General features: G+C 66.5%; 35 protein-coding genes, 1 tRNA gene and 2 rRNA genes (2 of these 38 running past the window's edge). 19 read left to right on the top strand and 19 right to left on the bottom strand.

The features are described 5' to 3' along the window. The 4 genes from KV697_RS19085 to KV697_RS19070 form a co-directional block, all read left to right on the top strand. Window positions 1–309, top strand: partial view of a M61 family metallopeptidase gene (locus KV697_RS19085; RefSeq protein WP_219019517.1) — the 3' portion only. The gene continues 1578 nt to the left of window position 1, outside the view; 309 of the gene's 1887 nt are visible here — the last part of the coding sequence; its start codon lies beyond the left edge, outside the window; its stop codon occupies window positions 307–309. Between the two features lie 102 nt (window positions 310–411). Further along, window positions 412–1002 carry a PAS domain-containing protein gene (locus KV697_RS19080; RefSeq protein ID WP_257575450.1) on the top strand — a complete coding sequence of 197 codons (591 nt, stop codon included), beginning with the start codon at window positions 412–414 and terminating at the stop codon, window positions 1000–1002. Then, window positions 999–4451: a CheR family methyltransferase gene (locus KV697_RS19075; RefSeq protein ID WP_219019516.1), complete on the top strand. Its 3453-nt coding sequence runs from the start codon at window positions 999–1001 to the stop codon at window positions 4449–4451. The genes KV697_RS19080 and KV697_RS19075 overlap by 4 nt, the downstream gene beginning before the upstream one ends. Next, window positions 4444–4830 (top strand): response regulator, encoded by a 387-nt coding sequence (locus tag KV697_RS19070; RefSeq protein WP_219019515.1) that lies wholly within the window; start codon window positions 4444–4446, stop codon window positions 4828–4830. The genes KV697_RS19075 and KV697_RS19070 overlap by 8 nt, the downstream gene beginning before the upstream one ends. Window positions 4831–4983: 153 nt before the next feature. On the opposite strand, the gene KV697_RS19065 is transcribed toward KV697_RS19070, so the two are convergent. From KV697_RS19065 to KV697_RS19045, 5 genes are read right to left on the bottom strand one after another with little or no spacing between them, the layout of a single operon-like run. Beyond that, window positions 4984–6237: a TolC family outer membrane protein gene (locus KV697_RS19065; protein ID WP_257575449.1), complete on the bottom strand. Its 1254-nt coding sequence runs from the start codon at window positions 6235–6237 to the stop codon at window positions 4984–4986. 13 nt (window positions 6238–6250) lie between these two features. Next, on the bottom strand, window positions 6251–8680 hold the full coding sequence (locus tag KV697_RS19060; RefSeq protein WP_219019513.1) for an ABC transporter permease: 2430 nt from the start codon (window positions 8678–8680) through the stop codon (window positions 6251–6253). A 28-nt stretch (window positions 8681–8708) separates the two neighbouring features. Further along, window positions 8709–9467 (bottom strand): GIN domain-containing protein, encoded by a 759-nt coding sequence (locus KV697_RS19055; protein ID WP_219019512.1) that lies wholly within the window; start codon window positions 9465–9467, stop codon window positions 8709–8711. Window positions 9468–9490: 23 nt separating this feature from the next. Next, on the bottom strand, window positions 9491–10168 hold the full coding sequence (locus tag KV697_RS19050) for an ABC transporter ATP-binding protein (protein WP_219019511.1): 678 nt from the start codon (window positions 10166–10168) through the stop codon (window positions 9491–9493). Window positions 10169–10180: 12 nt separating this feature from the next. Beyond that, window positions 10181–11413 (bottom strand): efflux RND transporter periplasmic adaptor subunit, encoded by a 1233-nt coding sequence (locus tag KV697_RS19045; RefSeq protein ID WP_219019510.1) that lies wholly within the window; start codon window positions 11411–11413, stop codon window positions 10181–10183. A gap of 90 nt (window positions 11414–11503) precedes the next feature. Here KV697_RS19045 and KV697_RS19040 point away from each other — a divergent pair, with 90 nt between their 5' ends. Both KV697_RS19040 and KV697_RS19035 read left to right on the top strand, forming a co-directional pair. Further along, entirely contained in the window at window positions 11504–12820 is a 1317-nt protein-coding gene (locus KV697_RS19040; RefSeq protein ID WP_219019509.1) for a sigma-54-dependent transcriptional regulator, read from the top strand. After that, window positions 12810–13994, top strand: a complete 1185-nt coding sequence (locus KV697_RS19035) for a sensor histidine kinase (protein ID WP_219019508.1) — start codon at window positions 12810–12812, stop codon at window positions 13992–13994. The genes KV697_RS19040 and KV697_RS19035 overlap by 11 nt, the downstream gene beginning before the upstream one ends. Window positions 13995–14074: 80 nt before the next feature. On the opposite strand, the gene tpiA is transcribed toward KV697_RS19035, so the two are convergent. Both tpiA and glpK read right to left on the bottom strand, forming a co-directional pair. Continuing rightward, a complete protein-coding gene (gene tpiA / locus KV697_RS19030) occupies window positions 14075–14800 on the bottom strand; it encodes a triose-phosphate isomerase (protein WP_219019507.1) in 726 nt (241 codons plus the stop codon). Window positions 14801–14802: 2 nt separating this feature from the next. Further along, the gene (glpK, locus tag KV697_RS19025) at window positions 14803–16296 is read right to left on the bottom strand and encodes a glycerol kinase GlpK (protein ID WP_219019506.1); all 1494 of its coding nucleotides are present in this window, start codon (window positions 16294–16296) and stop codon (window positions 14803–14805) included. A 121-nt stretch (window positions 16297–16417) separates the two neighbouring features. On the opposite strand from glpK, the gene KV697_RS19020 reads away from it, so the two are divergent. The 3 genes from KV697_RS19020 to KV697_RS19010 all read left to right on the top strand — a co-directional run bounded on the left by KV697_RS19020 (window position 16418) and on the right by KV697_RS19010 (window position 19544). Further along, complete coding sequence (locus KV697_RS19020) at window positions 16418–17923, top strand: glycerol-3-phosphate dehydrogenase (RefSeq protein WP_219019505.1); 1506 nt, start codon at window positions 16418–16420, stop codon at window positions 17921–17923. After that, on the top strand, window positions 17920–18729 hold the full coding sequence (locus KV697_RS19015; protein ID WP_219019504.1) for a DeoR/GlpR family DNA-binding transcription regulator: 810 nt from the start codon (window positions 17920–17922) through the stop codon (window positions 18727–18729). Before KV697_RS19020 ends, KV697_RS19015 begins: the two co-directional genes overlap by 4 nt. Before the next feature lie 62 nt (window positions 18730–18791). Continuing rightward, window positions 18792–19544, top strand: a complete 753-nt coding sequence (locus tag KV697_RS19010; RefSeq protein WP_042490680.1) for a FadR/GntR family transcriptional regulator — start codon at window positions 18792–18794, stop codon at window positions 19542–19544. A 133-nt stretch (window positions 19545–19677) separates the two neighbouring features. On the opposite strand, the gene KV697_RS19005 is transcribed toward KV697_RS19010, so the two are convergent. The 5 genes from KV697_RS19005 to KV697_RS18985 all read right to left on the bottom strand — a co-directional run bounded on the left by KV697_RS19005 (window position 19678) and on the right by KV697_RS18985 (window position 28184). Then, window positions 19678–21951, bottom strand: coding sequence for a TonB-dependent receptor (locus KV697_RS19005; RefSeq protein WP_219019503.1), 2274 nt, complete (start codon window positions 21949–21951; stop codon window positions 19678–19680). Window positions 21952–22052: 101 nt separating this feature from the next. After that, the gene (locus tag KV697_RS19000; protein WP_219019502.1) at window positions 22053–23048 is read right to left on the bottom strand and encodes a DUF2891 domain-containing protein; all 996 of its coding nucleotides are present in this window, start codon (window positions 23046–23048) and stop codon (window positions 22053–22055) included. Further along, entirely contained in the window at window positions 23045–23950 is a 906-nt protein-coding gene (locus KV697_RS18995) for a DUF979 domain-containing protein (RefSeq protein WP_219019501.1), read from the bottom strand. Before KV697_RS18995 ends, KV697_RS19000 begins: the two co-directional genes overlap by 4 nt. After that, entirely contained in the window at window positions 23947–24609 is a 663-nt protein-coding gene (locus KV697_RS18990; RefSeq protein WP_219019500.1) for a DUF969 domain-containing protein, read from the bottom strand. Before KV697_RS18990 ends, KV697_RS18995 begins: the two co-directional genes overlap by 4 nt. Beyond that, window positions 24609–28184 (bottom strand): hydantoinase B/oxoprolinase family protein, encoded by a 3576-nt coding sequence (locus tag KV697_RS18985; RefSeq protein WP_219021515.1) that lies wholly within the window; start codon window positions 28182–28184, stop codon window positions 24609–24611. The genes KV697_RS18990 and KV697_RS18985 overlap by 1 nt, the downstream gene beginning before the upstream one ends. Window positions 28185–28356: 172 nt before the next feature. Here KV697_RS18985 and KV697_RS18980 point away from each other — a divergent pair, with 172 nt between their 5' ends. After that, complete coding sequence (locus tag KV697_RS18980) at window positions 28357–31044, top strand: TonB-dependent receptor (RefSeq protein WP_219019499.1); 2688 nt, start codon at window positions 28357–28359, stop codon at window positions 31042–31044. Here KV697_RS18980 and KV697_RS18975 read toward each other — a convergent pair. Next, window positions 31022–31759 (bottom strand): acid phosphatase, encoded by a 738-nt coding sequence (locus KV697_RS18975; RefSeq protein ID WP_219019498.1) that lies wholly within the window; start codon window positions 31757–31759, stop codon window positions 31022–31024. The two genes, KV697_RS18980 and KV697_RS18975, sit on opposite strands and share 23 nt — an antisense overlap. A 242-nt stretch (window positions 31760–32001) precedes the next feature. Here KV697_RS18975 and KV697_RS18970 point away from each other — a divergent pair, with 242 nt between their 5' ends. The 6 genes from KV697_RS18970 (at window position 32002) to KV697_RS18945 (ending at window position 43171) form a co-directional block, all read left to right on the top strand. After that, entirely contained in the window at window positions 32002–34731 is a 2730-nt protein-coding gene (locus KV697_RS18970; protein ID WP_219021514.1) for a TonB-dependent receptor, read from the top strand. Window positions 34732–34880: 149 nt separating this feature from the next. After that, entirely contained in the window at window positions 34881–35384 is a 504-nt protein-coding gene (locus KV697_RS18965) for an RNA polymerase sigma factor (protein ID WP_219019497.1), read from the top strand. Beyond that, complete coding sequence (locus KV697_RS18960) at window positions 35381–36391, top strand: FecR family protein (RefSeq protein ID WP_219019496.1); 1011 nt, start codon at window positions 35381–35383, stop codon at window positions 36389–36391. The genes KV697_RS18965 and KV697_RS18960 overlap by 4 nt, the downstream gene beginning before the upstream one ends. A gap of 514 nt (window positions 36392–36905) precedes the next feature. Continuing rightward, window positions 36906–39692 (top strand): TonB-dependent receptor, encoded by a 2787-nt coding sequence (locus KV697_RS18955; protein ID WP_219019495.1) that lies wholly within the window; start codon window positions 36906–36908, stop codon window positions 39690–39692. Between the two features lie 63 nt (window positions 39693–39755). Continuing rightward, window positions 39756–42050: an alpha-N-acetylglucosaminidase gene (locus KV697_RS18950; protein ID WP_219019494.1), complete on the top strand. Its 2295-nt coding sequence runs from the start codon at window positions 39756–39758 to the stop codon at window positions 42048–42050. Between the two features lie 5 nt (window positions 42051–42055). Continuing rightward, window positions 42056–43171 carry an acyltransferase family protein gene (locus KV697_RS18945; protein WP_219021513.1) on the top strand — a complete coding sequence of 372 codons (1116 nt, stop codon included), beginning with the start codon at window positions 42056–42058 and terminating at the stop codon, window positions 43169–43171. Between the two features lie 77 nt (window positions 43172–43248). Here KV697_RS18945 and galA read toward each other — a convergent pair whose 3' ends face one another. Together galA and KV697_RS18935 are read right to left on the bottom strand one after the other, a co-directional pair. Further along, window positions 43249–46134, bottom strand: a complete 2886-nt coding sequence (galA, locus tag KV697_RS18940; protein WP_219019493.1) for a beta-galactosidase GalA — start codon at window positions 46132–46134, stop codon at window positions 43249–43251. Continuing rightward, the gene (locus KV697_RS18935) at window positions 46131–48926 is read right to left on the bottom strand and encodes a glycosyl hydrolase 115 family protein (RefSeq protein ID WP_219019492.1); all 2796 of its coding nucleotides are present in this window, start codon (window positions 48924–48926) and stop codon (window positions 46131–46133) included. The genes galA and KV697_RS18935 overlap by 4 nt, the downstream gene beginning before the upstream one ends. A gap of 183 nt (window positions 48927–49109) precedes the next feature. Here KV697_RS18935 and KV697_RS18930 point away from each other — a divergent pair, with 183 nt between their 5' ends. Then, a complete protein-coding gene (locus KV697_RS18930; RefSeq protein WP_219019491.1) occupies window positions 49110–50231 on the top strand; it encodes a glycoside hydrolase family 43 protein in 1122 nt (373 codons plus the stop codon). A gap of 164 nt (window positions 50232–50395) precedes the next feature. Further along, complete coding sequence (locus KV697_RS18925) at window positions 50396–52255, top strand: glycoside hydrolase family 97 protein (RefSeq protein WP_219019490.1); 1860 nt, start codon at window positions 50396–50398, stop codon at window positions 52253–52255. 458 nt (window positions 52256–52713) lie between these two features. Here KV697_RS18925 and KV697_RS18920 read toward each other — a convergent pair whose 3' ends face one another. Then, window positions 52714–54396 (bottom strand): alpha-L-fucosidase, encoded by a 1683-nt coding sequence (locus tag KV697_RS18920; protein WP_219019489.1) that lies wholly within the window; start codon window positions 54394–54396, stop codon window positions 52714–52716. A 296-nt stretch (window positions 54397–54692) separates the two neighbouring features. Between KV697_RS18920 and KV697_RS18915 the strand changes: the two genes are divergently transcribed. Then, window positions 54693–54968 (top strand): DUF4142 domain-containing protein, encoded by a 276-nt coding sequence (locus KV697_RS18915; protein WP_257575448.1) that lies wholly within the window; start codon window positions 54693–54695, stop codon window positions 54966–54968. 236 nt (window positions 54969–55204) lie between these two features. Here KV697_RS18915 and KV697_RS18910 read toward each other — a convergent pair. From KV697_RS18910 to KV697_RS18900, 3 genes are all read right to left on the bottom strand, one after another. Beyond that, a tRNA-Met gene (locus KV697_RS18910) sits at window positions 55205–55281 on the bottom strand. 120 nt (window positions 55282–55401) lie between these two features. Beyond that, window positions 55402–55516, bottom strand: a 5S ribosomal RNA gene (rrf, locus tag KV697_RS18905). Between the two features lie 138 nt (window positions 55517–55654). Beyond that, window positions 55655–57671: ribosomal RNA gene (locus KV697_RS18900) — 23S ribosomal RNA — on the bottom strand; it runs 774 nt beyond the window's last position.

Here is a 57671-nt window from a genome sequence, read left to right as displayed (position 1 = left end):
CTCTATGACGCCGGAGTGGACAAGGGCGACCAGATCGTCAGCGTCGATGGCCGACCGGTGACCGATCAGCAGGCCTGGACCGCGATCCTGTCGCGCCACGCGCCCGGCGACCGCATCCCGATCGTCTATCGCCAGCGCGGCGGTGAACGCAGCACCACCCTGACGCTGGTTGCCGACCCGACGATCGAGGTGGTGACGAACGAAAGCATCGGCCAGCCGCTGACGCCTGATCAGGCCCGCTTCCGCCAGGCTTGGCTGGGGCCGCGCCCGGTGCCCAACGCCCCCTCGCCCGTTCCGTCCCCGCAATGATTTGAGCGCGCGGCGGGAACGTCAGGGCGTCCTGGCGGGTTTATCCATGTGAAGTTTTTGGGGGAGGCCGGGCATACCGGCACTTGCGGAGGGGAAGACGCCATGCGAATGCGCGTCATGGAGCCAGATTTCGTGCACGATACTGAAATTCCGAGTCATCTGGCCGCCTATCTGGACCAGTCCCCCATCGCCTTGGCGCTGGCCGATGCGCGCGACGACAATCCCTTGATCTTCATCAATCACGGCTTTCGCGAGCTGACCGGCTATACCAGCGAGGATGTGGTCGGGCAGAACTGCCGGATGCTCCAGCGTGATGCCGATAACGAAGAGGCGCGCGAACGGATTCGCGAGTTCCTGGCCAATGATCGCCAGTCGAATGTCCGCACGATGTTGATCAACTTCCGCAAGGACGGCTCGCCGTTCGTCAATCTGCTCTACATGTCGAAGCTGCGCCAGCTGGGCGGCAAAATGCCTTATATCTTCGCGTCACAGTTCGACGTCAGCCGCTCCCAGCCCGAACGACTGGCCGCCTATGACGCGGAACTGGGCCGGACCCTGGGCAAACTGACCCCGATCCTGGCGGAAAGCGGCATCGTGCTGGAGGGGTCGCTGACCGCGATCGCCAACACCGCCGCGACCATCGCCCAGGCCAAGCTGACCTTGTCGGACCTAGACCGGGCCGCCTTTCCATGAGCGCGGACGCCGAGGCTCCGCAGCCCACTCCGCGTCAGGATAACGGCATCGCCCCGGTGCCCGTGGTCGGCATCGGCGCATCGGCCGGCGGGCTGGAGGCGCTTCGCGAAATGCTGACCCCGGCGCGTGCGCCGACCGGCATGGCGTTCGTCGTCGTCCAGCATCTCGACCCCAATCACGAATCCATGCTCGCCCAGCTGCTCGACCGGCACACCAATCTGGAAGTGCGCCAGTGCGAGGGGTCGGAGCGGATCGAGGCCGACCGCGTCTATATCATCCCGCCCGGCCGGGGCCTGGCCATTCGCGGCGGCGTGCTGGAGCTGACCGACTTCATCCAGCCGCGCGGGCTGCGTCGCCCGATCGACGACTTCTTCCTGTCGCTGGCCAGCGACCAGCAGGCCAACGCCGCCTGCGTCATCCTGTCGGGCACCGGCGCGGACGGCACCACCGGGCTGCGTGCGATCAAGGAGAATGGCGGGGTCAGCGTCGTCCAGAAACCCGAAAGCGCGCGCTATGACGGGATGCCCCTGTCGGCGGTCGGCACGGGCCTCGTCGATTTCGTCAAGCATCCCGGCGAGATCCTCGACTGCCTCCACGCCTTTTTCGCGCGCCGCATGGGCGAGCCGAAGGAGCAGGAGGCCGAGGTCGTCGCCGATCATATCGACGATCTGTGCCGGGTGCTGCGCAACGCGGTCGGGCACGACTTTTCGGGCTATAAGCGCACCACGCTGGTCCGCCGGGTCGAGCGGCGGATGCACGTTCTGGGCATCGGCACCGGCTCGGCCTATCTGGCGCGGGTCAAGAGCGATGCGGACGAGTGCGAGGCGCTGTTCCGCGACCTGCTGATCAACGTCACCCGTTTCTTCCGCGATGCCGAACTGTTCGAGACGCTGCGCACCAAGGCGGTCGAGCCGCTGACGCGCGGGCGCGATCCGGACGAGGATATCCGCGTCTGGATTCCCGGCTGCTCCAGCGGCGAGGAAGCGTACAGCATCGCGATGCTGTTCGCCGAGGCCGCACGCGAAACCGGACAGCCGCTGGCGGTGCAGATCTTCGCCACCGACATCGACGAGCAGATGCTCCAGATCGCGCGCGAGGGCAGCTATCCAGCCTCCGCCATGGCCGATATTCCGGCCCATCTGCGCGAACGCTACACCATGCCGCACGCCGAGCGATTCAGCATCGCCGCGCCGATCCGCGACATGATCCGCTTTTCCAACCACAGCCTGGTCAAGGACCCACCCTTTTCGCGGATCGACTTGGTATCGTGCCGTAACCTGCTGATCTATTTCGACGACCGGTTGCAGCAATCGGTGCTGCCGCTGCTCCATTATGCGCTGCGGCCCGGCGGCTATCTGTTCCTGGGTCCGTCCGAGAGCGTCGGGCGGTTCGAGCATCTCTTTCCCGCGATCGACGGCCATGCGCGGCTGTTCGAGCGGTCGCCCGGTTCCCCCTCCTATCCCATCGATCTGCCCGGCAACAGGAGCCACAACAGCCCGCGTCGGCGCGGCGAGCGGGGCGAGCGCGACGGGAATACGCCCAGCGGCGACGAGAGCACGGCGATGCGCCGCATCGTCGACCGCTATTCCCCGCCCAGCATGGTGGTGGACCAGGACGGCGGCATCCTGGCCGCGTTCGGTCGGCTGAGCCGCTATTTCAACTTCCCCGTCACCCGCGCGGGCGGATCGAGCGCGATCACGCTGGCCCGCCCCGGCCTGCGCGAGGTGATCGGCCCGATGCTCCGCCAGGCCCGCGACGCGCGCAAGCGGATCGCGGCGCGCGACGTGGCGGTGACGACCGAGTTCGGCGTCCAGAAGGTCGAGGTGATCTGCGATCCCCTGACCGACGGATCGCTGCTGTTCCTGTTCCGCGACTCCGCGCCGTTCAGCCCGGTCGAGGCGAGCGACCTCGCCGATCTGGAGCCGGGCGACGACCATATCGAGGCGCTGGAGGACGAACTACGCCTGACCCGCCACCGGCTGCGCTCGACGGTCGAGGAGCTGGAGACGGCGAATGAGGAGCTGAAAAGCTCCAACGAAGAAATGATGTCGATGAACGAGGAGCTTCAATCGACCAACGAGGAACTGTCGACCGTCAATGACGAGCTGAAGACCAAGGTCGACCAGCTGACCGTCGCCAATTCCGATCTGCGCAATTTCTTCGAATCGACCGATCTCGCGGTGGTCGTGCTCGACCGCAACCTGCGGATTCGGAGCTATACCGAGGCGGCACGGGCCATCTTCCCGCTGCAGCCCAGCGACCGGGGGCGGTTGCTGGCCGATGTCTCGACCCGGCTGGCGACGACCGACTATCTCGACGGCGCGGCGCAGGTCGCGGGCGGCGGCGCCTCGATGCAGCAGCGGGTGACGACGCGCGACGGCGGGCGCACCTTGTCGCTGCGCGTTCTGCCCTATCGTACGCAGGGCGACGGGATCGACGGCGCGACATTGGTCCTGACCGACATCACCGACGCGCTGAGCCTGGAGCGCGAGCTGGCCGCCGAGCGCGAGCGGCTGGACCTTGCCATCAAGGCGGGCGGCATCGGTGTGTGGGAATATCGCGGCGGCACCGGCGAGATCTTCCTGGACGAAACCGGCCGCCACCTGTTCGGCTTCGGCGCTCACGACAGCGCGGACCAGGTGCATCAGGTATTCGACCGGATCGTCCCCGAAGACCGGCCCGGCGTCGAGCTGGCACTGGCCGAGGCGATGGCGGGGCGCGGCGATTTCGAAATGACGTTCCGGCTCGACCTGAACGGCAAGGAACGCTGGATCAAGGGGTTCGGCCGGGTCGTCACCGCCTCGGCGCCGCACCGGATGGTCGGTGTGTCGATCGACGTTACCGCCGAATATGCCATCGCCGAGACGCGCGAGCTGATGCTGCGCGAGATGAACCACCGGGTGAAGAACCTGTTCGCGATCATCTCCGGCATCGTCTCGGCGGCGTCGCGCTCGCATGACGACGTGACCGAGATGGCCGACGATGTGCGCGAGCGGATCGCGACCCTGGGCCGCGCCCATTCGCTCGCCTCGCCCGCGGGGGAGCAGCAGGCGATCCCGCTGGCCGCGCTCGTCGAGGCGACGATCGCTCCCTATAGCGGGCAGTCGACCATCACCATCGACGGACCGCCGCTCCTGGTCGATCGCCGCTGCCTGTCACCGCTGGCGCTGATCCTGCACGAATGGGCGACCAATTCGGTCAAATATGGCGCACTCGCCCAGCCATCGGGCGAGCTGGCGGTGTGCTGGGCGCTGGCGGACGGCAAGCTCCGGCTCGAATGGACCGAAACCGGCGGGCAGGTGCCCGACGAGACCGGGACCAAGGGCTTCGGCACGCTGCTCGTCCAGACGTCTTCACGCCAATTGGGCGCGGAGTTGGACCGCAAAGCCATCGACGGGCGTTTCCTGCTCAGCCTTACCTTGCCGGAGACGGTGCTCTCGCATGACTAAAACCATTTTGCTGGTCGAGGACGAGTTCTTCGTCGCGCTGGATCTCCAGTCCATCATCGAGGATGGCGGCTATCAGGTGGACGGCCCCTATGTCAGCGTCGAGGACGTGCTGGCGCATCTGGACGGCGACAAGCCCGAACTGGCCTGCGCCATCCTGGACGTCCGCCTGCGCGACGGCGAAGTCTTCCCGGCGGCCGAGCGACTGCAGGAGGCGGGCGTGCCGCTGATCTTCCATTCGGGCCATGCCGACGAACATGCGCTGCAATCGCGCTATCCGGGCGCGGCAGTGTGCGGCAAGCCATGCTCGCCGTCGCTGCTTCGGCGGACCCTGTCGATGGCGGTGTCGGGGCTGGCCGAGGGGGACCGGGCGGCGGGGTAGATGGGGGGGCTCGGTGAGACACCCTGCCCTCCCCCGGCCCCTCCCGCCTGCGGGAGGGGAGTTTTAAGCGGACTAGCGTCGCCCAGTATCCTCTCCCCTCCCGCAGGCGGGAGGGGCTAGGGGAGGGTAAGGTGTCTCACCGAGACTCCCCCCTCAATCAAAAGCCCCCCGCCCCATCCGCCCCGTCGCGCGCAACAGCGCCGCCTCCGCGATCAACACATCGACCTGCGCCCGCGCCACCGCCAGCTGCGCCGAGCGATAGCTCTGGTCGGCCACCAATATGTCGATCGTCGAGCGCAGGCCGAAGCCATATTCGGCCCGCACGCCCTTCAGCGCCAGATCGGCCGCCTTCAGCCCCTCCGCGCTCGCCGTCAACCGTCCTTGCGCGGCGGTGAGCGAGGCCCAGGCCGAGTCGGCCGCCCGCACCACGCCCCGCGCCACGGCATCCGCGTCGAACCGCTCCGCGCGCCGCACCGCCTCCGCCTGCCGCACGCGCGAGGAAACGAGGCCGCCGGTCAGCAAAGGGATGCGCAGCGCCAGTCCGGCATTGGCCGCACTGTCGAAGCCGTTCGCCTGGCCCCCCGCCCATTGCACGCCGCGTCCATAGCCCCCGGCCAGATCGACCGCCGGGGCCCGGTCGGCGCGCGCCTGATCGATCCGCGCGGTAGCCGCATCGACCCGGCGTTGCTGGGCAAGCAGCAACGGGTTGCCCGCCTCCGCCGCCGCCCGTGCATCGGCCAGTGTTCGCGGCAGGGCGGCTGGGGTCGCGATCGTCGCGTCCAGCATCCCTGCGTCACGCCCCACGATTGCGCGGTACGCCGCTGCTGCGGTCGCCGCCGCGCCCTCGGCATCGACTAGGTTGGAGACGACGCTGGCCCGCTGCGCCTCCAGCTGCGCGACATCGGTGCGCGTCGCCTGCCCCAGGCCGTAGCGGGACTTGGCCTCGGCCACCTGGCTGTCGAGCCGCTCGATCCCGACCCGCGCGACCTCGACCGCCTGCTGGGTGTATAGCAGATCGGCATAGGCTCCGACCACCCGCTCCAGCACATCCGCCTCGACATCGCGCAACGCCTCGTCGCCGGCCGCGACATCGCCCTTCGCCGCGCGCACCGCCGAGGACACCCGCCCGCCGGTCCAGATCGGCAGGGTCGCGTTGACGCCGCCCAGCGCCGAGGTCGCCCCCGTCCGCGTGCCGGTACCGTCATAGCCCAGTCGATCATAACCGACATTGCCCGTCGCCCCCGCCGTCAGCCGCCCGGCGGCCCGCGCCTGATTGGGGGTTTCCGCCAGTGCATCCTGCCGGGCGCGTGCGGCGGCGAGTTCGGGATTGCCCTCCCACGCCGCCGCCATCGCTTCCCGCAGCGTCTCGGCCGAGGCGGGAGCAGCCGCAACCAAAGCCACCCCCATCAGCCACCACCGCCTAGTCATGGCGCAATGCCCAGGCGGGTGCGGCGCGGCTGGCCCTGAGCGACTGGCCCAGCACGGTCAGCACCGCGATGGTCAGCGCCAGCGCCGTGGCGGCCACGAAATAGAGCGGCGACAGCGACACGCGGTCGTCGAACCCCGCCAGCCATGTCCGCATCGCGACATAGGCCAGCGGCCAGGCAACCAGATTGGCGATCAGCACCGGCCGCAGAAACTGCCCGACGAGCAGCTTGACGATGTCGGTCGCCGAGGCACCCAGCGTCTTGCGGATGCCGATCTCCTTCACCCGCCGCTGCGTATTGAAGGAGGCCAGACCCCAGAGCCCGACGCAGCCGATCAGGACGGCAAGCCCCGCACCGATGCCGAAGAGACGGGTCGCGCGGTCGTCTGCTTCGTAAAACTCCTCCAGCTTGGTGTCGGCGGTCTTTCCGTTGAAGGGGACGTTGGGCACCATCTGCTGCCACAAATTGCGTACCGCCGCCATCATCGCGCGGGGATCGCCCTGGAAGCGGACCGAGGCCACCGCACCACCTATCGAATTCTCCGGCTTGGCGTCATACACATAATAGGTCGCGTCATTGGGTACGCGCGGCGAGAAGAAACGCATATCGTCGATCACCCCGATGATCGTGCGCGGTCGGTTTCCACCTACCGTCTTGCCCACGGCTTCCTGTGCGGTGCGGAAGCGCAGGGTCGGGAGCGCCCGACGATTGATGATGATCGCCGTGGGCTGCCCCTTCTCGACGGTCTGAGAGTCGTCGCCACGATGCGCGTCGTCAAAGAAGCGCCCCGCCAACAACCGGGTCCCATAAACCTTGAAGAAATCCGGCCCCACCTCGATCCGCCGAAGCGACGGGCCATCCCCCGGCACGCCGGGCAGGGGAACATTGTCGGCATTGTTGTCGCCGCCGCCGCCCACGCCGCTATCGGCCATGGCGACGGACGACACGTTCGGAAGCCGTCGCATAGCCTCCATCACGGCGCGACGGCGTGGTGCATCCACGAGGGAGTCGCTGATCGACGTGACGGTCAGTAATCCATCACGGCGAAAACCCAGATCGGTAGAACGAAGATGCCGGGTTTGCGCGACCAGGATCAGCGTCCCGATCATGAACGCGATCGCCAAGCCGAACTGGAAGATGACCAGTGCCTCACGGATACGGGTCCCCGCACGGCCACCACCCGGTGCCCGTGCCGAGGCCAGGACGCTCGCAGCGGGGAAACGCGACAGGAGAACCGCGGGATAGGTGCCAGCGAGCAAGCCGACCATCACAGTCAGCACCGCCAACGCAGGAAGGACCACGATATAGGGAATGGTGAGGTCCAGTCCCCCCGCCGCGTTGATCATCGGGAGGCCCAGTTCAGCCAGGATCAACCCGCCCAGCGCAGCAATCGCGACGGTCAGGATCGCTTCGCCCAGAAACTGCGAAACCAAGGCCGCTCGACTGGCGCCCAGCACCTTTCGCATCGCCACTTCACGCGCACGCAGGCCCGACCGTGCGGTCGCAAGGTTCACATAGTTCACGATGGCGATGATCAGCGTCAGGATTCCCACTAGGCCCAGCGTCACCATGGTCAGCTTGCGGCTGGCGCTTTGCTTTCCCTGCGGTTCCAGGTGCATGTTGGTGATCGGCATGACCGTGATGTTCAGGGACTTGGACGCATCCTTCCCCATGTCCTTGAGCGCGCGGCGATCGACGAAGGACGGCATCTTGGCGACAAACGCCCGCGCCGCCTCGGGCGAGTCGAACTTCAGGAAGGTCTGAAGCGACGAACTGCCCCAATGATACCACCATTGCTTGCTCGAAGCCGGTGGCGTGCGGGGAAGCGGCAGTAGGATCGCGAATTCATTGATCTCGGTATTCTTGGGCAGATCCTTGAAGACGCCCGCGACCCGATACGTGCCGATATCGTCGGTCGCCAGCTTGATCGTCTGGCCGACCGGGTTGGACGACCCGAAATATTTGCGCGCGGTCGTTTCGTTGAGAAACGCGTTGGTCGGGGTGTTCAGGCCATCGCTGCTGCCGCGGACCAGGGGCAGGCCGATGATGCTGAAAAAGTTGGGATCGACCTGGACGATATTCTCGGCCGTTGCGACCTGTCCCTTGATGACGCTGCCACCCGCGCCCCGAATTCGCGTGCCCTGGATGCCGGGAAAGTCGTCGCGCAGTTGCTCAAGCAGGCCGCCCATCGTCCAGTTGCTGGCGCCGTTGAACGGGCTCTCCGGCATGCTCCAGACCGACTGGGCGACATAGAGTTTGTCGTAATCCGGCAACCACTTCTCATAGCTGGTCTCGAACCGGACATAGAGGCCCAGCACCAGAAAAACGGCAATGCCCACCGCCAGTCCGCCGATGTTCAGCGCGGCATAGAGCTTGTGGCGCACAAGCGAGCGATAGAGCGACAGAAGCGCGAAGCGGTTCATGATGTGATGTCCCCCATGATCCTGGCCATCAACCGCAGGTGACGCGAGCAAAGCCGCTCTTGTCCACGGTGCATTGCGGACGACCGCCGACCACGACGCGGGTCATGCCGCTGGCGTCGATCGCCGCCGGGCCGTTCGCCTGGGCTCGCACGCCGCCGGTGCCGCTGGCATCGACCGACAATATGCGCGTGGTCATCGCGGTGGTGTCGACATTGCCAGTGCCGCTGCTGTCGATCGACAGCGCGTCGACCGCGCCCGCCCCCCGGATCGAACCCGTGCCGTTCACGTCCAGCGCCAGCGTCGTCACACGAATATCCTGCATCTGGGCGTTGCCGGTCCCGGACATGGCGATGCCCACCTTCCGACCGCGCAGACCTTCCATCGTCAGATTACCCGTGCCGGACATCTCGGCCTCGAACTCCGCCGCCTCGAACGGATGCAGCCGGATGGAACCCGTACCCTCCGATTCGACGCCGCGCAGGCGCGGGACGGTGATCTCGATCGTCGCGCCGGGGCGCTTGGCACGGCTGTCGCACATGCGGTTCGGACGCGTGATGATCAGCTTCTGCTGCCGAACCTCGGCGCGGATGACCTCCAGCGAGACGGGCTGGCCGACCGCCCGTACCGAGAACGCGTTGCCGACCGTGACCACGGCATTGTCACAGCCCTCCAGCGATATCCGGTCGAAGCCCGACAGCGCGAAGCTGCGGGCGGTCTGTGCCTGGGCCGGGGCAGCGGCGACCGGCAGAGCGGAGAGGATCAGCGAAAGCGGCAAAATGGTCTTCATGGCGTATCTCCGGAAAATGGGGCTCAGATCGCGCGCATGGCGCTGGCGACGATGCGACCGTCGAGCATGTCGATGCGGCGCTTGGCGAGGTCGGCGTGGCTGGGCGAGTGGGTCACCATGACGATGGTCGCGCCCGCATCGTTCAGCCCGGTCAGGATGTTCATCACCTGCTCGCCATTGGCGGTGTCGAGATTGCCGGTCGGCTCGTCCGCCAGGATCAGCTTCGGATCGCCGACGATCGCGCGGGCGATGGCGGCACGCTGCTGCTGGCCGCCCGACAGCTGATGCGGGAAGTGGCGGGCGCGGTGGGCGATGCCGACCTTGTCCATCGCGGCGGCGACCCGCCCTCGCCGGTCCCCCACGTCGCCGCGATAGGCGAGGCCGAGGGCGACATTCTCCTCGATGGTCAGCTCATCGATCAGGTTGAAGCTCTGGAACACGAAGCCCAGGGTCTCGGCCCGGAACTTCGCCAGTTCCTTTTCGCCCATCGCCGCCAGATCGCGGTCGCCGAACAGGTATCGCCCGCCCGTCGGCCGATCGACCGTGCCCAGCGTGTTGAGCAGCGTCGACTTGCCGCAGCCCGACGGCCCCATGATGGCCAGGAACTCGCCCGCCGCGACATGCAGGTCGATATCGTGCAGCGCGGTCGTCTCCACCTCGTCGGAGACGTAGCGGCGCTGAATGGCTTCCAGTCGGATCATCGATCTTCCCCCTTATCGGATGTTCAGGATGTCGCCCTTCACGGACGCGGTGTTGCTGATGACGATGCGCTCGCCGGGATTGAGGCCGGAGAGGACCTCCACCTGTTCGGGATTGCGGCGGCCGATACGGACGGCGCGGCGGTGGGCATGGGCGCCGTCGGGATCGAGGACGAAGGCGGAAGCACCGCCCGCCTCCAGCCAGCCGCCGACCGGTGCCACCACCGCACGGCTCGCGGCGCCCAGCGTGATGCGGATGTCGATCGTCTGCCCGCGATTGAGACCGGCAGGTGCCTTGTCGAAGGTCAGTTCCACCTGGAACCGCCCGTCCTTCACGGCGGGCAGCACCTTGGACACGGTCAGCTTCGCCCCGTCCGAGGTGGTCGCCGTCTGGCCCATCGCGACGCGGCCGAGATAATATTCGTCGACCTGCGCGACCAGCTTCCACGAGCCTTCGCTATCGACCTGCCCCGCCGGATCGCCGGGTTTCAGCGTCTGGCCGGGCTGGATGGTGAAGTTGGTCAGCCGCCCGTTCGCGGGCGCGCGGATGGTCAACGCCTCCAGCCCGGCACGCACCGCCGCCAGATTGCCCGACAGCCGGGTCTGGGTATCGTTCAACCGCGCCGACTGGGTGGCGGTGATCCGGGCCTCGGTCGCGCGGCCCGACTTCAGCTGGGCGAGGCGCTTTTCCTGATAGGCGGCCTCCTCCTCGAAGCTCTTCACCCCCGCGTCCGACAGAAAGCCCTGATCGTGAAGCTGGCGGCGGATGCCGAGATCGCGGCGCGCCTTGATGAGGTCATATTCCGCCTGCGCCACCTGCCCGGCCCGGTCGAGCTTGTTGCGCTCGATCCCCAGCCCTTCGCTCGCCACGCCGCCCAGCTGGCTGGCGATCTGCGCCTCGCGGGTCAGCACGTCGAGCTTCAGCTGCGGATTGGCGAGGGTGGCGAGCGGCTGTCCCTCGGTCACCGTCTGACCGTCCTGCGCGAGCAGCTTTTCGACCTGCCCGCCCGACAGCACACCGACCAGCGTCGTGATACGCGGGGTGACGGTGGCACGGACCGGCAGATAGTCGTCGAAAGCGGCGCGCGTGACCTCGCCCGTCTCGATATTGGCGGCGGCGATGTCGGTCGATCCGGCGGCGGGCAGCATCCGCCAGACCAGTACCGTGCCAATCGCCAACAGCACGGCGATCACCACCGGGCGACGGCGCCACCAGGGCGTGGCCTTGCGCGCGATCCGGCGGTCCATCGCCCCCCCCGGTGAAGCGCTTGCGTGTACGGGTTGTTCGGTCATCATGGCGCAAGTGTCACCTAGGACGGTCGAAAAACCTAAAGCCCTATGAATACGCCATTTTCATCCAACTCGGCCGAATCCGACCGTTCGGCATCGGACGCACCGTCCGGAAATGGACGGTGCGGGGATGCGTCAAGCCCACTCTCAATCCTCCTAATCGACGACAATCCGCGTATCGCCGAATCGCTGGCCATCGCCATCGATCTGGCGGAGCATAGGCTGGACGTGGCGCAGGGGCCGGAGGAGGGTTTTTCGCTGCTCGCGGCGAAGCGGTACGACGCGATCCTGCTCGACCTGAACTATGCCGCCGGGCGAACGGACGGGGCGGAGGGGCTGGCGATGCTCGACCGGCTGCTGGCCGACGATCCGGGCGCGTGCATCATCGTCATCACGGCGCATAGCGGCATCCGGCTGGCCGTCAGCGCGATGCAGGCGGGCGCGCGCGATTTCGTGATGAAGCCGTGGCGCAATGCCGAATTGATCGCCAAGATCGAATTGGCCGCGCGTCGCCGCGCTGCACCCCGCGATCATGTCATGACTGAGGGCACCGCCGAACCCGCCCGCCTGCTGGGCGACAGCCCTGCCATTGCCCGCGTCCGCGACCTGATCCGCCGTGTCGGCCCGACCATGGCGGGTGTCGTCGTGACCGGGCCATCGGGCGCGGGGCGCGGCCTGATCGCGGCGGCGCTCCATGCCGCCTCCCATGCGGTCGGCCGGCCTATGCAGCGGATCGACGTGCGCGATCCGCTGGCCTGGGCGCGGCTGGACGGTGCCGAGGGGGGGACGAGCTGGCTGCTCCGCCATCCCGACCGGCTGGACGACGTGACACAGGCCCGGTTGCTCGACCGGTTGCGGTCGGGGGATCGCCATATCGCCGTCGCCGACGATCCCCGCGCGATCACGCCCGCGCTGGCCCGACGGATCGCGGCCGTGGAGATCGCAGCACCCTCGCTGGCCGAACGGCAGGACGATGTGCCGCTGCTCGCCCGCCATTTCGCGCGGATCGCGGCCGAGCGGCACGGCCTGCCCGCGCCCCGCTTCACTCCCGCCGCCGAGGCGTTGCTGGCGACGGCGCGCTGGCCCGACGAGGCACGCGGCCTCGCCGCAGCGATCGAGCGGGCGCTGTTGCTGGGCGAACAGGGCGTGATCGAAGCCGCGTTGCTCGCCCCGCCGGTCGCCCACAATGCGGCTCCGGCCCCTGCCTCGACATCGTCCCGCACCAGCTTCGATCTGGACGAAAGCGAACGCGTGATGATCGAGGCGGCACTGGTAGAACATCACCATAATGTCACCCAGGCGGCGCAGGCGCTGGGGCTAAGTCGCGGGGCGCTGTATCGGCGGATGGCGCGCCATGGGCTTTGACCTGTCGCGGCGACGCGCGGTCGCGGCGGCGTTGTCCGGGCTGGCGCTGGCCGCCCTTGGTGCGACGATGCTGCTGGCATGGCAGCAGGGAATGCTGGGGTCGATCCTGGGTGGGGGGCTGTGCATCGCCTGGCTGATCGGAACCGGCTGCTGGACGGCGGCGCGGGCGGGGAGCGGGCGTCGCGATCATGAAATGACGCGCCCGGCCCCGGACGGCCCGCCGCTGGACGCGCTGTTCGATCAGATTCCGCTGCCGCTGCTCCGCGTCGATGTCGGGCGAGCGCAGGCAATCAACCGGGCCAGCCGCCGCCTGTTCGCCACCGACGACCGGGTGATCCCGACCCCGCCCGCACTGCTCGATACCGGGCAGACGCAGTTGCGCCATGAAGGCAGGAGCTGGCGAATCGAGCGGGTGGCGGGCACCGGCCGTGCGCTGGTGATGCTGGTCGATATCGAGGCCGAACGCCGCGCGGCCGAGGCTCATGCCGATAACGAGATGATCGATATTCTCGGCCACGAACTCCTGAACGGCCTGTCACCGATCGTCTCGCTGGCCGACAGCGCGCAGGTGGCGGCGGAACGGGGCGATGCACGGCTGCCCGGCATATTGGCGACGCTGACCCGGCGGATCGAGGGGCTTGAGCGCTTCACACGGGCCTATCGGATGCTGGCCCGGCTGCCCGATCCGGTACGGGCCATGGTGGACATGGAGGAACTGGTCGGCGATCTGTCCCGCCTGTTCGCCGAGCGCTTCAGCGACCGGGTGACGCTGTCAGTCGACATGCCCGAGGCTGCGACCGGCTGGTGCGACCGCGACCAGATGACGCAAGGGCTATGGGCACTGCTCCACAATGCGGCCGAAGCCGCCCTGGCCGGGACGGTCGCCCCGGCGGTGAGGCTTGCCGTCGTCGGGCAGGCGGACCGGCTGGTGATGCGCGTGTCGGACAGCGGCCAAGGCGTCCCCGCGCCGGAGCGGGTGCGGATCTTCCGCCCGTTCCACACCACCAAGCCGGAGGGCTCGGGCATCGGCCTGACCCTGGCCCGCCGGATCGCGCAGGGACATGGGGGCGAGTTGAGCCTACTGCCGGTGGCGGTGACGACGTTCGAATGGGTGGTGCCGGACGACCCACTTTCCTCCCCTTCTCGGGGAGGAGGTGGCGGCTCACAGCGCTGACGGAGAGGTGTCGCGCTATCGAGATGGGGACACCCCTCCACCAGCTTCGCTGGTCCCCCTCCCCTTACAGGGGAGGAAGCTTAGCGTGTCGGCACGTCCATTAATTTTAAAATTGACGTAAAGGCATCGGCCTCCAAGCTCTGTCGGCCGACGAGGAAGCCATCGATCCCGCCCTGCGCAAACAACGCCGCGCCGTTGTCGGGCGTCACCGAACCGCCGTACAACACCCGCACTCCCGAAACCGTGTCGCGGATCAGCCCGGCCATCGTCGCAACCTCCACAGGGTCGGGAGTAATATCGCCACCGATCGCCCACACGGGCTCATAGGCAATGGCGATCCCCTGCGCGTCCGCCCCGGCCAGCGACCAGCTCAATTGCTCCCGAACCACCGCCGCCGAGCGACCGGCGGCATGATCCTCCGCCGTCTCGCCGACGCATAGCACGACCTCGAGGCCCGCCGCCCGCGCCGCCCGCAGCTTGGCGGCGATCAGTGCGTCACCCTCATGATGATCGTGCCGCCGCTCGCTATGACCCAGCAGGACCAGCGACGCGCCCGCCTCGCGCAGCATCGTGGCGGAAATGTCCCCGGTATGCGCGCCGTTCGGCTCGGCATGGCAATCCTGCCCACCGATGGCGAGGCCGGGGCAGACGCGCTGCGCCCGGTCGATCAGCGTCGCAGGGACGCACAGCGCGACATCGACCGCCGGATGCCGCCGCGCTGCCTCTCCGATCGCGACGATGACGGCCAGGTCGCCGCCATCGCCATGCATCTTCCAGTTGCCGACCAGCAGCGGCCGCTTCGCCATCGTCACGCGCCCGGCTTGGCCAGCGTCCGCGCTACCGCGTCGCGCCACCCGGCGACCAGTGGCGCACGGGCCTCCTCGGCCATGGACGGCTCGAAACATTCCTCCCGCGACCAGAGCGTCTCCAGCGCATCGAGGCCCGACCACACCCCGGTCGCCAGCCCGGCATGAAAGGCCGCGCCGCGCGCGGTCGTCTCGAGATCGGCAGGCCGCTCGACTGGCGTCCGGATCATGTTGGCGAGAAAGCGGCACAGCCAGTCATTCGCCGCCATGCCGCCATCGACGCGCAGGATGGCGGGGCCTTCGCCCGCATCGGCCTTCATCGCCTCGGCCAGGTCCATCGTCTGATAGGCGACCGACTCCAGCGCCGCGCGCGCCAGATGCGCCGCACTCGCGCCCAAAGTGAGGCCATAGATCGCCCCGCGCGCATCCGGCTCCCAATAGGGCGCGCCCATGCCGACAAAGGCCGGGACCATATAGACGCCGTGGCTGTCGGGCACTTGCGTCGCCAGATCGTCGGTCTGGCTGGCATGGGTGATGACGCCCAGGCCGTCACGCAGCCACTTCACCGCCGCGCCCGCGACGAAGATCGATCCCTCAAGCGCATAGGTCGTTTTGCCGTTCAGCCGGTACGCGGGCGTGGTCAGCAGCCGGTGCTTCGACGCGACCGCCGTCTCACCGGTGTTGAGCAGCATGAAACAGCCGGTGCCATAGGTCGATTTGGCCATGCCGTGACGGAAACAGGCTTGGCCGAACAAAGCCGCCTGCTGGTCCCCCGCCATCCCCGCGATCGGGATCGCCGCGCCAAGCAGATCGGGCGTGGTGGTGCCGAAGACATGCGCATTGTCATGCACCTCCGGCAGCATCGCCATCGGCACGCGCAGCAACCGGCACAATTCCTCGTCCCAGATCCCGCGATGGATGTCGAACAGCATCGTACGGCTGGCATTGGTGATATCGGTCGCGTGCACCGCCCCGCCGGTCAGCCGCCAGAGCAGGAAGCTGTCGATCGTGCCGAACGCCAGTTCGCCGCGTTCGGCCCGTCCCCGCGCGCCGTCGACATGGTCGAGCAGCCAGGCGAGCTTGGTCGCCGAGAAATAGGGATCGATCAGCAGGCCGGTCCGCTCGCGCACCAGCCCCTCGGCACCGTCCGCCTTCAGCGTCTGGCACAGATCGGTGCCGCGCCGATCCTGCCAGACGATAGCGCGGTGGATCGGCTCGCCGGTGGCGCGGTCCCAGACGACCGCCGTCTCGCGCTGGTTGGTGATGCCGATCGCGGCGATCTGCGCCGGAGCGACGCCGCTCTCTGTGATCGCCTTGCGCGCGGTGGCCAGCGCGTCGCGCCAGATATCCTCCGGGTCATGCTCGACCCAGCCCAGCGCGGGGTAATGCTGCGCGAATTCGGCCTGTGCGATGGCGACCCGCCGGGCCTGTCCATCGAACACGATGCTGCGCGTCGAGGTCGTCCCCTGATCGATCACCAGAATGTGCGACGCCATCGCTCACCCCTCTCCCTGTTTTCGTTTCGAAACGTCACACGCTTTCATATGAACGTCAATGCTTTCGCTTTGTGCTGACATGGTATAGCAAGGGGGGCGCTCAAGAACAGGGACAAGCGGCATGACGGACCATGCGATGGAGAGGATCGACCTGCTGATCGTCGGCGGCGGGATCAACGGCGCAGGCATCGCGCGCGACGCCGCCGGGCGCGGCCTGTCGGTGATGCTGGTCGAGCAGGACGATCTGGCGAGCCACACGTCCTCCGCCTCGACCAAGCTGATCCATGGCGGTCTGCGCTATCTGGAATATGGCGAGTTCCGGCTGGTGCGAGAGGCGCTGATCGAGCGCGAACGGCTGCTGAACATGGCGCCGCACATCATCTGGCCGCTGTCCTTCGTCCTGCCGCAGACCCAGTCGCCGCGCCCCGCCTGGATGGTGCGGCTGGGCCTGTTTCTTTACGATCATCTGGGTGGTCGCGAGAAGCTGCCGGGCACGCGGACCGTCGCGTTGGAGCGATCGGCGCTGGGCGACGGGCTTTCGCCGCGAAAGGGCAAGGCTTTCGTGTATTCGGACTGCTGGGTGGAGGACAGCCGCCTCGTCGTCCTTAACGCGATGGACGCGGCGGAGCGCGGCGCGCGGATCGAAACGCGCACGACGCTGGTCGATGCGAAGCGCGAGGGCGATGGCTGGGTCGCGACGATCGAAGCGGCGGGCAAGACCCGCACCGTCCGCGCCCGCGCACTGGTCAATGCGGCGGGCCCCTGGGTCGCCGACGTCATCGGCCGCACCCACGGCGCACGCGCCGATCGCGGCGTCCGGCTGGTCAAGGGCAGCCATATCATCGTGCCGCGCCTCTATGAGGGCGACCATGCCTTCATGCTCCAGAATGACGACCGGCGGATCGTCTTCGCCATTCCCTATGAGGGTAAGTTCACGCTGGTCGGCACCACCGACGAACCCTGGACCGACGCGCCCGCCAAGGCGCAGATCGGCGCGGCGGAAACCACCTATCTGCTCGACACGGTGAACCGCTATTTCGCACGGAAGACCGGGGAGGCCGATATCGTGTGGAGCTATGCCGGTATCCGCCCGCTCTATGACGATCATTCGGCCAATGCGTCGGCGGTGACGCGCGACTATGTGCTCGACCTCGATACGGGCGCGGAGAGCGAAAGCCGGGCGCCGATGCTCAATATCTTCGGCGGCAAGATCACCACCTATCGCAAGCTCGCCGAGCATGCGATGCGCGAACTCGCGCGTTTCTTCTCACAAGCCGGGGGGGCGTGGACGGCCGGGGCGGTGCTGCCTGGTGGGGATATTGCGGACGCGGATTTCGATGGTTTCCTGCGCGATCTGACCGCCCGGCATCGCGATCTGCCCCCTGCCCTGCTGCGCCGTCTGGCCCGCGCCTATGGCACGCGCGTCGAGGCAGTGCTCGGCCAAGGCGATCTCGGCCCCGATCTGGGCGGCGGGCTGCACACCGCCGAGGTCGATTATCTGGTGAAGACCGAATGGGCGCGTACGGTGGAGGACATCCTCTATCGCCGCAGCAAGCTGGGCCTGCACGTGCCCCCCGAGACGCCTGAGCGGCTGGCCGCCTATCTCGCCGGGCAGGGCATCGCGTGAAGCCCACCGCCCCCGGATCGGCGGAGATCGTCGCAAGCCGTCATGCCGCGATCCTCGACGTCGCGCGCCGGACGGGCAGCGTCAGCGTGGACGAACTCGCCGAAAAGCTGGGCGTGACGCCGCAGACCATCCGCAAGGACCTGAATATCCTGGCGGGCCAGTCGATGCTGGCGCGGGTCCATGGCGGCGCGGTCGTGACCTCGGGCACCGACAACCTCGCCTATGCCGAGCGGCGCAGCGTCGCCGCCCCCGCCAAGGCTGCGATCGGCGCCGCTGCCGCCGCGCTCGTCCCCAACGGGGCCAGCCTCTTCATCAATATCGGCTCCACGACCGAGGCGATCGCCAGGGCACTGGTCGATCACCGCGACCTGATGGTCATCACCAACAATCTGAACGTCGTCGACATTCTTGGCGGCCGCCCCTCGATCGAGGTGATCGCCGCCGGGGGCCGGGTCCGCGCCAGCGACCGCGCGGTGGTGGGTGCGCTGGCGATGGACTTCATCCGGGGGTTCAAGGTCGACATGGCGTTGATCGGCGCGTCGGCGATCGACCCGGACGGCAGCTTCCTCGACTTCGACGTGGACGAGGTGCGGGTGTCGCAGACGATCATCGCCCAGGCGCGACAGGTGCTGCTGGCCATTGACGGCTCCAAGCTGGAACGCGCCGCACCGGTGCGGGTCGGCGACATGCGCGATGTCGATTTCCTCGTCACTGACACGGCGGATGCCCGGCTGGCGGAGGCTGCGCGCGCCGCCGGGACAATCGTCGTCAAAACCGACCGCCATCCAATGTCGCAATTGGCCTGACAAACATTGGTCTGACACTGGCGCTTGACCAGCATCCCGCCTCGGCCCCTATAAGGGTCGTGATGGACAACAACACGACCCAGGACCGGCTCTACCGGGAACTCGCCCGCACGCTGATCACCGAGTTGCAGGAGGGCCGCTACCCGATCGGCACGCGCATGCCCGCCGAACGCGAGCTGGCGACGCGGTTCGACGTCAGCCGTCCGGTCATCCGTGAGGCGCTGATCGCACTGGAAGTCCAGGGTTTTATCGAAGTGCGGATCGGGTCGGGCGCGCATGTCGTGGCGCTGCCGGGCCAGGGCGAGACGCCCGATTTCGGCGTCTCCGCGATGGAAGTGGCCGAGGCGCGCCTGTTGTTCGAGCCGGAGGCGGCGGCGCTGGCAGCCTCGCAGATTACGGATAGCGAACTGGATGAGCTGGCGACTCTGGTCGATGCGATCGAGGAGGAGAATAACACGGTCGGCGGCGCCTTCCATGCCGACCGGGCCTTCCACACGCTGATCGCCCGCTCGACACGCAACAGCGCCATTCTGGAGACGATCGACCGGCTCTGGGAACAACGGCTCCGCTCGGCCGAGAGCGTGCTGCTCGACGCCAAGGTGCGCGAGATCGACGTGCGCCCGATCGTCGAGCATCATGCCGCGATCCTGGAGGCGCTCCGCTCGCGCGATCCCGTCGCGTCGCGGGTCGCGATGCAGCGGCACCTGACCGCCGCGCTCGAAGGCCTGCTGATTGCCAGCGAAGCTCGTGCGGTGGCGGAAGTACGTCAGGCGCTGGCCGCCAAGCGCGACCGGACGGCGCATTTGAAGATTTGATGCCAGTACATTCCTCCCCTTGCAGGGGAGGTGGCGGGCCGTCAGGCCTGACGGAGGGGTGTCCCGCTCTCGATAGGGGGACACCCCTCCACCATGCTGCGCATGGTCCCCCTCCCCTTGCAGGGGGAAGAGTTTAGAAATTCACCCCGAACCGTACGCCCGCATAGCGGCGGAAGTCGCGCGGCAGCACAGCCTGGGTCGCCATGCGCCCGGCAAAATTGCCCGCCGTATTGACCAGCGAGGCGTAGTATTGCTGGTCGAACAGGTTGTTGACGAACGCCGTCACGTCCCAGCGGCGGTCGTGCGACCGGACGCCCAGATGCAGGTCGAAGATCGCGAAGCCCGGCTGAAAGGTCTGGGGATCGGCCGCGACATAATAGAGGCTCGACTGATATTCCCCGCTGACCTGCGCGAAGCCGTCCAGCGTGTCGGTCAGCGGCGGCGTATAATCGACCGACCAGTTGCCCTTCCACATCGGGGCCTGCGGCGCGCGGACGTCGGTCAGATCGCGGCGGGCGGGCGAGCCGCTGCACCCCTGCGCCGCCGTCTGCATCGGATAGCACTGCGCCGAGGGGAAGGATGTGTATTTGGCATCCAGATAGGTGATCGCCCCGCGTAGCGCGATGTCGCGGCCGAGACGCGCCGCCGTCTCGATCTCGACACCGCGCGTGTTGAACTTGCCGACATTGGTCAGGCGAAAGTTGCTCGTGCCGTCCGCCAGCGTCTCGATCGTCTGCGCCTGGAGATTGGTGTAGTCGGTGTCGAACAGCGTCGCGTTCAGCGTCAGGTGCCGGTCGAAGAACTGGGTGCGGATGCCCAGCTCGCGGTCGCGCGACCGCTCCGGCTTGACCGGCCCCGCTGCCGCCCGGTTCTGGTTGAACCCGGTCGTCAGGTCATAGGTCTGGCCCTTGTAACCGGTCGAATAGCTGGCGAAGGTCATGACATCGGGCGTCGCCTGATAGGTCAGGCCCAGATGATAGGTGGCGGCGGTATCGTCGGCATTCCCGGCATAGTTAGTCCGGGCCAGATTGTCGGCGAAGGTATATTTGACCCGCTCGTTCTGGATACGCCCGCCGACGGTCCCGGTCAGCTTCGGCACGAACTCCCAGTCGATCTGGCCGAAACCGGCGACCTGACGCGATCCCGTGGTGGCGTACCAGTTGGCCAGCGAGAAGGCCGGGCCGCGCTGGAACGGGCGATCAAAGCCGGTATTGGCGTAATAGACGCCCAGCGCATAGCGGAACGCATCCTCGCCGGGCGACAAAAGGCGGAGCTCCTGCGTGAACATGCGCGACTTGAACGCGCCGACCTGAATGTTGCTGCCGATCGCGGCGGGGGACGAGGTGTCGTCCTGATCGAGATGGTCGTTTAGGCGGAACCGGTCATAGGAGGTGAGCGACAGGATGTTCATCCGGCCGATATTGGCCTCGCTCCGCAGCAACGCGCCGCCGCCGGAGAATTTGTTGTGCGACCAGTAATTGTTGCTGACGTCCTGATTGTCCCGGCTCAGCGTCACGCCGGGGAAGACGACGGACGGGGTCTGTCCCGCGACGCCCCGCAGCAGCGCGTCCGATGCCACCGCGACGAAGGGCCGCGCGATCGTGGCGTTGCCGTCGACATAGTTGCCTGACAGGGTAAAGGTGACGTCGGGCGACGCCTTCCAGCGCAGCTTGCCGCGCGTGTTGAAGGTCTCGCGGCCGTTGGTCCGCTTGCCGTTGAACAGGTTGCGGACATTGCCGTCCCAGTTGGAATAGCCCGTCGACAGGACATAGCCGAGCGTATCGCTGATCGGCCCGGTCACGCTGACATTGGCGCCATATTCGTGGTCGCCGGTGACGGTCATGTTGCCGCGCACATGATAGTCGTCGGTGGGCTGCACCGTCATGATCTTGACCAGACCCGCCGAGGCCGCCTTGCCATAGAGCGTGCTCTGTGGCCCGCGCAGCACCTCGATCTGGGCGATGTCGGGCAGGTCGGTATAGACGCGCGCCATGAAGGGCAGCGCCGCGCCGTCGACGGTGATCGCGACGGCGGTCTCGACCCCGATGCCGAAGGCCAGCGTGCCGACGCCCCGGAGCGAGACGGTGCCGTTGACCGGCTGTTCCGCCGGGCGGATGACCAGCGAGGGGCTGACCTTGCCCAGTTCCTGAAAGTGGCGCACCCCATGCGCGTCCAATTCGGCCGGGGAGATGACCTGAACGGCCAGCGGCACGTTCTGGATATTCTCGAAACGCTTCTGCGCCGTCGTGGTGACGACGATGCCGTCCTTCTTCGCGGCGTCCTTCGCCTCGGCCGGTTTCGTCGCTTCGGTGGTTGGCGCGGCAGGCGCCGTCTCCGCCCGAGCCTGCGTCACCGGCAACACACACAGAGCCACGCCGCACAACAGGCGCGGAACAGATATGGTCATTATTACTCCCCTCCTTGTATGAAAAGGAGGGGTAGAGGCGATTGTTTAAATTAAGATTATTCGGCTGTCATATAACTTACAGAAATGCCGGACGCCGCCGATCACCCGGCCTCCAGCGCCAGCAGGGCGAAGGTGGCGAGCCAGTGTTCGCCCATATAGTCATCGCCCAGATGCGGCAGGCTGGCCGCCAGATGCGCCGCCGCCGCCGCTCGCGCGCGGTCCGCGACCGGGTGCGACGGCCCCAGCTTCGTGGCGATCACCCGCCAGCACCAGGCGCGGGTCAGGTTCAGCCCGTCGAGATGCGCGATCTTGCCATCGCTGCGGTCGGACACGATGGCGGGGGTGAAGAGCGTCGCAGGCTCGCCGGTCGCGACGTGCGGCAGGAATTCGTCGAACCACTCGCGAAAGCCGGGACCGTCGAAAACCCGGCTCATGATCAGGGCTTCGGTCAGGGCAGGCGACAAAAACTCGTCGCCGCCCGGCTCCCAGGCCTGGCAATCCCGATCCCGCGCGAACCAGCCGATGACACTCTGCGCGATCAGCGAGCGAAGCGGCTGGTCGCGCTGCTCGGCCCAGTCCCAGGCCAGCGTCAGCGCGAAGCCGGTGTTGAAATGGGTGCCCACCCGCAAAGGATAGGTCAGGCGCGGCAGGAAGTCGGCGAAACGGCGCGCGAACAGCCGCGCCATCGGCTCGAGCTCCCCGGCCCAGTTCGCGTCATGACGGCTCGCCTCGTCATGCAGCGCCAGCATCCAAGCCCAGCCATAGGGCCGCTCGAACCCCGCCGCGCCCGGCCGCTCCAGATAGGCCAGTTCGCCCGCGACCTTGTCGGGCACGAACATCGCATCCGCCCGTGCACGGATCGCGGGGGCGGCCTTCAGGTCGGGATAGTGGCGGATCAGCCGCAGAAGCTGCCACCAGCCATGGACGCAGCTATGCCAGTCGTAGCTGCCATAGAAGATCGGGTGCAGCTCGGACGGCGTACGTGCATCCTCCGGCCCATTCAGCACGTGCATCAGCACATTGGGATATTCGCGCCCGACATGGCCCAGCGTCATGGCGGCAAAGCGTTCGGCGACGGATCGGTCCAACCGGGTCATGCGATCATTCCGTAAAGAAGGAGGATATTGAAGACGAGCAGCGGCAGCGCGGTCGGCACCTGCGCGCGGATGACGGCATATTTGTCCTTGAGACCCAGCAGCGCGGCGGGCAGTAGGTTGAAGTTCGCGGCCATCGGCGTCATCAGCGTCCCGCAGAACCCCGCGAGCATGCCCACCGCCGCGACGATGGCGGGGTCAGCCCCCATCTGGCGGATCAGGATCGGCACCCCGACCGCCGCCGCCATCACCGGAAAGGCGGCGAAGGCATTGCCCATGACGATGGTGAACAGCGCCATGCCCAGCGCATAGGCCAGCACCGCGCCGATGACGCTCCCCGCCGGGATCACCGCGCCGATCAACCCGCCGACGACGCCCCCTACCCCGGCCAGGGCAAAGACCGCGCCCAGGCTCGCCAGCATCTGCGGCATCACCGCGACCCAGCCGATATCGTCGATCAACCCGCGCCCGGCGACGAAGGGTTCGGCAGGCCTTGCGCGCAGCAGCACCCCGCACAGGACCAGCGCGATCATTGTGCCTAGCGTCAGCGCGACCAGCGTCGCCTGCTTCGGGTCAACCAGCATCGGCACATGCTTGAACGCCAGCGTACCGACCAGGGCGACCGCCGGGATGATGAGCGCGGGCACGAAGACCTTTGCGCCGTAACGGTCTTCGGAAGGCTCCACCGCCTCGGCCCGGTTCATCCGCCCCGACGCGGCGATGCCGACCAGCGCCAGCACTAGTATGCCATTGGCCACATCGCCCAGCCTGTTGCCGAATAGGAACGACACGGTGATCAGCGCATAAAAGGCCGCATTAGCGAAACGCCGGTCACGCGCCGACAGAAGCGCAAAAATCGCAAAGACGATCCCCGCCACCGCATAGACCAGGTTTAGCCCGATCATCGCGCGCCGCCCCGCGACAGGCGCCGGTCGAGCCACCACAGCCTCGAACCATGGATCACGAAGGCGGCGATCGCCGTTGGGATCGCCCAGACGGACAGCTGGAACGGCTCCAGCAGGATACCATAGCCCTCCAGCACGCCCTTCATCAGCAGGATCGATCCGACCGCCAGGAAGATATCCTCGCCGAAGAACAGCCCGACCGTATCGGTGGCCGCCGCCATCGCCTTGACCCGTTCGGCGTCCTCGGGCGCGCGCCCCTGACGCTCGGCGGCGGCCTCCGCCATCGGGGCGACCAGCGGGCGGACGCTCTGGGCTGGCCCCGTGACGGAGGTGAGCCCCAGCGCCGCCGTCACCTGCCGGAACAGCAGATAGCCGGTCAACAGCCGCCCCGCCGTCGCGCCGCGAAGCCCGCCGACCAAAGCCCGCGCCCGTGCTTGAAGCCCCCGCCGCTCCAACAGGCCGATCACGGGCAGGACCATATAGATCGCGGTCACATAACGCGTCTCGTTAAAGGCATGGCCGAAGGTCGCGACGATCCGCACAGGATCCAGCCCCGCCGCAAAGCCGGTGACGAGCGCCGAGACGATGATGACCAGCAGCGGGTTGAAGCGCAGCAGGAAGCCGCCCGCGATGACGACGATCCCGGCGAGCACCCACATCAGCGCGTCCCCCGCCCATAGCCACCGCCACCGGGTGTCTCGATGACCAGCACATCCCCCTCGCCCATATCGATCCCGGCGGTCGAGGCGAGATCCTGCACGCGACCATCGGCGCGCTCGACACGGTTACGGCCCAACTGCCCCGCGTCGCCGCCGTTCAGGCCGAAGGGCGGCACGACCCGGCGGTTGCTGAGGATCGCGGCGCGCAGGGGCTGGCGGAAGCGCAGGCGGCGGATCGTGCCGTCGCCGCCTCGCCATTCGCCCCCGCCACCCGACCCGCGCCGGATCGCGAATTGTTCGAGCAGCACCGGATAGCGCGTCTCCAGCACCTCCGGGTCGGTCAACCGGCTGTTGGTCATATGCGTCTGGATCGCATCGGCGCCGTCATGCCCCGGCCCCGCACCTGCGCCGCCCGCGATCGTCTCATAATATTGATAGCTGTCGTCGCCGAAGGTCAGGTTGTTCATCGTCCCCTGACTGGCCGCCATCGCTCCCAGCGCACCCAGCAGCGTGTCGGTCACCACCTGGCTGACCTCGACATTGCCCGCCACCACGGCGGCGGGGAAGCGCGGATTCAGCATCGATCCTTCCGGCACGATCAGCGTGACGGGACGCAGGAACCCTTCGTTCAGCGGCACCGCCTCGTCGACCAGCAGGCGCAGGACATAGAGGACGGCGGCGCGCGTCACCGCCAGCGGCGCGTTGAAGTTGGTCGGCCGCTGCTCGCTGGTGCCGGTGAAGTCGATCGTCGCGCTGCCCCGTTCGGCATCGATCGTCACGCGCACCGCAACGACCGCGCCGTCGTCCAGCGCGTAGCGGAAGCGGCCGTCCGACAGCGTCGCGATCATCCGCCGCGCCATCGCCTCGGCATGGGCCTGGACATAAGCCATGTAGCGGGTGACGACGCCCTGCCCCTGTTGCGCGGCCAGTTGGCGAAGCCCGTCCGCGCCGCGTGCGCAGGCGGCGACCTGCGCGGCGAGATCGGCGATATTCTGGTCGATATTGCGCGCAGGCAGCGGGCCGCTGGCCAGCAGATCGCGGATCGCCTGTTCGCGCATCGCGCCGTCCTCGACGATCAGCACATCGTCGAAGACCACGCCCTCATCCGCTAGCGTCCGACTGTCGGGCGGCATGGAGCCGGGCGTCGTGCCGCCGACATCGGCATGATGCCCACGCGCCGCGACGAAGAAGGCGGGCGCCTCGCCGCCCGCAAAGACCGGCATGATGACGGTGATGTCGGGCAGGTGCGTGCCGCCGCGATAGGGGTCGTTCAGCGCATAGACCTGCCCCTCGCGCATCGTGTCGCCGCGCGCCTGGATGACGGTGCGGATGCTCTCGCCCATCGATCCCAGATGAACCGGAATATGCGGCGCATTGGCGACCAGCCCACCTTCGGCGTCGAAGATCGCGCAGGAGAAATCCAGCCGCTCGCGGATATTGACCGAGGCCGCGCTCCGCTGAAGCGCCGCACCCATTTCCTCGGCGATACCCATGAACAGACCGGCAAAGATTTCCAGCCGGACCGGATCGACGCTTTCCTCCGCCGCCTGCGCGCGCCGGGCTGCGACGCGTTCCAGCAGCAGCGTGCCCTCGGCCAGCACGCGCGCCTGCCAGCCCGGCTCGACCACCACGGTCGACACCGGATCGATGATCAGCACCGGTCCCGCCAGCACCGCACCAGCCGCCAGCCCTTGTCGGGGGTGGACCGGCACCTCATGTCGCGCGCCTGCCAGATACATCGCCACCCGGTCGATCGGATCGGCGGTTCGTTCGGCCAGCACGGGTGCGGGCAGATCTTGCGTCTCGTCGCCCACAATCGCCTCGACCCGCAACTGCTCGACGACCAGCGCATCCTCGCCGACAAAGCCGAAGCGCTGGCGATGCGCCTCGGCGAAGGATTCGGCCATCGCGTGCGCGCCGTCCCAAGGCACCCCGATCGTCTGGTCGTTGCGCGCATAGCGAAGCTGCGCCAGCACGCTCAGTCGCACCGCCGCCGGATCGACGCCCTGCTCCGCCAGCCCCGCAATGGCGGCGGCCCGGAGATCGGCCAGCGCCGCCTCCAGCGCATCGTCGCCCAGCGGCAGGCCGACCGTCGCCTCGCGCACCACGCTGCGATCGGCCAGGCCGATGCCGACCGCCGACAACACGCCCGCCAGCGGATGGATCAGCACCTGCGCCATGCCCAGCGCATCGGCGACCAGACAGGCATGCTGCCCGCCCGCCCCGCCGAAACAGGCCAGCGCATAAGACGCCGGGTCCTCGCCCCGCGCGACCGAGACGGCGCGGATCGCCCGCGCCATGCTGGCCACCGCGATGGCGACCAGACCCTCGGCCGCCGCCATCGGGTCGAGCCGTTCGCCGGTCGCCGCCTCGACCTGATCGAGCAATTCACCTAGCGCGCGCTCGGCGGCGGCGCGGTCGGGCGGCAGGTTGCGGTCCGGGCCGAACAGCGCGGGGAAGTGCCCCGGCTGGATCTTACCCAGGATCATGTTGCAGTCGGTGACGGTCAGCGGCCCGCCGCGCCGGTAACAGGCCGGTCCCGGCTCCGCCCCCGCCGAGGCCGGGCCGACCAGCAGCCGCCCGCCATCGAAATGACAGATCGACCCGCCGCCCGCCGCGACCGTATCGATCCGCATCATCGGCACCGCCACGCGCACCCCCGCCAGCACGGCATCGGAGCGCCGGTCATAGCTGCCCGCGAACAGCGACACGTCGGTCGAGGTGCCGCCCATGTCGAAGCCGATTACCCGGTCGAAGCCCGCACCCTGCGCCGTGCGCGCCATGCCGACGATCCCACCCGCAGGTCCCGACAACAGCGCATCCTTGCCATGGAAACGATCGCCCGCGACCAGCCCGCCGCTCGACTGCATGAACAACAGCCCGCCCGCCGCCGCTTCGCCCAGCCCGGTCTCCAAGCCCCGCACATAGCGGTCCAGCACCGGGGACAGATAGGCATCGGCCAGCGTCGTGTCGCCGCGCGCGACCAGCCGGATCAGCGGTGCGGTCCGGTGGCTGACCGAAATCTGGGTAAAGCCCGCCGCCTCGGCCAGTTCGGCCAGGGCCAGCTCATGCGCCTGATGCTTCCAGCCATGCATCAGGACGATCGCGATCGAGCGCAGCCCGCGCGCATGGGCCTGTGCGAAGGCCGCCGCTGCCGCGTCGCGGTCCAGCGGGGTCAGGACCTGGCCATTCTCCGTCACGCGCTCGTCGATCTCGACGACCTCGGCGAACAGAGGCGGCGCGCGGCGGATGTCGCGCGCGAAAATGTCGGGCCGGTCCTGATAACCGATCGCCAGCGCATCGCCGAAGCCGCGCGTGATCGCCAGCAGCACCGGCTCCCCCTGCCGCTCCAGCAGCGCGTTGGTCGCGATGGTCGTGCCGATGCGGACGCCGCACGCCGGAAGCGGCCCGTCGCCCACGCCAGTCAGCTGCCGGATCGCGGCCTCAGCCGCGTCGTAGCGACGATCCGGGTCTTCGGACAGCAGCTTGGTCGTGACCACGCTCCCGTCCGGTCGACGCGCCACCACGTCGGTGAACGTGCCACCGCGATCGATCCAGAACTGCCACTGCGTCATCGCATCCTGCATGTCATCCTCCGTCGACGCCTTTAGTATCATTTGAAACGACTTTTGCCAGTGACATGCGGCCTACACAATTGCCGCCTATGGGCGCGGCGGCAAGACGCTGATTTGGTAGCGATAGGAACGGCAGGGGACGAATGATTTCCGGTCCGCCAGGGGGGCGGCCATGACGATGCTCGTCGCGCTGGCGCTGGTCGCCGCGCAAGGTGACCCCCTGCTCCCCATCGATCTTCCCGCCCAGCCGGTGGGCGCCGGGCTGGATCGGCTGGCGCGTCAGGCGGGTGAGGCGCTGGTGGCGCGGCCGGGCGATCTGGCCGGACGCCGCTCGCCCGCGCTCCGGGGGCGGATGCGCCTGTCGACCGCGCTCGCTCGCTGGTGTGCGCCCGCCAGTCTGTCCTGCCGCCGGATCGCGGGCGGCATTGTCGTGCGCGCCCTCGGTCCAATGCAGCCCGCGATGCCTCCGCACACTCGTCCCGCGCCGCCGCCCGAAGACCCGATGACCGGCCCCGACGTGATCGTCAGCGGCCGTCGCGGGACCATGGTGCAGGGCGAGCTGGAGCGCAGCTATTCCGCCTCGCACCTCGACGCGGTCGAGCTGGCGCGACGCCCGCCGCAGAGCTTGGCGGAGCTGCTGTCCGGCCTGCCCGGCCTGTGGGTCGATACCTCGGCCGGGGTGGCGGCCAACACCATCCGGGTGCGCGGCATTCCGCTCGACGGCTATCAGGCGATCGCCGTGCAGGAGGACGGCCTGCCGGTGCAACATGACACGCTGCCCTGGACCGATATCGACCAGTTCGTCCGCCCCGACCTGATGATCGAGAGCAGCGACTATGTACGCGGCGGTCCCTCGGCGATCTTCGCGAGCAATGCGCCGGGCGGCGTACTCAACCTGCGCACCCGCGCACCCCGCGACCGGGCGGGCGGGGAAATGCGGGCGACCACGACCGATTATGGCCTGATCCTCTGGGAAGGCTATGCGACCGGGCCGGTCGGCGGCGGCTGGCGGGTGATCGCGGGGGGATCGGTGGCGCGCGATCCGACGGTTCGACGTATCGCCTCGACGCTGGGCGGCGGACAGCTGCGGGTGCGGGCCGACCATGATCTGGGGGGCGGCGGGCGACTATCGCTGGCGGTGCATGGGCTGGACGACGACACGCTCAACATCTCGTCCTTTCCGATGCGATATGACGGCAGGCGGATCACGCCGCTGCCCGGTTTCGATCCCCGGCGAGGCAGTTTTTTGGGGCCGGAGCTGACCCGGCTGCGCTTTGCGGCGCTGGGCGACCGGCCGCTTGGACGCAACAACCGCAACCGCATGGTGACGCCCTCGCTGGCCTGGACTCAGCCGGTCGCGGGCGGCGTGCTGAACCTGCGCGCCCATTACCGTGCCTCGCGAACCGAGCGTTATGCGCTGTCCTCGTCGGGTGGCGCGATCCCGGCGGCACAGGCCATCGCCGACGCGCTGCCGCGCCTGACCGCCGCCTTTCCCGCCACCGCACAGGTCGTCTTGCGCCACCTCGACGGCAGCGCCTTTGCCCCGCTGCCCGGCAACGACCGGGTCGTCGTGCTGAACCCGGTGGCGGCGGATACCCGGCTGAACGAAGCCATTATCGACCTGTCCTATGCCCATGCGCTGGAGGCGGCGGGGCATCACGACCTGACGCTGGGGCTTTATGCCGTCGGTTATCGCTGGGACTTTCGGCGGGCCGTCGCCCGTGCGCTGCTGGAGGCGCGAGAGCAGGGGCGGCGTCTCGATCTGGTCGCGCTGGATGCCAGCGGGCAGGTGCTGGGGCGAGCGACCGACGACGGGCTGCTCAGCACGGGTTCGACCTATGAGGCCGTGCAGGGGCGCCAGCATATGATCGCGCTCTATGCCGCCGACGAATGGCAGCTGGCGTCGCGCTGGCGGCTCGACTGGGGCCTGCGGCACGAGCGGGCGGCGCTATCGGCGGTGGTCGAGCGTCCCAGGGTCATTGATGGCGGCGATCCCACGACCCTGGCCGACGACCGGATCCCGGTCGGATCGGGGCTGTCGGACGCGCCGGCAAAGCGTATCGCCCGCACCGCCGCGACGCTGGCCGTCCACTGGCGGGCGAGCGACCGGCTGGGCGCGTTCGCCCGCGCCACCCGTGCGATGCGACTGCCCGATCCGGGCGTGTTCCGCATCGGCGGCAGTGACCAGCCCCGCGCGCTGACCATCGAACAGGCCGAGCTGGGGCTGATCTGGCGACGCGGCACCACCGGCCTCGACGCAACGCTATTCGCCAGCCGCTTCCCCGACATCGCACTGCCCGACCTGTCGCTCGATCCGGCGACCGGCGCGGTGCGGGTGGGGGCGTATCAGGCGGCGGCGCGCACCATCGGGCTGGAGGTCGGAGCCGGGGCTGCCCCCCTGCCCGGCCTGTCGCTACGCGCGACGGTGACATGGCAGGACCCGCGCCTGCAATCCTATCGCATCGCCAGCCTGACCGACGGCGCGGTGACGGTCATGGACCTGAGCGGCCGCATCCCCCGCCGGGTGCCGCGCATCATGGCCAGCCTGTCGGCCAGCGCCGCCCTGCCCGGCACCGGCGTCACGCTGGACGGCGACCTGTCGGCGATGGGACGGCGCTATGCCGACGATGCCAACACTCTGGCGCTGCCCGGCTTCGCGCTGGTGAATATGGGCGCGCGTTTCGACGCGACCGAGGCACTGACGCTTCGCCTGCGCGCGACGAACCTGTTCGACCGGATCGCGATCATGCAGGGCGACGCGCTGGGCGGCGAAGTCCGTGCCGGGGACAATGGCGGTGTCGTCACCGTCCGCGCACAGCAGGGCCGGGTCGTCTCGCTCAGCGCGGACTGGCGATTTTAGCCCGGTAGCGCGCCAGCTCCTTGGCGGCCGCCGCCATGTCGCGCCGGAACGCCGCACTTCCATGTTCACGCGCGACCACTGCACTCGCCGCCATATAGCCGCCCTCGACCGCGCTCTGGCTGTGCGAGCCGCATATCCAGCGGCTGTCACCATAATCCCGCCCGCGCGCCAGGATCGGCTGCGCCCGATCGGGCAGCAACTCGGCCATCAGCAACGCGAAGCCCCAGCCATGCGCGGTATGCCCCGAGGGATAGTCACCATTGGCGATCAGCGAAGGCCTGCGCGGCTCGCAGATCGGAAGGTCGCTGCCGATAAAGGGGCGCTTCGACTGCCAATGCGCCTTGGCCGACCCGATCGCCGCCGAGCGATCCGCATCGAACTTCGCCAACAGCGCCCGGGTGACGGGCAGCTTGGTCCAGTCGGGCCGGAAACCCAGCGCGGTGGCGAAACGCTCGCCCAAATCGCTGGAGACATCCGCCGTCGCCTGCTGCCAGCGCGCCATGCCGCTCAGCGCGCGGCTGTCGCGAAAGGCGCGCGCGTCGGCCAGCGCGCGCGGCGATCCCGGCGTCGGCGGCCCCGGCAGCACCGCCGCCAGGTCCAGCCCCTCGCCCGCCGCGAGATAGCCCGCCGTCTCGCGCGCCGACGCACCTGACGGGATCGCGACGGCCAGCGCCATCGATGCCGCCAGCCCCCACCGCCATGTCCGCTTCGCCATGTTACCCATCCCTTTCCAAGACTTGGCCCCTTGCCCCCAAGAGCCGATCGGTCGCCTATCGGGGACAGGGTCTTTCAAAACTTTCAACGTCCAAGACAAGCGACGCGTCGCTGTAACAAAAACGCCATAAATGTCTTAAAACTTTTACAAAAATTCTTGTCCCCGTTTGGGCGCAACCCCCGTCTTCCCCGCGATCGTCCTTATGGCGGGACGAGCCATTTGTCTTTTGGGGGTTTGAAGTGATGGGAACGAAGCGGACGCTGTTGCTGGCGTCGAGCGCGCTGTTTGTCGCGCAGCCGGTATTGGCGCAGGATCAGGCCGAACAGGTGGCCGAGGCCACCGGCGGTGCGACCAACGAAGGGGGAGATGTCGTCGTCACCGGATACCGCACCAGCCTGGCGCAGGCGCGCAACTCGAAGCGTGACGCGACGATCATCAAGGACTCGATCTCGGCCTCCGACATCGCCGCCTTCCCCGACCTGAACCTCGCCGAAGCACTTCAGCGCCTGCCCGGCGTCGCGATCAACCGCGAGGCGGGCGAAGGGCGCCGCATCTCCCTGCGCGGTCTGGGTCCGGACTTCACCCGCGTCCAGCTGAACGGCATGGAAGTGCTGGGCAATGTCGACTCGCCGCAGGACAGCCGGGGCCAGACGACGCGCGACCGCGCCTTCGACTTCAACCTGTTCGCCGCCGAACTGTTCAACCATGTCGATGTCGAAAAGTCGTACCAGGCGCAGCAGACCGAGGGCGGTCTGGCGGGCACCGTCGGCCTCTTCACCGCACGCCCGTTCGACTATAAGGGCACCAAGATCGCGCTATCGGCGCAGGGCGGCAGCAACACGCTGACCCGTGATTTCCAGCCGCGCCTGACCGGCCTCATCTCCAAGAACTGGGGCAATTTCGGCATCCTGGTGTCGGGTGCTTACAGCCGCCGCAACACCCGTGAGGAAGGTTTCGACACCTATCGCTGGCGCCGCAACCGCGCGAACGGCAGCAACATCAGCGCCCTGACCGCCGCCGAGCAGGCCAAGATCAATTCGGGCGACCTGCTGTTCGCGCGCGGCAACCGTCTGTCTGTGTGGGACAGCAAGCAGGAGCGGATCGGCCTGACCTCGTCGATCCAATGGGCGCCGACCGACAAGGTCCATGTCACGCTCGACGGGCTGTACGGCCAGTTCAAGGGCGACCGTTTCGAGACCCACCTCGCCTCGCGCGGCGGCGGCAGCTCGACCTGGCTGGGCGGCGGCGAGACCTTTGCGGGCACCGTCTATCCAAACTCGCGCGTCAACGCGATCCAGTGGAACGACCGTAACGAGGTGACCTATCTCGACGTGTCGGGCGGCAAGGCGTCGACCGAAACCCGCGTCCAGAACACCAAGAACGTCTTCAAGCAGGTCGTGCTCAGCGGCGACGCAGAGCTGGTCGACGGGCTGACCTTCACCTGGCTGGGCGGTGTCGAGCGTTCGCGCTACGACATGCCGGTCAACGACAAGTTCACCCTCGAAGGGTTTGGCGACGTCACCTCCGACTATCGCGGCGGCACCTATTCGCTGGTCAACACCTACAAGTTCAACACGGCCGACCCCAATTTCTGGCACGCCAAGCGCCTGTACGCGAACAACACCTTCCAAGATTCGGCGTTCGACAACGTCAAGGGCCGCTTCGACTATAAGTTCAGTCCCGACGACACGATCAGCATGGGCGGCGAATGGCGTCGCTTCGCCAATGGCGGCTATTATGCCGAGCAGGACAATATCCTGACCAGCAGCTTCGTGTCGGGCAAGGTCAACGCCAACCCCAGCGCCTATGCCCAGACCTATACCGGCTATTCGGGCCAGGACTGGACGATCGTCAACTTCCCCAAGATGCTCCAGACGCTGGGAATCGACCGGTCGCAATATCTGACCAACAAGATCGGCGTGTATGCGGTGGAGGAGCGCACCAGCGCCGCCTTCGTCCAGTATGACTGGAACCATATCCTGGGCGGCATCCCGTTCCGCGGCAATATCGGTGCGCGCTATTATCGCACCAATGTCACCTCGAACGGCACGGCCAATGTCGGTCCCGTTACGGTGCGCGGTGAATATGAGGGCGTGCTGCCCGCCGCCAACCTGATCTTCGAGCTGGACCGGGGCCTGATGCTGCGCTTCGCCGCGTCGAAGAACATCAACCGTCCGGCACTGGGCGCGCTGGCGGTCAACGGGTCGGTGACGAACGACAATGGCAACGTCACCGTGTCGATCGGCAACCCGAACCTGCGCCCCTACAAGTCGAACGACTATGACATCTCGACCGAATATTATTTCGGCTCGGTCGGTTATGTCGCCGCCGCCCTGTTCTACAAGAACCTGGACGGCTATATCTCGACCCAGACGGTCAACAACGTGCCCTATTCGCAGACGGGCCTGCCCGACAATCTCTATCCGGGCGTGACCGGATCGACGGTGGTCGACAGCTATTCGCGCCCCGTCAACCTGGCGAAGACCAACCTGTTCGGCATCGAGCTGTCCGGCCAGACCGACTTCAAGTTCCTGCCCGCGCCCTTCGACCGGCTGGGGACGGCGGTGAACTTCACCTATGTCGACTCGCGGTTGGACTATTCGAAAATCTATCAGGGCAGCATCCCGACCACGCTGGAGGGGCTGAGCAAGTACAACGCCAACGCGACCCTTTATTACCAGGACAAGGCATTCGACGCCCGCGTCTCGGCCAATTACCGCAGCGGCTATATCTTCAGCGCCTCGCCGGTGCTGACCGCGCTCGGGCCGGACCAAGACGTGACCGGGTTCGAGGGCACGGTCTATGTCGACATGTCGGCGCATTATTCCGTCACGAAGAACGTCCAGCTGACGCTGAACGGCATCAACCTGACCAATCAGCGCGAGCGGCAATATTCGAACAGCACCCGGCGTCTGTACGTCGTGACCCGTTCGGGTTCGACGCTGCTGGGCGGTGTCCGCGTCACCTTCTGATCCAGCCCCCCGAACGCCCTTGATGTCCGGCCCGTGCAGGATATCAAGGGCACCTGTGCCGCGTCGGCCCGTCACGGGCTGGCGCGGTGTTTTTTCGATGAGGATTGTCCCCGGATGCGGTGCAACCGGCTCTTCCTGAACGGGACCGAATGACCGCCGCGAACGCCTGGATCGCGGAGGGGCGCGAGCGTTTGCTGACCTATGTCCGCAGGCGAATCCGCGAACCCGAACAGGCGGAGGATATCGTGCAGGAGGCGATCATGCGGGTCATCGAGCAGGAGCGGAAGCAGGTCATCGACCAGCCGCTCGCCTATGGCTTTCGCGTGGCGGATTCGGTCATCTACAATCGCGGGCGGCGCGGGAGCGAGAACCACGCGCCGGTCGATCCCGAACTCGCCTGCGCCCTGCCGCTGGCCGACGAGATCCTCGACTATCGCCAGCGTTACGACCGTTTCCAGGCCGCCCTGTCGCGCCTGCCCGCGCGACGCCGCGCGGTCTTTGTCGAGCGGCATCTGGAGGGCAAGTCGCGCCAGCAGATCGCCGAGGACATGGGCCTCAGCATCGAAGCGGTGAAGAAGCATCTGGTCCGCGCGATGATCGATCTGGACGGCTGCATCGACGACCTGCCCGTACGCGGAGGTCGCCTCGCATGACGGATCGCGACACCATGCTGGAGCAGGCCGCAGACTGGGCCGACCGGCTCGACACGCTGTCGCCCGAGGCGCGGGCCGATCTGGGCGCCTGGCTGAACGCGGCCCCCGGGCACCGCGCGGCTCTGTCGCGGATGGTGCGTCTGCTCGGCGATCCGGCGCTCTTCGATGTGGTCGAGCAGGCCACGCGCGACGTTGCGCCTCCCCCGCCCCTTCCCCGCGCACGACCGCGCCGCTGGGCCGCATCGGAGACGATGCGCTCCCGTCGCCGGGTTGCGGTCGGCCTCGCCGCCGCGCTGGCCGCTGTCGTGGCGGTGCCGGTCGTCTGGCATATCGTGACCCCGGACGGGACGGTCGAGCGGGTCTATGCCTCCACGGTCGGGCAGCAGCGTCAGGTGGCGCTGCCCGACGGGTCGGACATGACGCTGGACGCCGACTCCCGCGTCGCCATCGCCTTTTCGGACAGCGGCCGCGACCTGACGCTGGAAAGCGGCGCGGCGCGGTTCGAGGTTCGCCATGACGCCGCCCGCCCCTTTGCCGTCACCACGCCGGAGGGACAGATGGTCGCGCTGGGCACCAATTTCAGCGTGGATCGCGGCGCAGGGCATAGCGAGCTGCGCGTCTATCGCGGGCGGGTGCGGCTGACCGTGCCGGGTCAGGCGGCGGTGGTCGTGACCGGCGGCCACTGGGCGGAGGCGGGTGCGGGGCGAATCGTCGTGCACGACTTCGACATCGCCCGCTATCAGGGATGGCAGGATCGCTGGCTGAGCGGCGACCGGATCCGGTTGGGCGATGCGGTCGCCCGGCTCGGTCGCTATAGCGCACGGCCCATCCGGCTGGCCGATCCGGCGCTGGCCGACGAGACGTTCAACGGCCGCTTCCGGCTGGACACGCCGGTCGAAAGCCTGAGGCTGATCGGTGCGCTGTTCGACCTGTCTGTCAGGGATGACGGACGGACCATCCGTGTGGCGCGGCCCGAAGGAACCCGGCAGGCCAATTGGCCCAACTAATAAGCGCAATACCAATCCAGACTCGGCTTTGAAAATGTTTGCCACTTTGGCGTTTGCACTGGGTCGCCTTTGCTGTGTTGTCGTGCTTCGACGGAGCATGACAAAATATTCATGATTTCAAGCCTTTGAATTTCATGGATTCTTTTCAGCCAGGCATTGTTCTGACCAATTTCTGTGTGAAACCCCTTTGCCCCCCGTTGACAGGCATGACCATTCCATGTCACCGATAATACCATAAGATTACAACACCGTGATGCAGGAAGAAATATTCGGTCTATCGGCATAGTCGCCGCACACGACCCAAAGGTCGGGCGGCTATCATGACGATGGACTTCGGACAGGCTCCGCGTCCCGACGCAGCAGATGAGACGGCCGACCCCGGTCCGTGAACGCTCACCCCGTTCCGGCTGCCGACGCCCCCTGCTTTCCGCCGGCCGCCGATGTCCTTTCCGGCAAAGTCTCGGGGAAGCCCGGCGCGATGTGCCCGCGCGGGGATCAGAGGGAGGGAAAGAGCATGACCATGTCACCGTGCCACGACGCGTCGCGTCTCCGGCGCAAACGCCTGCTTCAGACGACCGCCTTTACCGCGGCCTGGGCCGCCTCGGCGATGATCGCCGCGCCCGCCATGGCACAGACCAGCGACCCCGCCGCCGCCTCGACTACGAGCATCGCCGCCGCCGCCGATGCCGCGCAGGCGACGCCGCAGACCGATACTGCCGGGGCCGATGCCCAGAACGAGATCACCGTCACCGGCTATCGCCAGAGCATCGCCTCCGCCCTCGCCGCCAAGCGCAACGACATCCGCATCACCGACGGCATCTCGTCGGAGGATATCGGCAAGTTCCCCGCCCAGAACATCACCGAGGCGATCCAGCGTATCGCGGGCGTCCAGATGTCCAACATCAACGGTCGCGGCTCGACGATCAGCATCCGTGGCCTGGGCCCGCAATATGCGCGCACCACGATCAACGGCCAGACCTTCGCCAGCGCCGACTTTAAGGACGGCTTCCGCTACGACATCATCCAGACCGACCTGGCGAGCGCGATCCAGGTCATCAAGTCGCCCACCGCCGACATGGACACGGGCGGCCTGGCGGGCACCGTCAACATCGATACGGTCAAGCCGCTGGCGTATAAGGGCCCCAGCTTCATCGCGGGCATCAAGGGCTATTATTCCGACTATCGCAAGGCCGCGACGCCCAAGGTCAACGCCGCCTATATCAAGCGCTTCGCCGACGACACGATCGGCGTCATGCTGGACGTCGGCTATCAGAAGCTGAAGGATCGCGGCGACTATCTGTTCATCAAGAACTGGTATCAGCCGGGCACGGTGGCGGGCGCCTCCGATGCGCAGGTGCCGGGTAATCTCCGCTATCGCCGGATCGACCGCGATACCGAGCAGCTGATGGGCAGCGGCGCGATCCAGTGGAAGCCGCAGGACAATTTCGAGGTCCTGTTGCAGGGCGAATATTCACGCGACCACACCCGCTACGACACGCGCCAGATGGTGTTCGGCCGCTGGGCCGCCTCGGCGGTGACGGTCAACAGCACGGCCAACGGCGTCGCGAACAATATCAATATCAGCAACTTCAACGTCGACAACAACGACCAGCCCGAACTGCGCAACCTCCAGACCCAGGCCTATACCGGCACGGTCAACTGGAGCCCGACCGACACCACCCATATCAAGGCGATCGGCCATTACACCCAGGGCGATGCCAAGCTGTACGAATGGGCGACCATCGACGAGGTCCGCTTCGCCAATGGCGGCCAGCTCGACATTTCCGATCCGTTCAACGTCAAGTGGAACACCGCCAGCCTGACCGACGGGTCGATCTACAATATGGCGAACCGCACCTGGTACGCCTTTGTCGACGGTGCGACGCATATCCAGTCGGCCCGCGACCGCGCGGTCCAGACCGACCTGACCCAGGATCTTGACTGGCACGGGATCAAGGCGCTGGTCTTCGGCGCGAAATATCACCACGAGAGCTTCGATACCAAGGCGTACCGCCACGACCGCGACGCCGACGTGACAGACCCCGTCACCTACCCCGAATTCGCCTGGATCCCGGACCTGTCGAAGACCGGCGTGCTGGTGAACAACTTCCTGGGCGGGTCGATGGCGATCCCGAGCAGCTTCCTGTCGGTCAATGCGCCGCTGTGGCAGCAAATCCTGCGCGACAAGGGCATCACCGTGCCCGACACGCCCGACTGGCCCAACACCTACAAGGTCGACCGCTATATCCCGGCGGTCTATGCGATGGCGAACATCGACGGCACGATCTTCAATCTGCCGGTGCGTGGCAATGTCGGCGTCCGCTACGAACATACCCATCAGAACGTCACCAGCAGCCTGACCAACGGCACCGGCAGCGACGCGACCCTTCTGGGCCAGCAGCATGTCGTACAGGATTATGGCAACGTCCTGCCCAGTGCGAGCTTCGCACTGGACGTGACGCCTCACCTCGTCGCCCGCATCGCCGCCGCCAAGGTTCTGGTCCGCCCGCTGCTCAACAGCCAGACGCAGATGGCCGACACCATCACCCGCGTCACCACCAGCCTGCGCCCCAGCGTCTCGGTCGCGCAGGGCGAAAGCCGGTTGAAGCCGCTGACCGCCAACCAGCTGGACGTCAGCCTGGAATATTATCACGGCAAGGGTAATTCGATCACGCTGGCCGGTTTCTACAAGGCAGTGAAGAACGGCACCTTCACCCAATTCTACTGCCCCGGCTCGTTCGACGGCGTCGCACTCAACGGCGTGGTCAGCGATTGCCAGTCGGCGGACCTGAAGACTGATTACAGCTTCAGCCGGGTGCTGAACGACGACCGGGTCATCCATATCAAGGGCCTGGAGCTGGGCGCGTCGCAGAATTTTGATGCGATCCTGCCCGTCAAGGGCTTCGGCGCGGTCGGCAACGTTACCGTGGTCGACACCGATGCCAGCGCGATCGGCACCGGCTTCAACCTGCGCGACCTGTCGAAGCTGACCTGGAACCTGACGCCCTATTGGGAAAACGAGATGTTCAGCGTCCGGCTGTCGATCAATCATCGCAGCTCCTATGTCCAGGATGCGGCATCGAGCTTCTTCGTCAATGGCGGCCTGACCCATGTGGTGCGCCCGCGCACCCAGATGGACCTGGCGCTGGGCTACAATCCGCTGAGCTATCTCAGCTTCACGGCGGGCATCATCAACCTGAACAACACGCACGAGGACGCCTACCAGACCAACGCGAACACCTTCCAGCTCGCCAGCCGGACGGGTCGCACCATCTACCTCTCGGCGTCGACGCGCTTCTAGACCTCCCCTCTGGAGGGCGGGCCATCATGGTCCGCCCTTCCTTTTTGTGATGAACCGGGGACAATGAAGTCCGTGATGACCTATCCCAAGACGCTCGGCCTGATCGGCACTCTGTTTCTCACCGCCTCGATGGCCCATGCGCAAAGCGATGGCGGGCAGGCCGCGCGCGCCGCGCTCCAGCGGCTGGGCGTGCCGCAGCGACAGGTTTCGGTCGCGATCCGGCCCTCGGCCGATCCCCGCTACCGCGTTCGGGTCGATCATGACCGGCTGAATGTCGAAGCCTCCTCGCCCGTCGCGGCGGTGCGCGGGGCGGCGGCGATATTGAACGCGCTAGGACGGCTGGCGATCGCTTGGGAGGGTAACCGGGTCGGCGCGATGACCCGCCTGACGCCGGGCGACAGCGGCTGGGTGGCCTCTCCCTTCAATGTCCGCGCCTATCTGAACACCTGCACCTATGGCTACACCACGCCCTGGTGGAACTGGGCCCGCTGGGAGCGCGAGATCGACGCGATGGCGGTGCACGGCGTCGACATGCCGCTGGCCATGGAGGGGCAGGATTATGTCTGGCGCCAGCTGTGGCGCGAGCAGGGGTTGAGCGAGGCGCAACTGGCGCAGCATTTCTCCGGCCCCGCCTTCCTGCCGTGGCAGCGCATGGGCAATATCGAGGGCTATCGCGCGCCCCTGCCGACCGGGTGGATCGACAAGAAGCACGCATTGCAAAAGCGTATCCTGACCCGGATGCGCGATCTGGGCATGACGCCGATCCTGCCCGCCTTTGCGGGTTATGTGCCCAAGGCCTTTGCCGAGGCGAATCCCAAGGCCCGCATTTACAAGATGCGATCCTGGGAAGGGTTCGAGGGCACCTATTGGCTCGACCCGTCCGATCCGCTGTTTGCTCCGCTCGCCAAGCGTTTCCTGCAACTCTACACCGCCGAATACGGGCCGGGGAAATACTACCTCGCCGACGCCTTCAACGAAATGGTGCCGCCCATCGCCGAGGATGGCAGCGACACCGCGAACGCCGCTTATGGCGACGCGACCGCCAACACGCCTGCGCTCGACGCCGCGACCAAGGCAGCCGCCCTGCCCCGCGAGGTCCGCGACGCCCGGCTGGCGGCCTATGGCCAGCGGCTCTATGCCGCGATCGCCGCCGCCGCGCCGGGCGCGACCTGGGTGATGCAGGGCTGGCTGTTCGGGGCGGACAAGAAGTTCTGGACGCCCGACGCCATCGCCGCCTTCCTGCGCGACGTGCCGGACGAGAAGATGCTGATCCTCGACATCGGCAATGACCGGTATCCGGGCATCTGGAAGACGACGAACGGCTTCGACGGCAAGAACTGGGTATACGGCTATGTCCATAATTATGGCGGCAGCAACCCGGTCTATGGCGCGCCCGATTTCTATCGCCGCGACGTGGCGGCGATGTTCGCCGACAAGGGGCGCGGGAATGTGCGCGGCTTCGGCATGTTCCCCGAAGGACTGCACAGCAACAGCCTGATCTACGACTATGCCTATGACGTGGCCTGGCCGGGCGGCGACATGGGTCTCGGCCCCTGGCTGAGCCGCTACACCGCCGCGCGCTATGGCCGGAGCGATCCGGCGATGGTTGCGGCGTGGCAGGACGTGGTCGCGGGTGCCTATGACGTCCGCTACTGGACCCCGCGCTGGTGGAACGAGCGGGCGGGCGCGTATCTCTTCTTCAAGCGCCCCGCCGCCGATGCGCCGACCTATCCCGCCGAACCGGGCGACCGTGCAAAACTACGCGCCGGGATCGCCGCGATGCTCAAGCTCGCATCAGCTTACGGCAAAAGCCCGCTCTATCGCTACGATCTGGTCGACCTGACCCGCCATGCCGCCAGCCTGTCGCTGGACGACAGTGTAAAGGCCGCCGTCGCCGCCTATCGGAAGGGCGATGTCGCGACCGGCGACCGACAGACGGCGCGGGTCAAGGCGCTGGCCCTTGCCATCGACCATCTGATCGGCGGGCAACAGGAAAGTCTCGCCAGCTGGATCGCCGATGCGCGATCCTATGGCGATACGCCCGCCGAAAAGACCGCCTACGAACAGAATGCCAAGGCGCAGGTGACGATCTGGGGCGGGCGCGGCCATCTGGGCGATTATGCGTCCAAGGCCTGGGCGGGCATGTATGCCGATTATTACCTGCCGCGCTGGACCCGTTATCTGGCCGAGGCGCGCGCCGCCGCACTTGCCAAGCGGCCGGTCGACGATGCCGCGTTCACGGCCAGGCTGCTTGATTGGGAAAAGGCCTGGGTCGCCGATCCCCGCCCCTACAAGGCTAGCGCCCCCGCCGATCCGGTGGCCGAGGCCCGCGCGCTGATGACGGAGACCGCCCGGTGACGACCATGACCGCCAGACCCGAGCGTTTCGCCTCGCTCGACATGTTCCGGGGCGCGACCATCTTCCTGATGATCGTGGTCAACACGGCGGGCGCGGGCGGGGCCTTTACCCAGTTGCAGCATGCGCCGTGGTTCGGCTTCACGTTGGCCGACCTGATCTATCCCAGCTTCCTGTTCGCGGTCGGCAATGCGATGAGCTTCGCGCTGACCCGGCCGATGCCCGAACATGTCTTCCTGCGCCGGGTGTTCAAGCGGGCCGCCCTGATCTTCCTGCTCGGCGTGCTGATGTACTGGTTCCCCTTCGTCACCCACCAGCCGGACGGCAGCTGGGTCGCCAAGCCCTTCGCCGACACCCGGCTGACCGGCGTGCTGCAACGCATTGCGCTCTGCTATCTGCTGGGGGCGCTGTGTGCGCGCTATCTGAAGCCCAGCCAGTTGGTGATGGTCGCGATCGGTCTGGTCGTCGCGCACTGGGCTATCCTGGTCGGCCTCAGCCCGGCGGGCGAGGCGTTCGGGCGGTATAAGAATGCGGGTACGCTGTTCGACCTGTGGCTGATCGGACCGGAGCATCTTTACAAGAAGGATCACGGCTTCGATCCCGAGGGACTTCTCGGCACCCTGCCCGCGACCGCCAATGTCATCGCGGGCTATCTGACGGGGCTGGCCATCCAGCGTTGGGGCAAGCACGCGGCGACCGTCGGGCGGCTGGCGGCGATCGGGGCCGGGCTGTTCGTCGTGGCGCTGCTGTTGTCGCCGATGCTACCGATCGGCAAGAAATTGTGGACCGGCTCTTTCGTCGCGCTGACCGTCGGCATCGACCTGATCCTGCTGGGCGCGGTGCTGTGGCTGGTCGAGATACGCGGCGTGAAGGTCGGGCGGTCCTTCCTCCAGATGCTGGGTCGCAATCCGCTCGCCATCTATCTGTTCTCCGAGCTGCTCGTCGTCGTGCTGGAGCTGATCCATGTCGATGGCGAGGGGCTTTATACCTGGGTCGGCCTCAACGCGTTCCAGCCGATCGCACCGGGGCCGGTGGGGTCGCTGCTTTGCGCGCTGGTGTACACGTTGATCTGCTGCGCGTTCGGGTGGGTGCTGGATCGCAAGGGGATCATCTTGAAGGTTTGACCCTTGGCCTTCGACTACGCTCAGGCTGAACGGAGGTCTGAATTCCGTTCACGCTGAGCGAAGTCGAAGCGCACGGATCAACGCTCCCGAACCGAAATCGTCCGCCCCAATCCCGACGCCTTACCAGGCGCCGCCTCCACGACCAGCACGACCTGCCGCTCGCCCGCCCCGGCCGGGAACGGCACCATCAGCGGCGCGCCCGCAAGGTCCGTCTTCTCCGCCCGCTTCACCCCATCGACCCAGGCCTCGGCGCGCCCGACGACCTCGGCGAAGACCACTGCACCGCCCTGCTCGGCCACCCGGCGGCGCGGCCTGAAGCTGGTGCGATAGGTCGACCACACGCCCTCGCCCGGTCCCTCCAGTCGTCCGGGCCGTGCATAGACCAGGCTGTTCATGTCATTGCCCGCATAACGTCGCAGCGGATCGGGCCGGGTCGCGGTGAAGTCGCTCCGCTTCCAGTCGGTCAGCATCGCCACCGGCCGGGTGGCAGGAAGCACGGGCAGAGGCTCGGCGGCGATCACGCGCACCGCGGCGCGCGCAGGTTTCAAGCCCGGCGCGGTCGCCTCGACGGTCAGCGTCCCCGCCCCCGCCTCGGCACGGACCAGCGCCTGGGCGAGCCCGTAGAACAGGCGGCGCGCGGGCACCACCTCGGAATCATGATCGTTCGGATCGCCATTGCCGACGCCGATCACCGCGCCCCGCGTCACTCGGAAGCTCACCGGCGCATCCGCATCCGGCACCACCCGCCCGCGGGCATCGACTGCCATCACGGTAAAGGGCTGCACGTCGCTACCCGTGCCCAGCATCCCGCCCCGATCCGCGACCAGCTTCAACGCGACCGGCTTGCCCGCCGTCTCGACCAAAGTCCGCGACACCTCGCGCCCGGCGCGATAGCCGACCGCCTCCAGCCGTCCGGGGCTATAGGGCACTTGCCATTCGGGCATCGCCAACCGGTCGACCGTCTTCGTGCCTAAGCTCTTTCCGTTCAGGCGCAGCTCGACCGTCTCGGCATTGGTCAGCGCCATTACCCGGATAGCCTGCCCCTCGCGCCCCGGCCAGGTCCAGTGCGGCGCGATGGCGAGGGCGGGCGCATCGTCGACCCATTGTGCGCGACGCAGGTGGAAGGCCATCTTGGCGAAACCGCACAGATCCATGATGCCGAACACGCTGCTGGTCGTCGGCCATTCGAACGGCGTCGGCTCGCCATGATAGTCGAACCCCGTCCATACGAACGTTCCCGCGACGAAGGGCCGCGTGTCGATCATCCGCCAACTTTCGTGATGGGTCAGGCCCCATTCGGCGGCGTCGGTGTCGTAGGAGCTGACCTCATGCGCGGCCATGTCGGTCTTCCACACCCCGCGAGTCATGAAGGCGCTGGTATCCTCCGAACTGGTCATCGGCTTGGTCGGATGCGCCGCATGGAAGCTGTCATAGCGGCGATGCTGGTAGTTGAAGCCCATCACATCGACCGCATCCGACACATTGAGCGGGGAAAACATCCCGTCGTTCATCGCCGCCGTGACGGGGCGCGAGGTGTCGAATTGCTTCACCGCCTCGGCCATGCGGCGAACCATCTCGTAACCCTGCTCGGTGCCCTGCATCGGTTCCTCGTTGAAGACCGACCAGAGGAAGACGCTAGGATGATTGCGGTCGCGGCGGACCAGCCATTCCAATTGGCGGAGATAGTCCGGGCTTGGGTTGAAGTTACGGTTCTCGTCCATGACCAGCATCCCCAGCCGGTCGCAGGCATCGAGCAGTTCGGGCGCGGGCGCATGGTGCGAACAGCGCAGCGCGTTGCAGCCTATCGCCTTCAGCCGGCGGATGCGCCACTCCCACATCGCATCGGGCATGGCGACGCCGACCCCGGCATGATCCTGATGGACGCAGACGCCCTTGATCTTGGTCGCCACGCCGTTGAGGTAGAAGCCGGTGCCTGCATCGAAGCGGATCTCGCGGAAACCGATCCGGGTGGCGCGGGCGTCGATCGGCTTGCCGTCGCGCAGCAGCCGCGTCTCCACCCGGTAGAGGGTCGGCTGGTCCACCGACCAGAGTTGCGGCGATGTGACCGGGATCGTGACCTTGGCCTCGGCGGTCTTGAGCGGATCGACGGTCACGTCCGCCTCCGCCCGACCGATGGTGCGGCCCGCCGGGTCGATCAGCACCACCTCGGCCCGCACGGTCGCCGCCGTCTTCTGGATGTTGGAGACGGTCAGCGCGATCGGGACCGTCCAGCCCGTACCCTCGCGACGCGGATCGGCGTGCAGGCCATCGGTGACGATGCTCACCCCGTCGCGCACCGCCAGCCAGTTGTGGCGATAGAGCCCCGCGCCCTCATACCACCAGCCCTCCATCGTCTCGGCATCGACGCGGACAGCCAGCGTGTTCAGCTCCTCGCCGAACCGGGCATAGGGGGTGATGTCGATCAGGATCGCGGTATAGCCGCTGAAGCTGTGCGCCACGAGCACGCCGTTGAACCAGACCTTGGCATTGGTCGCCGCCGCGCCCAGCTGCACCTCCAGATAGCGGCCGCGCCATTCGGTCGGCAATTTCAGCGTCCGGCGATACCAGCCGATCCCGCGCCGCCGATACCCTTGCGCGACATTGGCCTTGGGATCGACCACCTCCTCCATCGCCCAGTCATGCGGCAGTTCGACGCTGCGCCAGTCGCTGTCGTCATAGCTGACCGCCGCCGCCCCCTGCGCGATCCCGGCCTTGGCATTCTGGTAGCTTTCCTCATGCCCCAGGATCGGCGGCACTGCGATGTCGCCCTTGTGGAACAGCCAGCCATCGTCAAGCCGGAACAGGCTCGGGTCGCCGACGAAGGGCGGCTCGGGCATGGCCTCGAACGGCGCGGGTGCGTCGCCGCTGTCGAGCATCACGGGACGGTCCGCCGCCAGAGCGGGCTCGCCCAGCGCGGGCGCGGCCAGTCCGCTGGCGATCAGGGTGCGGCGGGTCACGGTCATCGGGCAGTCTCCGGGAGGGGCGCATAAAGCGGGCGGGCGCCATCGAGCACCAGCTCGACACGATCGAGGGTCAGTCCGGGATCGAGCGGCACGATCGCCACCCGGTGATCCCCGGCGGCGAAGCTCTTGAGCGGCAGGCTTACGACGGCGGTGTTGGTCAGGACATTCTGCCGCCACTGGTCACTACGGCCGATGGTCGCGAAATCGACCGTCTGCCACTCGCCGTCGTCCAGCCGGACGGCGGCGCGCAAGCCGTGCGCGGGATCGCGGGGATGCGTCGGCAGCGCGACGACGCGCAGGGTCCCGCCAGCCTCGGTCATGGTCGCGAACCGCCAGGTGGCGGGCGTCCCTTGCGCCGCCGAGCCGCGCGTCGGCAGGGTCAGCTTCGCCCGCAACGCGCCATGCTGGCTGCCGAGGTCGGGGATCGCTTCCCAATCTCCACCATAGCGCGCCGCGAGCGCAAGCATGGTGACGCGGCGTTCGTCCTCGATCGCCATGCCCGGCTCGACCTTAGGCGGGGCGAGCGCGGTCGCATGGACGACCACCGGCTGCTCGCCACAGCGCAGTGTCACCGGCCCGACCGCGCCCTTGCCGTCATAACGCAGCGTCATCCGCTGCTCGTACCCGCCGCGCTCATTCAACTCGCCCTTGTCCTGCGACAAGGTCAGGCCCGCCGGCATGTCGCTTATTGCCCATGAAGTCGCCTGTGGCTGATGCTGATACAGGGTCACGGGTCGCTCCGCCGGAACGCCACGGGTGAAGGTCAGGACATTCTCATCGCCGATCCATGCGCCCCAATGCCCGGTGGCGCAGCCGCTCTGAGTAGAGGGCTGCCAGCTCGGCCACATCGGCTCGGAAAAGACGGGCAGACGGCGCGGGGCCATGTCCATCATCCCGCGCCACTTGCCCCCGGCCAGCGCGTTGTAGCGCGCCGTGTACCCTTCAACCATCGCTTGGGCCGTTTGTGCGTGACCGACGTAGAAATTGGGGCTAGCCCGCTGATCCCGCGCGTAGAGTTCAGCAAGGTCGAGCGACAAAATGCGTGTGTTCAGCCACGCCGCACCCCGCACGGGATACAGCACCAATTCGTGGAACGCGTCGCTCCGGTCTTCGGGTAGCCGCTTTGCGATCTCCGCCGCCTGCACCACAAGCGCCTGATAGGCGGCGATCCGCGCCTGGGCTTCCTCGCCATCGGATTGCACGTAACCGCTCGGCCGGTTGGGCGTGACCCATTCGGTCTGGCCGAAGCCCATGAACTCGGGCTTGCGCGGCCAGGCCAGGTCATAGAAGCGCATCATCACATCGGCGATACTGCCCGCCTCCGCCTCGCCGAACTGCTCGGCCATGAAGCGGCGCAGATGCTCGCGCGGCGATTGGTCCAGCAGCCTGGCGTCGAAGGCTAGGTCCAGGAAATATTGCGAGAGATATTCGATTGGCTTGATGTCACCGACATTGACCACCCAGATGCGCCGCGCGTCGGTCGCCCAGGCACGCCCCATTTCCTCGCGGATCAGCGCGGGATGCGTAGTTCCCAGCCACAAATAGTCGTGCGGCCGCCCCCAATAGGATAGGTGGTAATAGACCCCCGCCCCGCCCGGCCGCTTCTGCTCCTCGGGCGTACTCAACCGTCGCAAATAGCCGTAATTGTCGTCGGTCCACATCAGCGTGACGTCGCCCGGCAGGGTCAGGCCTGCGTCATACGCCTCCTGCAATTCATGATAGGCGACATAAAGCTGCGGTACCTGTGCCGCTGGTTTGCCCAGCGTATCGGCCAGAAGCCCACGCTGCCGCCCGACCACATCCTCCAATATGCTGCGCCGCGCCGCCGTGGTCGTCACGCCCTGCATCGGCCCGTCATGCAGGCCGCGCAGGCCGACCGTGTAGAACGCCTCCTGCCCCTTGGTCTCGCCGACCCGCTCGCGCCAATAGTCGAGGATCGCCTGGGGCCGCCGGGTGAAGTCGAACCCGCCGCGCTGTCCCTCATCCCATTCGCGCAAATTGTTGCGGAGCATCGGCTCGGCATGGGAGCTGCCGATGACGATGCCGTATCGCCGGGCGAGTGGCGCATTGCCCGGATCGCCGAAGAACGGCGTTGAGACGGAATGCATGGCGGGCCAGAGCGTATTGGCCTTCAGCCGCCACATCAGCTCGAAGACGCGGGCATAGGTCTTCGGTCCGATATTGCCCTTGGCCGGGTCGAAGGTCTTCGCCGCCCATGGCTCCAGCCCCCAATCCTCGTCGTTCAGGAAAATGCCGCGATATTTGACCGATGGCGCGAGCGAGACGAAGGGCGCGTCATCGATCGTGATCCGGTCGCGACGGCGTGGGGTGACATCGGCCCACCATTCCCAGGGCGACACGCCCAGCGCGCGCGACAGGTCGGTCACGCCATAAGCCGCGCCCCGCGCATCCGATCCGACGATCAGCAGATAGCGCCGCCCGGCCACGCTCGCCCCGGCCCGGACATAGCGTTCCCAGCCGCCGGTGATGGGCGACAGGTCGACCCCGCCCTCTCGCGCGAGCCGCTGCACCACCGGCGAGGCGGTCGTACCGATGACGACGCACAGCGTCGCGCAGTTCCCCGCATCCTCGACGATTGCTCCCGGATGGCCGCCCAGCGCGGTCAGGTCACGGGCCAGCAGTGCGGCGGCGATCCGCGCCGTCCCCTCGCCATCCGCCACCGCCAGCAGGTTCGCCCGCGTCAGGTCCAGGTCGGCGGCCCGAGCGGCCGGGGCCATGCCCAGCACCGCTGCCAGGCCCGCGCCCATGACCGTGATCCTCGCCCGCTTCATCCGCCCGCCCCCTCGATGATCGGATCAGTCTAGCCCGGCGGAGCAAGCTGTAAAGCTCATTTGCCTGACCAATTAGACGCCCATTACGGGCCAGTAACTCACGCGTCTTTTCGCGCTCGCCCTTGCCAAAAGCCTGACAAGTATACCACACATGACGGCAACAGATATATCAGGAGGCGTAGCGTGAAAGTTTCAACCGGGCTGGCGTGGCTCGTCGGAGCGATCGTCGTGCCGCTCTCGGTCGGCCTCGCCCAGACGGTGCAGGACCCGCCACCACCCGCTGGCAAGCAGCTGCAACTCGTCGAGCGGCTGGCACGCCCTCAAGCCGCGCCCCCGGAAAAGGCCCGAAGCGCCTATCTGCTGGTCTATTTCAAGGAGCACGTCCATTCACTCCATTTCGCGGTGTCGCGCGACGGCTATAGCTTCACCGACGTCAACAACGGCCAACCGGTCCTGTCCGGCGCGGTGGTGGCGGCGCAGAAGGGCATTCGCGATCCCTATCTGATGCGCGGGCCGGACGGCGCCTTCTACCTGACCATGACGGACCTCCATATCTACGCGCGGGAGGTGGGATTGCGGACGACCCAGTGGGAGCGGCCCGAGGCGGTCTATGGCTGGGGCAACAACCGCAACCTGATCCTGATGAAGAGCACCGATCTGATCCATTGGAGCCACGCACGGGTCGACGTGACGCAACTATCCCCGGCCTATCGCGACGCGGGCATCGCCTGGGCGCCCGAGGCGATCTACGATCCGGCGCGGCGGCGGATCATGGTCTATTTCTCGACCCGCATCCGCAACGGCCTCAACTACCTCGTCTATGCCTATGCCGACCCGGCTTTCCGCAAGCTGAGCGCGCCGGAAAAGCTCTTCCCCTTCCCACGTGCGGGCAAGAGCACGGTCGATGCGGACATTACCCGCGTCGGCGGCCGCTATCACTTGTTCTTCAGCACCGATGACGGAAAGGGCAATATTCGCCAGGCCGTCTCCGACCATATCAACCGCGGCTATGTCTATGACCCCACCAAGGTCGATCCGGAGGCGGTCGGGACCGAGGCGCCGATGGTCTGGCGCCGTCATGGCACCGACACCTATGTCCTGATGTACGACGTCTATGCCGCCAAACCCAACAATATGGGTTTTTCGGAGACGACGGATTTCCGTACCTTTCGCGACATCGGCCATTTCAACGCGCCGGACTCGCCGATGAGCGCGACGAATTTCACCTCGCCCAAGCACGGCTCGGTCATGGCGATCACCCCGGCGGAGGCGGACCGGCTGGAGCGTTATTTTGCGGGCGGCTGAAGCGGTTTCGTTCATGAAAATTGCAACGAAATGTGAAAAAGCCAATTCGCGTCTTGCAAGCATCATATTTCAGTTTCACAAATGAAAATATCAAATGTGAAGGGAGAGGTTCGGGACAGGCCATCAGGATGCGCCGTCCCGACCGTAAGAAGAGGGCCAGGAACATGACGGGTATCAGGGGTTTGCGGTTGCGGGCGGGGACATGTGGCTGGGCGATCGCCTGCTGCGCGGCCATGGCGGCGGCATCGGGGGCACAGGCCAAGACGGTGGCGGTCGCCAGCCCGGACGGCAAGGTTCAGGCGATCCTGTCGGACGATGGCGGCAAGCTCCAATATCGCGTGACGATCGACGGGCGCTCGATCCTCGCTCCCTCGCCGCTGGGCATGAAGGTCGACGGCGTCGAACTGGGCAATGCCGCGCAGATCGGCGCGGTGCAGCGCAAGTCGGTCAACAGCCGCTATCGCTTCTTCGGCGGCAAGCCCGAGGCGATCGACCAAGCCAATATCGCCAGCGTCGCGCTGACCACCGGCGGCGTGCGGTTCGAGGCCGATGTCCATGTCGCCGATGATGGCGTCGGCGTCCGTCTGCGCCTGCCCGCCAAGGCCGGTCGCCAGGTCGAAGCGGACCGGTCGGGCTGGAAGCTCGCCGCCGCCAACCCGCGCGTCTGGGCGACGCCGCTCGATCCCGGCTATGAAGCCATCTACGAAACCAAGACGCTGGGCCAGCTGACCGGCAAGGCGCTGGGCATGCCGCTGACCGCCAAGATCGACCGTTATTATGTGACGATCAGCGAGGCGGCGGTCGTCAACTATGGCGACATGGGCATGACGCCCGACGCCAGCGGCCTACTCCAGGGCAGCCTCTATGCCGATCCCAAGGGGTGGAAGACCGACGAGGCCGTCGTCCAGCCATGGCGCGTCACCATCGTCGCGCGCGACCTGACCACGCTGGTCAACACCACGTTGATCCAGAACCTCAATCCCCCCGCGCCCGCCGCGCTGGCCAAGGCGGACTGGATCCGCCCCGGCGTATCGTCCTGGCAGTGGCTGGCGATCGGCGCGCCCAAGGAAGACGACCAGCATCAGTGGGTCGATTGGACCAAGCAGCTCGGCTATCGCTATTATCTGGTCGACGAAGGATGGGCGCAGTGGAAGCGCCCGTGGGAGACGCTGGAGGATACCACGCGCTATGCCCTTTCGCAGGGCGTCGACATCTGGGTCTGGGTCGACAGCAAGGAAATGTTCGATCCGGCCCAGCGCCGCGCTACGCTGCGCCGCTATGCCGATATGGGCATCGTCGGGGTGAAGGTCGACTTCCCGCAGCATCCCGATCACATCTGGGCCACCTGGTACCAGGATTTCGCCCGCGATGCGGCGGCCGACAAGCTGATGGTCGATTTCCACGGCGCGCTGAAGCCGACCGGCACCGAGCGGACCTGGCCCAACGTCATGACGCGCGAAGGCGTGCGCGGGCATGAATGGCACATCACCCGCTACAAGCGCGTGCTGCCGGGCGACCATGACACGATCCTGCCGTTCAGCCGCTATGTCGTCGGACCGGGCGATTACACGCCGACCGTGTTCGAGACCAAGGAGCTTCAGGGCAACAGCTGGTCGCACGAGCTGGCGCAGGCGATCATCTTCACCTCGCCCTATCTGTCGATGGGCGGGCACCCGAAGACCTATCTGGAAAACCCCGCGCTCGACGTGCTGAAGGCGATCCCGGCGGTCTATGACGAGACGATTGTCCTGCCCGGCAGCGAGCCGGGCACCCTGGCGGGCTTTGCCCGGCGGCGCGGCAAGGACTGGTTCGTGGGCGTGATCAACGGCACCACGGCGCGTCCGCTGAAGGTCGACCTGCGCTTCCTGGGCGCGGGTCAGTGGAAGCTGGTGTCGCTGGCCGACAATCAGGCCAAGCCCGATGCCTATGACCGTACCGAACGGACGGTCGGTGCGACGGACTCGATCGACACCAGCCTGCGCACCCAGGGCGGCTATGTGGGCTGGCTGCGCGCGGCAAACTGACCGACGCATAGGCGACAGGGATCGGGGCCGGGGATCATCTCCCCGGCCCCGATTTCGTTTGTGCCGAGTGCACCCGTCATGGCGAGCGAAGCAATCCAAGCCATCGCGATCCGGCTCCGGATTGCTTCACTATAATAGGATGACGCAGCGTTGATCCGAGCTTGGCCCCTCCCCTTCAGGGGAGGGGTTGGGGTGGGGCATTGCCACTGGCGCGGCGTTTGCGGAAACGCCCCACCCCCCGGCCCCTCCCCTGAAGGGGAGGGGTGGGTTAGACCGATGGCACCTCGCTCGAAGCGCGTAATGGCCGGAAGACGCGACCTCAGCCCCATACATCCAGCGTAGGTTGCTATCACGGCCGGACGGTCCAAATGATAAGGCCCGGCGCGTCGATGACGGCCGGGCCTTATCATTTGGTCTGCTGGACGAAGGGATCGCACGACGCGGCCCCTCCCCGATCGTCAGGCGGTGACGCCGTTGCCCGAAATCACCAGTGGGACGCCGATCTCATGACGTGCGCCCTGGGGCAGCGTGACTTCCAGCGCCTCGGCGGTGCGCTTAAAGGGTAACGGGGTGTTGTCGCCCTGGATCATCACCCGCTGGATCTGCCCCGCCATCGTCGGGTTGTCCTGCCCTAGCAGGGTCATCCGCGCGATGCCGTCCTCCGGCCAGCCCATCACCAGCGCATGGAGATTGCCGTTTCGCGTTACATAGCGCACGTCGCGCGCCGTATAGGGCGACTTCGGCCCGCCTTCGGAGAAGTTGCCCGAATTGGGGCGGGTCGGACCTTCGCCGTTCAGCTTCCACGGACGGCTGCCATAGATGGCCTCGCCATAGCGGCCCATCCATTCGGCGATGCCGTTGACGACCTTTTCTTCCTTGTCGTCGATCGTGCCGTCGCCACGCATCGGCACCGACAGCATCAGATTGCCGTTCTTCGACACCACGTCGCACAGCGTATGGATGACGTTCGCCGGCGTCTTGTAGCCATCGTTATTGTAGGTATCGATGTCGTAATGCCAGCCGCCGATGCAGGTATCGGTCTGCCACGGGAAGCGCTCGATATAGTTCTTCCCGCCGCGTTCGACGTCGTCGACGATACCCATGCGGCGCTGCGGCGGGGTCACCTTGCTGGTGACGACGGCCTCCAGGCGTCCGCCGTTCCACTTCATCGACTGGTTGTAGAACCAGGAGGTGAAGTCCAGGCCATATTGCTCCAGCGGCAGGTCGAAATTGTCGAAATAGACCATGTCCGGCCGATACTTCTCGGCCAGGTCCTTGACCCGGAGCAGCCAGTTGGCGGCGAAATTCCCGGCGGGCACGCCTTCGTTCCACATGCCGTCGGTCGCGTCATGCCAGGCATTGGCCTCCGCCTCGGTGCGGATGCCATCGGGCATCGGCATGTGACGACCGACATAGAGTTGCTGGGGGTCCAGCCCTTCCCACCATTGGCCACGCCCTTGCGCGGCGGTCAGCTTATAAGCGTCATAGCGCTCGCCCGCGCGCGGGCCGGCCGGATCATAGCCATAGGCGGGCTGGTTCCAGTGCCAAGCATGAGCGGAATGGTTTGACACCGCAAAGCGCAAGCCCCGCGCGCGCGCGCCCTTTTCCCATTCGGCGATGATGTCCCGGCGCGGCCCAACGCGCGTCGTGTTCCACGCATGATATTTGGAATTATAGGTGTCGAGATTGTCGTGGTGGTTGGCCAGCGCCATGAAATACTTCGCACCCGCTTTCTTGTAGAGGTCGAGCAAGCGGCCCGGATCCCAGCGATCCGCCTTCCACATATTCTGGATCTGCATGAAGCCGACATCGGCGGGGTGGCCATATTTCTTGACATGGTGCTTATAGGCACGGGTGCCGGGGATATACATGTTGCGGGCGTACCAATCGCCCTCTTCGGGCACGCACTGCGCGGTCCAGTGGGCCCACATGCCGAACTTGGCGTCACGGAACCAGTCGGGCACGCTATAGCCGGAGGTCAGCGATTCCCAGTCCGGCGTAAATCGCGCCGGTGCCGGTACATTCAACGCACGCCCCGCCCCCGTCGCCTGCCGCGCCGTCGTGACCGCCGATGCCGCAGCCGGTGCCAATGCCGCCGCCGCGATCGCTCCCCCGATCATCTCGCGTCTATTCGCCGTCATCCATCTCTCTCCTGACATCGATCCGGTCGCTCGCACCGGTGCTTCCCAAGGCCATTTGCCGAACTACGCCGGCCAATTTCACTCTCTTATGTGAAAGCGACATGTTATAAGCGCGAACCTAATCCACATTGGTCAGGTTTGGCAAGGGATGCTCGACGGGCTGGCGGAGTCTTTATGACAGCTAATTCATATGGCAGATGCTACAGGATGATGCCGGTCGCGAAGGGTCAGTCTTTTTATTTCATGCACATGGTAAGTCGAAGGGCTAAGACGCTTTCGAGATGGAGACGTCGCGGTTGGCGCTGACGAACGGCGCTTCGCCCTCGGTGAAGTCCTATGCCCAGAAGATGATCGACGCCCATACCGGCTCGACCGCGAAGCTGAAGACGCTGACCGCCGGGATGAGCCCGGCGCTGCCCCCCGATGCGACGCTGAACGCGCAGCAACAGGCGACGCTGGACCAGTTGAGGTCGCTGAATGGCAAGGCGTTCGACGCGGCGTATATTGCCGCGCAGACGTCGCGGCCATCAGCAGACGCTGGATGCGCTGAAGGCGTATGCGACGACGGGTGACGTGGCGCCGTTGAAGAGTTTTGCCAGCGCGCCTCATCTCGATGGTGACGGCGCATCTGAACATGGCGAAGGGGCTGAAGGCGTAACCTTGGTCGGGCTTCGGCTCGATCGGGCCAAATAAGCAAAAGGGCGGACGTGGCGAATGCCACGTCCGCCCTTGGCGTATCAGGAGCATGAGGAAACGCGGAAAGCCGCCTCGGGGTATCCTGAGACGGTTGTGTTTGCAGGTTGTGTGATGGTTGCGGGGGCAGGATTTGAACCTGCGGCCTTCAGGTTATGAGCCTGACGAGCTACCGGGCTGCTCCACCCCGCGACGCTAGCTGAGCCGCACGGCGGCACGCTTCACGCGTGGTGTCGTGGGGCTTAGCGCCCCGGGCTGGATTGGCCCGAGGAGACGAGTGAATGGGTTTTGTGTGTATTCGCGGACTGTAATGCCTGGCGACGCCCTACTCTTCCACTGCTTGAGCAGTAGTACCATTGGCGCAGTCGGGTTTCACGGCCGAGTTCGGGATGGGATCGGGTGGGACACCGACGCTATGGCCACCAGGCAATAGAGTCCGCGAATACTGACCCTCGAGGGTTGGCTCGAGGGTGTGTGGGTATAAAATCGATGCGTGCACTGGCTGTATTGATGACCGCACCCGTATTGCCATCTAGCCCAGGGCTGATGGTGGGGGTGTGGAGCTCTCAAGCGCGAATAGGACAATTAGTATCGGTTAGCTCCATGCGTTACCGCACTTCCACATCCGATCTATCAAGGTCGTGGTCTTCGACCGTCCTGAGAAATCTTATCTTGAGGGAGGCTTCCCGCTTAGATGCTTTCAGCGGTTATCCCGTCCGTACATAGCTACCCTGCTGCGCCGTTGGCACGACGACAGGTACACCAGAGGTACGTTCAACCCGGTCCTCTCGTACTAGGGTCAACTCCTCTCAAATTTCGACGCCCACGGCAGATAGGGACCAAACTGTCTCGCGACGTTCTGAACCCAGCTCACGTACCACTTTAATTGGCGAACAGCCAAACCCTTGGGACCTGCTCCAGCCCCAGGATGTGATGAGCCGACATCGAGGTGCCAAACAACCCCGTCGATATGAGCTCTTGGGGGTTATCAGCCTGTTATCCCCGGCGTACCTTTTATCCGTTGAGCGATGGCCCTTCCACGAGGGACCACCGGATCACTATGACCGACTTTCGTCTCTGCTCGACTTGTCAGTCTCGCAGTCAGGCTGGCTTATGCCATTGCACTCTAACAGACGGTTTCCAACCGTCCTGAGCCAACCTTCGCGCGCCTCCGTTACTCTTTAGGAGGCGACCGCCCCAGTCAAACTACCCGCCACAGAGGGTCCCTGTACCGGTTTCACGGTACGAGGTTAGACATTAAACAACAACAGGGTGGTATTTCACCTATGGCTCCACATCGGCTGGCGCCAATGCTTCAAAGCCTCCCACCTATGCTACACAGTTCTTGTCCAATGCCACTCTGAAGCTGCAGTAAAGGTGCACGGGGTCTTTCCGTCTAACCGCGGGTACTCCGCATCTTCACGGAGAATTCAATTTCGCTGAGCATGTCCTGGAGACAGTGGGGAAGTCGTTACGCCATTCGTGCAGGTCGGAACTTACCCGACAAGGAATTTCGCTACCTTAGGACCGTTATAGTTACGGCCGCCGTTTACCTGGGCTTCATTTCAGAGCTTGCACTCCTCCACTTAACCTTCAGGCACCGGGCAGGCGTCAGGCCCTATACGTCGTCTTGAAGCCGACTTAGCAGAGCCCTGTGTTTTTGCTAAACAGTCGCTACCCCCTGGCCTGTGCCCCCCATGAGAGCTTGCGCTTACATGGGGCCTCCTTCTTCCGAAGGTACGGAGGCAATTTGCCGAGTTCCTTCAGGACACTTCTCTCAAGCGCCTTGGTATACTCTACCTGACCACCTGTGTCGGTTTCGGGTACGGTCTATACGGTGGGGCTATTTCCCGGGACAGTTTCGAAGCCTGACCAATCCGATAAGGTCAGACAACACACACCATCCGTCACACACCACCAGGCCCACGAATATTAACGTGGTTCCCATCGACTACCCCCTTCGGGCTCGTCTTAGGGGCCGGCTCACCCTGCGCGGATTAGCCTTGCGCAGGAACCCTTGGTCTTTCGGCGAGAGGGCATCTCACCCTCTTTATCGCTACTCATGTCTGCATTCGCACTTCCGATACCTCCACGACCCATTACCAGATCGCTTCGCAGGCTTACGGAACGCTCCGCTACCGCGTGCACAAAGTGCACACCCTAAGCTTCGGTGCGTGTCTTGAGCCCCGTTACATCTTCGCCGCAGAAACCCTTGTTTAGACCAGTGAGCTGTTACGCTTTCTTTAAAGGATGGCTGCTTCTAAGCCAACCTCCTGGTTGTTTTGGGATTTCCACATGCTTTCCCACTTAGACACGACTTGGGGACCTTAGCTGTAGGTCAGGGCTGTTTCCCTTTTGACGACGGACCTTAGCACCCGCCGTCTGTCTCCCGAGTATCACTCATAGGTATTCGGAGTTTGGTTAGTATTGGTAGATCTCGCGACCCCCGCAACCATCCAGTGCTCTACCCCCTATGGTGTCCGCTCGAGGCACTACCTCAATAGTTTTCGCGGAGAACCAGCTATTTCCCGGCTTGATTGGCCTTTCACCCCTAAGCACAACTCATCCGGTAACTTTTCAAC

Source organism: Sphingomonas sanguinis (assembly GCF_019297835.1).
Lineage (GTDB): Bacteria > Pseudomonadota > Alphaproteobacteria > Sphingomonadales > Sphingomonadaceae > Sphingomonas > Sphingomonas sanguinis_D.
This window is presented reverse-complemented; position numbering and strand designations above follow the sequence as displayed.

Coding starts and splice junctions, on each gene's coding strand:
- KV697_RS19080 (WP_257575450.1), top strand. CDS start 412: ATGCGAATGCGCGTCATGGAGCCAGATTTCGTGCACGATACTGAAATT.
- KV697_RS19075 (WP_219019516.1), top strand. CDS start 999: ATGAGCGCGGACGCCGAGGCTCCGCAGCCCACTCCGCGTCAGGATAAC.
- KV697_RS19070 (WP_219019515.1), top strand. CDS start 4,444: ATGACTAAAACCATTTTGCTGGTCGAGGACGAGTTCTTCGTCGCGCTG.
- KV697_RS19065 (WP_257575449.1), bottom strand. CDS start 6,237: ATGGGGGTGGCTTTGGTTGCGGCTGCTCCCGCCTCGGCCGAGACGCTG.
- KV697_RS19060 (WP_219019513.1), bottom strand. CDS start 8,680: ATGAACCGCTTCGCGCTTCTGTCGCTCTATCGCTCGCTTGTGCGCCAC.
- KV697_RS19055 (WP_219019512.1), bottom strand. CDS start 9,467: ATGAAGACCATTTTGCCGCTTTCGCTGATCCTCTCCGCTCTGCCGGTC.
- KV697_RS19050 (WP_219019511.1), bottom strand. CDS start 10,168: ATGATCCGACTGGAAGCCATTCAGCGCCGCTACGTCTCCGACGAGGTG.
- KV697_RS19045 (WP_219019510.1), bottom strand. CDS start 11,413: ATGGACCGCCGGATCGCGCGCAAGGCCACGCCCTGGTGGCGCCGTCGC.
- KV697_RS19040 (WP_219019509.1), top strand. CDS start 11,504: ATGAATACGCCATTTTCATCCAACTCGGCCGAATCCGACCGTTCGGCA.
- KV697_RS19035 (WP_219019508.1), top strand. CDS start 12,810: ATGGGCTTTGACCTGTCGCGGCGACGCGCGGTCGCGGCGGCGTTGTCC.
- tpiA (WP_219019507.1), bottom strand. CDS start 14,800: ATGGCGAAGCGGCCGCTGCTGGTCGGCAACTGGAAGATGCATGGCGAT.
- glpK (WP_219019506.1), bottom strand. CDS start 16,296: ATGGCGTCGCACATTCTGGTGATCGATCAGGGGACGACCTCGACGCGC.
- KV697_RS19020 (WP_219019505.1), top strand. CDS start 16,418: ATGACGGACCATGCGATGGAGAGGATCGACCTGCTGATCGTCGGCGGC.
- KV697_RS19010 (WP_042490680.1), top strand. CDS start 18,792: ATGGACAACAACACGACCCAGGACCGGCTCTACCGGGAACTCGCCCGC.
- KV697_RS19005 (WP_219019503.1), bottom strand. CDS start 21,951: ATGACCATATCTGTTCCGCGCCTGTTGTGCGGCGTGGCTCTGTGTGTG.
- KV697_RS19000 (WP_219019502.1), bottom strand. CDS start 23,048: ATGACCCGGTTGGACCGATCCGTCGCCGAACGCTTTGCCGCCATGACG.
- KV697_RS18995 (WP_219019501.1), bottom strand. CDS start 23,950: ATGATCGGGCTAAACCTGGTCTATGCGGTGGCGGGGATCGTCTTTGCG.
- KV697_RS18990 (WP_219019500.1), bottom strand. CDS start 24,609: ATGTGGGTGCTCGCCGGGATCGTCGTCATCGCGGGCGGCTTCCTGCTG.
- KV697_RS18985 (WP_219021515.1), bottom strand. CDS start 28,184: ATGACGCAGTGGCAGTTCTGGATCGATCGCGGTGGCACGTTCACCGAC.
- KV697_RS18980 (WP_219019499.1), top strand. CDS start 28,357: ATGACGATGCTCGTCGCGCTGGCGCTGGTCGCCGCGCAAGGTGACCCC.
- KV697_RS18975 (WP_219019498.1), bottom strand. CDS start 31,759: ATGGCGAAGCGGACATGGCGGTGGGGGCTGGCGGCATCGATGGCGCTG.
- KV697_RS18970 (WP_219021514.1), top strand. CDS start 32,002: ATGGGAACGAAGCGGACGCTGTTGCTGGCGTCGAGCGCGCTGTTTGTC.
- KV697_RS18965 (WP_219019497.1), top strand. CDS start 34,881: ATGACCGCCGCGAACGCCTGGATCGCGGAGGGGCGCGAGCGTTTGCTG.
- KV697_RS18960 (WP_219019496.1), top strand. CDS start 35,381: ATGACGGATCGCGACACCATGCTGGAGCAGGCCGCAGACTGGGCCGAC.
- KV697_RS18955 (WP_219019495.1), top strand. CDS start 36,906: ATGACCATGTCACCGTGCCACGACGCGTCGCGTCTCCGGCGCAAACGC.
- KV697_RS18950 (WP_219019494.1), top strand. CDS start 39,756: ATGAAGTCCGTGATGACCTATCCCAAGACGCTCGGCCTGATCGGCACT.
- KV697_RS18945 (WP_219021513.1), top strand. CDS start 42,056: ATGACCGCCAGACCCGAGCGTTTCGCCTCGCTCGACATGTTCCGGGGC.
- galA (WP_219019493.1), bottom strand. CDS start 46,134: ATGACCGTGACCCGCCGCACCCTGATCGCCAGCGGACTGGCCGCGCCC.
- KV697_RS18935 (WP_219019492.1), bottom strand. CDS start 48,926: ATGAAGCGGGCGAGGATCACGGTCATGGGCGCGGGCCTGGCAGCGGTG.
- KV697_RS18925 (WP_219019490.1), top strand. CDS start 50,396: ATGACGGGTATCAGGGGTTTGCGGTTGCGGGCGGGGACATGTGGCTGG.
- KV697_RS18920 (WP_219019489.1), bottom strand. CDS start 54,396: ATGACGGCGAATAGACGCGAGATGATCGGGGGAGCGATCGCGGCGGCG.